Origin of the sequence: Nonlabens sp. Asnod2-A12, from assembly GCF_045063745.1 — a bacterium.
In the GTDB taxonomy this organism is placed as follows: domain Bacteria; phylum Bacteroidota; class Bacteroidia; order Flavobacteriales; family Flavobacteriaceae; genus Nonlabens; species Nonlabens xylanidelens.
Genome location: NZ_JBEFOB010000003.1, coordinates 2479878 through 2537548 on the forward strand (window position 1 = coordinate 2479878; position 57671 = coordinate 2537548).

Genomic DNA, 57671 nt, shown 5'->3' on the forward strand with positions numbered 1-57671 from the left:
TGATTGTACTTTACTATTTCTATCGTGTCACGTATTTTACCTAGACCACGTTGCGCGAGAATATCAAATTTGTGTATTCCAGCATCCTCTGCAATGTGCATGTCAAATTGTACGGTGCGGTAACCCTTAGGCGGTAAACTAGTCGCACTGTAATAATGAACAGGTTTTTCAGTAATAAGAATACCACCGGCATGTATGCTGGTATAGTTAGGCATGCCTTTTATTAAATGACTGTACTTAAGGACCAGCTCATGCATTTGATCTAGACGCTCTGGTTTAAAATTACCTGTAGTAAGCATATCAATATCTGCTCGTGGTAGACCAAAAACTTTACCTAGTTCTCTAATAACCGCTCGGTATTGAAAGGTGTTGTATGTCGCTAGTAAAGAGACATTTTTAAATTCGTCAAAAATAAATCTGGTTATATCTTCTCGATCATCCCAAGAAAAATCAATGTCAAAATCTGGTGGACTCGTTCTATAATCATTGATAAAACGTTCAAAATACAGGTCTAATTCTATAGGGTCTACCTCAGTTATTTGTAGCAAATAAGCAAGAATACTATTAGCTCCACTACCACGTCCTACATAAAAATAACCTTTGCTACGTGCATATTCACAAATACGCCAGTTGATTAAAAAATAAGCGACAAAGCCTTTCTTTTTTACGATTCCTATTTCCTTTTCTATGCGTTCAATTACATCGCTTTTATCTTCTTTATCGCCGTACCTGTTTTCAATTCCGTTATAGGCCAGTTGTTTTAATTTCTTATAGTCAGCTTGTTTACTAGTAGAATAAATATGCTGATTTCCATTAAGTTGTGCATTTTCAAAATCAAAACTAATACGACATTGATCTAATAACAGTGTCGTGTTTTCAATAATAAACGGATAGTCTTCAAATGTCTTTTTGATCTCCTGTATAGGGATCATTTGATTTTCAAAATCACCTTGTTGCGATGTTGGTAGCTGACTCAATAAAATATTTAAATCTATACAACGCAGCAATCTATGGGCATTAAAATCTCTTTTGTTTCTAAAACTAACTGTTTGCATTACGACCAGTTTATCCTTCATTTTCACATATTTGGTAAATGGCAGTTTGCGTAATGCGGCGATGGAGATTCCTATGTATTCGCTTTCGCGAAAGCGAAATACATTGATTTCTATCACCTTGTTAAAAGGGTAGATAATAAAAGCATTTTTAAATGCTGGAGCTAGTTCAGGAAAAGGTGTTTTATTTTCTAGATGGTGAGATAGGAATTCATTTAATTCTTGAAACCCTTCATTGTTGCGTGCTATACCTACGTATAGTGGTTGGTGATCATTTCTAAAATCTATCCCTACTATTCCCTCTAGTTTATGTTTTGCACATAACCTGATGAAATTAAGGCAAGCACTGGTGTTATTAATATCGGTAAGCACAATTTTTTTCACGCCGTTTTCTAAGGCAAGTTCAATGAGGTTTTCTTCATTAAATGTGCCGTACCGTAGTGAATAATATGTGTGATTGTTAAGGTACAAATGATGCTTTTTTCAATTAGAATTAATACTATTGTTTGCGATGGGCAAGAACAACTGGCGGTAGTCCATTAAAAGGGTTTAACATTCTGCCTATGGTTTTTGCTTCCATGCCGGCGGCTCTCATGACAGTTCTATCGCCATATTTTTCTCTTATTTTATCTAGAGCCGTATACAAGTTTATTGCAGTTTCATTATCATCAAAGAGGTTGATTTGGTAATGCCCATTTACGATATGTGAAAATCTAATTCCTATTAATCGTATTAAGAGTCTACGGTTGTAAAGCTTTTCAAAGAGTTCTAATATGTGCGGTATAAGTATATGGTCTGCACTGCAATAAGGAATGCGCATTTGTTTTGTATAAGTATTAAAGTCCGAATATTTAATCTTCACATTTATACAACCAGTTAATTTATCACCACGTCTAAGTTGGAAAGCCAGATTTTCTGTCATAGCAATAAGGATAGAATTAAGTTTTTTCACATCTATGGTATCTCTATCAAATGTGCGCTCTGTACTTATAGATTTACGCTCGTTAAAAGCAACAACAGGTCGGTTATCTAGACCTTGTGCACGACGCCATATCATGCTGCCGTTTTTACCCAGTACATTAGTTAACATCTCTTCTGGCATTTCTTGAATAGTGTGTATGCGTTTTACACCTAGATGTCTCAATGTTTGATAAGTTTTATCACCTACTTGTGGTATTTTCTTTACAGATAGTGGTGCCATGAAACCTTTTTCTTCTCCATGATTAATCATTAATTGATTATTGGGTTTTGCCTCGCCGGTTGCTATTTTAGAAACGACTTTATTAGTAGATAACCCAAAGGAGATAGGTAATCCTGTTTCTTTTATTACTTTCTTACGCAATTCTGTAGCTAGTTTATAACATCCATAAAAACGATCCATTCCGGAGAGATCTGCATAGAACTCGTCAATGCTCGATTTTTCAAATAATGGAGTTTCTTGTTTGATAATTTCTGTCACTTCATCAGAGTGTTTTGAGTAAGTACCTGCATTACCTCTTATAACTACTGCTTCTGGACATAGTTGTCTAGCAAGTTTCATAGACATACCACTATGCACTCCATAACCTCTAGTCTCATAACTGCATGCGGCTACCACACCACGATCACTCGTGCCACCTACTAGTAATGGTCGGTTTTCTAGTCGTGAATCCATTTTTCTCTCTACCGAAACGTAAAAAGTATCCAGATCTAAATGCATGATTTGTTTATCGCTCATAAGGTGTTATCCCTTTGTGTTAGGAATAGGTTTTTTGATCGTGCTTATATTTTTTAAAACAAGGGGTCAAAAAACCTCACAAGATTTTTCTTGTGAGGTGTATGTTAATCAGTTTATTATTTATGCGTTGCTACTTAATTAATCGATCATGTTTTTAATAACTAGATCATTTACGGTAGGCTCCATAAAATTCACAAAAGTCTCTTTTTCAATTTCGTTTTTAAAATGAATGCCATTTTGTTGTAGTACTTCATGTAATGTATGATATACCTTATGGATAAGATCTTCGGTTTCAGCAACTTTATCAGACCAGGTTTTTACTTTATGAACTACTTTCATAGTAGCTTTTTTTCCTGTCTTTCTTGTGATTACGAGTTGTTCTACTCTTTGGGCTAACTCTGTTTTAATAAGTTCAATATTCATGTCGGTAATCATTTTAAAATAAAACAAATTGGTCTCCTTCTACTAGACGTTCTTCTCTTATAACATAATCATCTTCTTCGGCATATTTAAGACGTTCATATAAACAGCGATCGTAATCTTTGAAAAGTTTATCTCCTGTAGGTTTTAATAATTCAAGTCCGTTTGCATCAGGACTTTTTATTTTTGAAGATATAGGATAAGCATTAAATCCTTTAGAATCAAAAGGCTCCATCATTCTAGAAAGCTCTGCAACTGACATATCTGGATTAAGCCATTTTTCTTCATCTTCTCTACTTAATATAACTGGTGCTCTATGGTGTTCTATTCTTTGTGTAATTCTATTTGCAGCACTTGTTAATATAGCTACTGTATGGTGCAATTCTCCTGTTAATGGATGTTGCCATGTATCATATATACCTGCTAGAGCAAATGGGCCTCTATCACGATTAGGGTAAACTAGATAAGGTTTGTTAAGTTTCTCCTGTTTTGGTCCTTCTATAAAAGCATCTACTAGAACAAGACAACGTTGTGATTTTACAGCATGTTTAAACATAGGTTTATTAAAAATACCCATCGCTCCTTTATACTGAGGATTATTCTCTGGATTCAAATCGCCTTCACTACGCGCATTAATCATATACGTCTGTTTATGTGCCCATTTAGGAGTATATCCTAAGGTAAACATCTGTATGTGGTTGGGTTGCTCGTTTGTAATTACAGGTATTTTATTACCTGCGCTTATGTTCACATTTTCATTAAGTACAGCACCTTTTATAAAAGCAGCGTTAAAACGCTTTTCTAAATCTGCTGCTGGTGTAATTATCGTTGCTCTTCCACACATAATTGTAGTATTTTGGAAATATTCCTAGAATAATTCCTATTAACGATTCAAATATATGGAATAATTCCAATATTATGGAATAATTCCACTGTTAAAATTGGAAATATTCCTAAATACCCTATATTTGTTCTATGGCACAAGAGATTTCAACAGAAGCAAAAAGGTTTAAACAAGTTCGTGAAGACCTAGGAAAGACACAAAGTGAGTTTGCAGACTTGCTAGATGCAGGTAGCACAACAGCAGATATTGAACGTGGTAAAAAGAAAATTACAGGTAAGATCGTGACGGAGTTGTTACGACAGTTTAATGTAAATCCTTTGTGGTTATATGGTAATAGTTATAATAAGTATCTAGAAACTAGCACGAGTACAGCACCCAAAATTATTACTATGGACACTAACGATCGTGAAAACATGATCATGGTACCTATAAAAGCAAGTGCTGGATATGCAAGCAATGTACAAGATACAGACTGGTATAACGATTTGCCTGCCTTTAATATACCCTTGCCACAGTATAGAGAAGGAAGTTATCGTGCCTTTCAAGTAAAAGGGGATAGTATGTTACCTGTTTTACAGCCTCATGAATGGGTCATGGGTAAAGCGGTAGAAAGCGTGCGCATGGCAAATGATAATCGCATTCATGTAATTATTACAGCAGATAGCGTTCTTGTGAAGAAACTACGCAAATCAGAATCTCCAGAAGCGGTAAATTTGATTTCTTTAAATAGAGAATATCCAGTTATTGAGCAACCAGTAGTAGAGATTAAAGAACTTTGGGAAGTAAATTCTAAGCTCAGCTTTGACCTCGATGTGCATGAAGGAGAAGAGGCTATGATTTCCTTAAAACAAGGTCTGGATAGTTTGCGTGAAGAAATACAGAGCATTAAAAAAGGGAAGTAATAGGTTGTTTGTTCCGCTTTCGCGAAAGCGGATATTCTAATTATTTAAGTGACATGATATGGGTTTTGAGCATCTTTATGACTTTCTAGAACGATTGCAAGTCAATAACAATAAAGAGTGGATGGAAGTGAACCGCAAAGAATACCAAACGGTGCGTTTATGGTTTATAGACTGGCTTACAGAAATGCAAGAGCGTCTAGTAGAAATCGATCCAGATTATACAGATACTGATGTTAAAAGATCTATCAACCGCATCAATAATAACTTGATGTTTCAGCCTAACAAACCTATTTATAAAGATCATTTTGGAGCAGGACTGGACCTTTCTTATCATGAAAAACAAAACGATTTTTATCTACAAGTAGGACTAGAGCAATCTTTTATAGCTGGTGGTTTTTATAAGCCAGAAGCCAAAGTGCTCATATCTATCAGAGAAGCCATAGATTATAACGGAGAAGAATTAATAGCAATTATTGAAAAGCCTTCTTTTAAAAAGATTTATGGTGATTTATATGACGATGGGAATTCTTTAAAAACAGCACCAAAGGGTTTTCCTAAAGATCATGAGCATATTGATTTATTGCGCAAAAAGACTTTTGCCGTAGAATATCCATTAACTAGAGAGCAAATATTATCTCCAGGTTTTACAGACTTGTATATAGAACTGTACAAAGAAATGAAACCTTTTAGAGCTTATTTGAGTGAAGCGGTATCGGTGTAGATTATTATTCTACCCATTTATAAAGTTGTAGTTTCTTTTTCCAGCGATTATCAATTTTTTCTAAAACAATTACTTCACCAGAACTACTTTTCTGTAACCTTATATATGCAAGATTTTTTTCCTTATTAAAAATAGGAATGGTATATTTTAAAAAACTGTAGTTACCAGTTTTTTGATTTAAACTATCTGCAACTTGTAAAATGTCATTATATGAAAATTTTGCTTTAGACATTCCTTTTACATCAAGAATTCTAAAACCATAATTTGATAATTGATTAAGATTAACATTTGAGACACTTTTTCTTTGTTTTTGAATAAAAGAGGTGTCAGATTCTACTAAACTATTTGATATCAATTCCAATTCACTTAAATCTCTATTTTCTTTAGAATAAGCATCAGTATATTGAAATTTTGAACCTGTAATTGCTCTAATAGTTGAATAGTCTAACGATACAGGTGGAGCCATAAAACATGAGCTAAAATTTGAAATCAATTCACTTTTAGAGTTTAGAATTTTAATGTGAATGGTGTCAGATAAAATTTCATTTAAAAACTCAATTTTAAATTGATCAGAAATTTGTTCTTGGTTTGAATTAGTGTTTTCACAGCTAACAAAAATAATTAAGATTAATAAGCCAAATAATATACGTTTCATAATTATCTATCCCTATAAAACACCTTAAACTCTGCACCCATTCCGTAATCGTCATTTCCAGAACGTACCAACTTACTATTAGGATTATAACTCAAATCAAATAATTGCCAGGTTTTATCATTAAAAAAAATGCGTCGTACCCAAGTGTTTTTACCTTCTATTTCTTTAGTAAAAGGTAAAAGTGGCCTGTAAGTAGTTGATACTTTCTCAAAGCCAGATCTTGTTTTAATCTCTCTGTACTTTTTTGCTTTGATTAATTTACCATCAGGCTTTGTGTAACCTAATACTTGTATAGAAGCAAAAATCCCATTATTAGGAATGTTTATTTTAAGTTCTGTAATGTCCAGTTCGTATGTCTCTTCAGTAGTTTGATTGATCACAAATGTCTTTGAAGGATATAAAGATTTTCTCGATGGGCTGCCATCTTCTTGCACGTCATAAAAACTAACTCTAAACATAGTAGAAAATTTACGTAGTTTCCCTTTCTTACTGCGCTGACTTTCTTCTAGAACCACTGGTAATTTTAACTGAGTAATTTGAGTAGGTTCACCTTCATAGCGATCAAATTTTACTGCAATTTCACTTTCTACGGTAGGTAACCAGCAGTCAAAATAATTATCATGTCCTATTTCCTTCTGCTTGCGATCTTTATGTTTGCCAGTAAGTGCGGCGCTTATGATTACGGTTTCTAGTTCGTCTGCTTCTAGGGTTAAAAAAACTTCAGATTTTAAATTGGCTACAGCTATACCTAAGTCTGCATAACCGATGCTAGAAAAGAATAAAGAATCTACATCTTTATAAAGTTCTTTGGTAAACCTAAAACTACCTTCATCGTCGGCAAATGTTCCTTTACCATTACCAAAACTGATGGTAGCAAAAGCAATCGCCTCTTGAGTAGATCCATCCTTTATAACGATGTCCTGACTTTGTACTAGGTTTAAGTTGAATAGTACGAGACTAATCCAGAATAAGTTTTTCATTGATATTTTTTAAATAAGCGACTATCTCGCGAGTTGCGCCAGTATTGCTGTTGATCCAGTGTCCACAAATCATTCCAGTTTTATCTCTAAAATGATCGTCTTCAAATAATTTGTTTGCGATAGATTCAAAATCTGTAGAAGTAGCAACAGAAAATAAACCACCTAAGTCCTCTAGTTTTCCAGCTTCAGGAAATTTTTCATAATTCTTACCTATAATTACTGGTACACCATAGGTAGCTGCTTCTAGAATATTATGCAATCCCTTTGTTCCCATGGCTCCACCTACATAAGCAACATCTGCATAGCTGTATGCCTTAGTAAGAAGACCTATAGTGTCAATGATTAGGGTAGATGGCTTTTTCAAATCATGAATAACACAACCTTGTAGACTGCTCCATTTGGCTGGATAATAACTCAGTGTTTTTTCTAATTCATTTATGTGAGAAACTCCTACTTCATGCGGCGCGATAATGACTTTATAAGCTCCAGTCTTTTCATTTTCATGAAGCCAGTTTTTCATGATCTCAATATCTTCTGGCCAGGAACTGCCTATAACTATGCATTTTTTATCTCCTACAAATTCTTGTAGTTGTTTTACTGTACTGTCACGCTCTATCAATTGGCTTGCACGGTCAAATCTGGTATCACCACTTACACTTGCATTGGTAAAACCTAGCTTTTCTAGATTTTTAAGAGAAGAATTGTTCTGTAAAAAGAAATAATCAAAACTCTCTAGAGATCTAGTCATCCATTTTCCATACCAGCTATTAAATGACATTTTATCTCTAAAAACGCCACTAACTAATATAGTCGTACAGTCTATTTTTTTAAGCGCATTTAAATAATTAGGCCAGAATTCATACTTAACCATAATCGCAACCGTAGGATTTACCGTTGCCATAAATTTATTCACATTGCTTACCGCATCTATAGGTAGATAACAAATAACATCTGCTAGGTGTGTGTTCTTTTTATTCTCATAACCGCTAGGTGAGAAAAAAGTAAGAATCACCTGATATTTATCACGATTAATATGTTCGAGTACTGGTACCACTTGTTCAAATTCTCCTAAACTCGCTGCGTGTACCCATATTTTAGGCAGAGAAGATTTTACTTTTTGGTCTAGAATATCCCATGTTCTCGCACGTCCTTTAACACCTAATTGGAGTTTTTTATTAAAGGCACCGGCTAGTGGTAGGCACGCTTTCGCGAAAGCGGAAAAAATATCATACAACGTCTTCAAAAATCAGTCTTTTTTCAAATGTAGCACAATAGCAGTTACTAGTTAAATTTAGTAGGCTAAAAGGTAATGGTTTATAATAAAGTAGTTCGATTTAATAGAATCTCAGTGTGTAATAATACAAATCATTATCTATCAAAACACTTAGTGTAGTAACGTGAAATTAGGTTTAGGCATTCCTCTCATTATTGCTTATTTTTACATGGACTAGCGTGGTTAAACGCGCTGGCTTAATAAAATTTGCAAATGCGTAAAATACAGATGGTTGACCTTCAAGGTCAGTACGAAGGAATAAAAGATAGAGTGAATAATGGGTTAAAAGAAGTCATCGAGTCGGCGGCTTTTATCAATGGACCAGAAGTTCATGCTTTTCAAAAAGAGCTAGAAGACTATCTAGATGTAAAACATGTAATACCATGTGCAAATGGTACTGATGCTTTACAAATCGCAATGATGGGACTGGGTTTAAAGCCTGGAGACGAAGTCATCACTGCCGATTTTACATTTGCAGCTACCGTAGAAGTAATTGCTCTTTTAAATCTAACACCGGTTCTAGTAGACGTAAATCCTTATAACTTTAATATCGATACAGACGCGATAAGAAAAGCTATAACGCCTAAAACTAAAGCAATTGTGCCTGTTCACTTATTCGGCCAGACGGCAAATATGGACGAGATCATGGCTATTGCCAAAGAGCACGATCTTTTTGTAATAGAGGATAATGCCCAAGGAATAGGTTCTAATTACATGCATGCAGACGGTTCTAAATCTAAGACAGGAACCATAGGTAATGTAGGTACAACATCTTTTTTTCCATCTAAAAATTTAGGTGCTTATGGAGATGGTGGTGCTATTTTTACAAATGATGATGAGCTGGCTCATATCATAAGAGGTGTTGTAAATCATGGTATGTACGAGCGTTATCACCACGACGTAGTAGGTGTTAACTCTAGACTAGACGCGATGCAAGCGGTAGTTTTAAGAGCAAAATTGCCATTCTTAAATGATTATAATAATGCACGTAGAGATGCGGCGAGAAAATATACAGCAGCATTTGCCGGTGAAGAAAAAATTATAACACCTATAGTTTGTGATAACTGTGATTGCCACGTTTTCCATCAATACACACTAGTTATTAAAGATGCAGATCGCGATGGACTGGTAAAACATTTACAAGCAAATAACATTCCTTGTGGAGTCTATTATCCAATTCCTTTACATAAACAAAAAGCTTATGTTGACGACAGGTATAAAGAAGAAAACTTTACGGTGACTAATCAGTTAGTAAAGGAATGTATTTCTTTACCTATGCACACAGAGCTGGACGACGAGCAAATTAAATTCATTACAGATCATGTAAAAGAATATTTGAATAGATAAATTAAGATCTAATAATTAATAAAAGAACCCCTATGAAAACAAGATGTATTTAGTTTTTATAGGGGTTTTTCTATTTCCCGCTTTCGCGAAAGCGGAATACTTACCGTCTTACGGTTTATAATACCATTGAAGGAATAGACTTAAATAAATCGATAGAGCTTAATTGGTAATGTCTGAAGGTGGTAATGTTATAGATGAAAGTTGGAGTTTTTTCTGTATCGCTCAAATTTAAAACGTAAATATTAGGATTACAGGGCTTTAAAAATTAAATAAGTGTTTTCTATATTTGTGAAAGAATAACCATCTTAATTTTTCACATGAAAAACGTATTAATAATCTCTCTTTGTTTATTTCTTAATATTTCATTTGCTCAAAAAGATAATTGGCAAACTAAGTATGAGCAACGTTGGGAACATTATGATGGAGGTACTAAATTATTTGTGAGTAATAATAACTTTTTACCTATTACTTATAAGATAGGCTATAAACCGGTTAATCTAGTTCAAGATGTAGAAAATGGTAGCTATATAGTTATACCAGGTAGAACAAAAGATTCATTATTATTAGATTTCAAAAAAATAGATCCTAAAAAGAAATGGAAGTTCAATAAAGGAAGTACGTTAGTTTATTTAGGTGATTTAACAGATACGGAATATGATGAAGACTATGTTTATGAGTTGCCTTTTGAAAAAGGAACGTCACATAAGATAAGCCAAGGCTATAATGGAAATATTTCTCATCAAGAGAAGTATGCTTTGGATTTTGATATGCCAGTTGGGACAAAGGTGTTTGCATGTCGTGAAGGACTGGTTGTTGAAGTGGTAAAAAACAATACAAAAAATTGTGATAAGCCTAGTTGTGCTGATTATAACAACTATATTAAAATTCTACATTCGGATGGTACGATTATGCAGTACCTTCATTTTAGAAAAAATGGAGTGCGTGTTAAACCAGGTCAGAAAGTAGTAAAAGGTCAACATATAGGTTTTAGTGGTAATGTTGGTTGGAGCACAGGGCCACACTTACATATTGATCTCTATCTTACAGATAAGGATAATAATTATAAAACATTAAAAACTAAATTTAAAACTGATAACAATACAATCACCGAAGAAATGAAAAAGGATGTGCTGTATCTAAAAGATTATTAATGCCTTACAAAGCACTATGATTCTTAAAACCTTTCTCTTCTAGATATTTTACATATTCATGGGTGTTAACAGTGGCTTTTAAATCATGTAAAAGATTATAAAGACCAAAGAACGTACGATTAATGTATAAGAAGTGCTTGCTACCACGGTTACCATTCATTTTACGCAATTCTTTATCATTGCTATATTTCTCACTTAGAGAAGAAATCTCATCCCAAAATCCAGAATCTGCAAAATTAAATGTCTTTTCTTGGAATGGTTTTGTAAATAGACTCAGCATCTCGTGAAATAAAGCGCTGAAATAAACAATTTCTTTCTCGCTATCATCTTTGCGTAGAATCTCTAATTCAAATAATTTTGCTTTGAAAATCTCTGGATTATTGATACTTGCAGGAACGGCCAGTTCAAAATACGGCTGGTAAAATTCGTCCACGATTTCTTTAATACAACCGAAGTCGATTGCTATTAATTCTTCATCCTTAGAAATTAAAAAATTACCAGGATGTGGGTCTGCATGAACGGCTTTTAGACCGTGCATTTGAAACATGTAAAAGTCCCAAAGTGATTGTCCTAGTTTATTACCAGTTTTTTGTGAGAAGTCTGTTGCAGCAAACTCGCTTAAATGCTGCCCTGTCATCCAGTCCATCGTGATGATGCGTTTACTAGATAATTCTGGATAATAGGTAGGAAATTTAAGATTAGGTATGTGAGAACAGGCTGCTGTAATTTCTATACTTTGCTTTACCTCAAGTGTGTAATCTGTTTCTTCAGTTAATTTATCTTCTACCTCTGCAAAGTATCTTTTTGAGTCTTCACCTTTTAAATTAAACATCTTAATCGCGATAGGTTTTACCATCGCGAGGTCACTACCTATAGACTCTGCCACACCAGGATATTGAATTTTAACCGCTAGTTCCTTACCATCTTTAGTAGCTTTGTGTACCTGGCCTATACTTGCTGCGTTCACAGAATCTTTTGAGAAAGTATCATAAATCTCTTCTGGAAAAGCACCTTGATATTTCTTAAATGTTTTTCTAACTAACGGAGCCGAAAGTGGTGGCACGCTGAATTGCGCTAGACTGAACTTCTCTACATAAGCACCTGGTAATAGGCTCTTATCCATAGATAGCATTTGCGCTACCTTGAGTGCACTACCTTTAAGACTCTTTAAACCATCATAAATATCTGTCGCATTATCTTCATCAAGAGAAGAGCGATCCATAGAAGGGTTTACTGCTTTTTTTGAATAGTACTTGATGTAATTAGCACCGATTTTTGCACCAGTCTTTACTAGCTCTGTAGTACGGCCTATTTTACTGGTAGGTATTTTGTCTAGTGTTTTCATAGCAATCTAGTTAGGTAATCCACATCGATAAGCTCAGTGTGACACTTTTGAATGTTATTAATGATAAAATTGTTCAGTAACTACGCTTTCGCGAAAGCGGAATAATAGAAACTTGTTAGAAAGCGTCAAAAGTTTTGAGCTTACGGTATTTTTTAAACTTAAGTTTAGATTTCAACTTAAGTTTATTTACGACATGCGTTCTTTCCAAAGGAATTTACCAAAGTCAAGAACAGCGTCTAGTGGTGTGTTATCAAAAACGTCAAAAATGGTGTTTACGGATTTTTCTATAGCCATATCAGTTTTTTCAAAACCAGCACTGTCGTCATCCATCCAGAATTTAAGTAAGAACAACATTTGTATCCAGGCACCTTCACTATAAATAGTTTCAGATCGTTCTAGTAAAATATTAGTTTTATTCTCATTGCGTTGCATGATTAAGTCTTTAGAAAAGTTTTTTACGTGCTTGCGCAGGTCTTTTAACTGTTCCATCTTGCTCATCATGTGCGGATTTTCCTTAAGAGTATATAGCACATAACTTCTATTAAGAGTCAGGATTTCAAAAAATGTATAGAAAAAAGTAAGCATCTTTTCTCTATTTGAGAAATGTGCATAGTCTTCATTTTTATGAGAGACATCCATAGTCATGGTAAAGAATGTATTCCAGATATCTTTGCGCAAACTATCTAAACTACCGAAATGATTATAAAAATCTTGCTCGGCCATGTTGTTATCCTTAGCAAATTTGTAAACCGATTTAGGAGTTTTTTCATGTTCTAGAACATAGTCCATATATGCGGTAAGGATATCGTGCTTAGTGATTTCCTTCTTCTTTGCGGTCTTTTTTGCAGGTGCTTTTTTAGTAGTTGCCATAATCTCAATGATTTGATGTAAAGATACAATCTGTTTAACTTATCACACATAATGTTTAAACAAAAGTATGTTAAGATTTAGTCGTGCGTTTTGTATAAAACTTATACTTTAAAGATAAAAAAATCCCTTTCTAAAATTTTAGAAAGGGATTAAATTTTTTTAAAAGATCACGTTGTTATAGACCGTTTATATTTCTTCTTAATTGTGTGAAATTGAATAGAACGAAAGAAAGCTTAATATCCAGAGCTGCAGCTATACCGTTTCTTCCATTATCATCCCATTGATAACCTATACCGCCTGCTAGTTCAAAGGTGGAGAAATTTGTTATTCTTCTTTTCATACCTATTTTAGGAAAAATGCTTGTAGCTTTACTTATACGTACATTATCATCGCTGGAATAGGTCATCCAGTCTGGTACACGTTGCAATTCTAGGGCTAAATAGTTACCTGTATTCGTAGTTATGGATTTGCCGTTTTCTTTTCTCTTCTGTCTATTATAATAATATCTAGGTTCTAAGCTTAAAGTATTCGTTGCGATGAATTCAGTTTTGGAACTAAAAAGATTTTTATAGAGCCCAAATTCTTGACCAAATTCTAGATGAATCAATAGTTTATCATTAATTGGTTGCTCAAAAGAAGCCCAACCGCCAATGGCCCCTACTTTAATAGATAGGAGGGTTTCTAACTCGTCACTTTGAGAGTAGGAAATTATAGAAAAAAGCAAGGTAAGGGTGAGAATAGTGTGTTTCATGTTGGTTGATTTGGTTTTTGATTACTATCAAACACCATACCTATTAACTTAAATAATGGATAAGCATAAAAAAATCCCTTTCTAAAATTTTAGAAAGGGATTTTTAAGATTATAAAATAATCTTGAACTATGGTTTGTTAGTAGCAACAGGCTCTTTACTTACCCATGTGTTTACTGAAACGATAGCGTTTTCATTATAATCTACTTCAGTAAGCTGGTCACCTTTCCAGAAAAACCATTTACCTGCTTTTCTATCGTTTTTATATTCTGCCTTAGCAGTTTTTTGACCATCAGCATTATAACTGATCCACTCACCGTGTCTTTTATTATCTAGAAAAGTTCCTGTTTGTGCAACTGTTCCATTTTCATGAAAATAGGTTGCTTTTACTGTTCCATCTTCAGTGTTTTCAAAAGTAGGTTTTACCTCTTGTGCCATTGCAACCACACCAAGCATCATTGCCGCAAAAATCATTAATTTCTTCATCGTTCGTTCTTTTTATTACATCCAAAGTTAACATTAAAAACATATTAAAACAACATTTAAGTAACATTAAGTTTACATTAAACTTTTAAAAAGCTGTAATTCAGTTAATTAGTTTAATTTTAAAATGGTATTTATGGATGTTAATCTTCTACTTTTAATCAAATCTTTACCTTATGGTTATGTATTTATGTGTGAAATCGGTTTATTTTTGCATGCTTATTAGAAGTTTTAAATATGTATAGATCACACGATTGTGGTAGCCTGCGTGCTAGCGATATAAATAAAGAAGTAACACTTGCCGGTTGGGTTCAAAAAAGCCGTGACAAAGGTTTTATGGTTTGGGTAGATTTGAGAGACCGTTATGGTATTACTCAACTTATCTTTGATGAAGAGCGTACAGAAAAAGCTCTTATTGAAAAAGCTCAAAAACTAGGACGCGAGTTTGTAATCCAAGTTAAAGGAACTGTAATTGAGCGTGAGTCTAAAAACAAAAATATACCTACAGGAGAAATTGAGATCCTAGTAAAAGAACTAGAAATTTTAAGTGCTTCTAAGACACCTCCTTTTACCATAGAAGATAAAACTGATGGTGGAGAAGAGTTGCGTATGAAATATCGTTACCTAGATATACGTCGTAATCCAGTACGTGAGAACTTGATTTTCCGTTCTAAGGTCGCGATGGAAGTGCGTAATTTCTTAGCAAACAAAGAATTTATCGAGGTAGAAACGCCTGTACTTATTAAATCCACACCAGAAGGTGCGCGTGACTTTGTTGTGCCATCGCGCATGAATGAAGGGCAGTTCTATGCATTGCCACAATCGCCACAAACTTTTAAGCAATTGCTTATGGTAGGTGGTATGGATAAATATTTCCAGATTGTAAAATGTTTCCGTGATGAGGACTTGCGTGCAGACCGCCAGCCAGAGTTTACACAAATAGACTGCGAGATGTCATTTGTAGAGCAAGAAGATGTGTTGAATATCTTTGAAGAGATGACACGTCACTTATTAAAGAAAGTGAAAAACGTAGACGTTGCTGAGTTTCCTAGAATGACTTACAACGAGGCAATGGAGAAATATGGTAACGATAAACCAGACATTCGCTTTGGGATGGAGTTTGCTGATTTGAACGCTTTCGCGAAAGCGGGAGAATTTAAAATCTTTAACGAGGCAGAGCTAGTAGTAGGAATAGCAGTGCCAGGTGGAGAGAGCATGACACGTAAAGAGATCGATAAATTAATTGATTGGGTGCGACGTCCACAAGTAGGAGCCACTGGAATGGTGTATGCAAAATGCAATCTAGATGGGACTTATAAGTCTAGTGTAGATAAATTTTACTCTCAAGAAGATCTTGCAAACTGGGCAAAAGCAACTGGTGCAGAGCCAGGTGATTTAATCTGTGTGATGTCAGGACCTGCAAATAAAACTCGTGCACAATTAAGTGCTTTGAGAATGGAAATGGCAGAGCGTCTAGGATTGCGTGATCCAAATAATTTTGCTCCTCTATGGGTAGTAGATTTTCCACTTCTTGAATGGGATGAAGATACAGAGCGTTACCACGCAATGCACCACCCATTTACTTCTCCTAAACCAGAGGATATAGAGAAATTAAAAACAGATCCAGGTAATGTGCGTGCAAATGCTTATGACCTTGTTATGAATGGAAATGAGATAGGTGGTGGATCTGTAAGAATATTTGATAAAGAATTACAGGCTCTTATGTTCGACCATTTAGGGTTTACTCCAGAAGAAGCTCGTGCACAATTCGGTTTCTTAATGGACGCTTTTGAATATGGAGCGCCACCACATGCAGGACTTGCTTTTGGTTTTGATAGATTAGTTTCTATTTTAGGTGGTCAGGAAACTATACGTGACTTTATCGCGTTCCCTAAAAACAACAGTGGTCGCGATGTGATGATAGACGCGCCAAGTGCCATTGATAATGAACAACTGACAGAATTGAATCTGAAGGTAACCGTTTAACCTGGAGTATAAATAAAATGTCAGTCTGAGCCTGTCGAAGACGATGTTATATATAAAATATGAATTTTTTAAAATTTCTTGGAATCCTACTACTATGTGCTTTACTGGCCATAGGAGTAGGGTTTTATTTTTTAGACCATGATCAGGTAGCTCTAGGGCATAAAGTGATAGGTCTATCTACCTTATTTATATTCTTTATTGTGATGCCTCTATTTATATGGACGCGTTATAAAAATAAAGATTTGAGTAAATTCAACTTTAATCAGGATAAAAATGATGAAGATGAAGACTGGGATATAGAAGATAAAAGTAGATTGAATTAAGGCATTATAATAGGTCCTAGAAAACGCAACCATAAAATAAAACCGATAAAACTACCTACTATACCTGATATTATAAAGGTAAACCGGTGTTCAATAGGTATTTTATTGAAAGTTGTATAAGTCAAAACTATAATACCTAACAGGCCAAAAATAGCAGCAGGTAATAACAATGGTATTTTTAAATAATAAGCAATGACGACTTCATCTGATTGTAAAGGGATTTGTCCAGTTAATAGACGTGTTATTACTAAGGATAAAAAAATAAATACTTCTCTAGACCAAAAATATGCTAGATAGACTGCGATCCAGTTTTTAAATTTGAATTTATCGCTATTATTAAAATAAAGTAATAGAAAACCTATGGTTCCAAATAACATGGTTTGTGAAGGTCCTGCTAGCGTGGAATATAGTCCATGTCTTTGAGCTTTCTTTCTGTAAATTTCTAAAGTTTGTATATCCTCTTCATAAACTTGACCATCACTATCGCTATGTTGTGAGTACCATTTATTCATTTCTGGTTGTTGTTTCCATTCTCCATAATTCACATAACCATAATGTAAGGTCGGTTTTTTGAAATATCGTTGAGCAACAAGATAATGTCCAGCTTCATGAGATACAGTGCCTAATGGTGTGAAAAGTACAAATGCCAGTAAAAAATAGATACTACTTTTCCAGTTAAAATTTATAGTAATATAATTTTGTATTTTGAAAGACATGCAGTGAATTTAACAATTATAAAGAACATCAATCTTGGTATCAAATCTTTTAAATAAGATTCTAGTAATTAATTAACCATATTGCCGACTTTTGTGTCAGTATAAGATAACTATGAAAAAAGGCGTATTAATGGTGAATCTGGGATCTCCAGATAGTCCAACACCCAAAGATGTAAAGAAATATCTAGATGAGTTTTTAATGGATGAGCGAGTGATAGACTTGCCTTACATTTTAAGAGCTATTCTGGTTAAAGGAATTATTTTAAATACCAGGCCTAAAAAAAGTGCCGAAGCTTATGGCAAAATATGGTGGGAAGAGGGAAGTCCGTTAATAGTTCTTTCAGAGAGGTTACAAGACAAGATAGATTCTTTTACTAGTGTGCCTATTGCTCTAGCGATGCGTTATGGAGCTATGACCATAGAAGACGGTCTTAAGGAATTAAATGATCAAGGTGTAGATGAGGTTTTGTTACTTCCATTATATCCACAGTTTGCTATGGCAACGACAGAGACTATTCAGGTTCTTGCCGAAGAATTGCGTCAGGAGAAGTTTCCACACATGTCATTTACTCAAATGCCTCCTTTTTATAACCACCCTGATTATATACGTGTCCTTTCAGAGTCTATTAAAGAGTCGTTAGAAGGTAAGGATTATGAGCATTTATTATTCTCATATCACGGAGTACCAAAAAGACATATAAGAAAAAGTGATATCACAAAGTCACATTGTAGAATGGATGGTAAATGTTGTTCTACACCATCACCTGCTCATGAATTTTGTTATAGCCATCAATGTAAAGAGGTGACTAGATTAGTAGGTGAATACTTAGGTATGGAAGATGGGACATTTTCTACTAGCTTTCAGTCACGTCTAGGTTTTGACCCATGGTTAACACCGTATACAGATCGTACCATTGAAAAAATGGGATTAGGTGGGACTAAAAAAATGGCTATTGCTACACCAGCATTTGTTAGTGACTGTCTAGAGACTCTAGAAGAAATAGCGATGGAAGGAGAAGAGATTTTTCATGAAGTAGGTGGTAAAGATTTTCACGTAGTGCCATGTCTTAATGATAGAGATGACTGGGTAAAGGTTTTATCTCGCTGGATAGATGAATGGGCTATGAGTGAAGTCACTGCTTAATCATAACTTTCAATAGAATTACAAAAAGGCTTTTCATTAATTTGAAAAGCCTTTTTATCGTTAAATAGGTAAAATAGTTAGAGTAGAGTACTTTTACATCTTATGTCTACAAAGCCAGCCAGTAAATCTCAACTTTTAGGAACAGAGACCATAACCAGTCTGTTAATTAAGCAAGCAGTTCCTGCATCGATAGGTATTCTAGTAATGTCTCTTAATATACTGGTAGATAGTATTTTTGTCGGTAACTGGATAAACTCTGATGCTCTCGCAGCAATAGGTGTTGTATTACCTATCTCTTTTTTTGTAGCAGCATTAGGGATGGCTATAGGTATAGGTGGATCTAGTATCATATCTAGAGCTCTAGGTGCAGACCGTATGGATAAAGCACGACGCACCTTTGGAAATATGTTATCGCTTACTGTGGTCATTACTTTGTTAATGACCGTTTTTGGGCTACTCTTTGTAGATTCTTTAGTGCCAGCATTCGGTGGTAGAGGTGCTCTTTTTGAACCAGCTAAAGTCTATTACCAAATTGTTTTTTATGGAATTCCTATTCTTGCATTGTGCATGATGGGTAATAATGTGATACGTGCAGAAGGTGCTCCTAAGCATGCCATGATAGCAATGCTTATACCTTCTGTAGGTAATTTGATACTGGATTATATTTTCATCAATAGATTAAATATGGGAATGGCTGGTGCTGCTTGGGCGACTACCGTTAGTTATTTTTTATGTTTTGCATACGTGCTTTGGTTTTTTGTATCAGGAAAAAGTGAGTTGATTTGCACTTTTAAAGATTTACTTCCAGATTGGATAATTCTCAAAGAAGTGGGGAGTTTAGGGTTTGTAACACTTGCTAGGCAAGCAACCTCTAGCTTTATCTTCCTAATTATGAATAATATTTTATTTGAATTAAGTGGTGCAGACGGTGTCGCGGTATTCCGTATTATAGGTAGTATGATGGTGTTTGCTTTATTCCCAGTTATGGGTGTTACACAAGGGTTTTTACCTATTGCAGGATATAATTATGGTGCAAAATTGTGGGATAGAGTGCGTGAGGTTACCTATACTTCTATTAAAATATCTTGTGGATTAGGTGTTCTTATATTTTTAGGGCTCTTCTTTTTTACATATCAAATTGCCGATGTTTTTACAGATAATCCTAAAGTGATAGAACAAGCATCTTTTGCTATGAAACTGGTATTTCTATCGGTTCCTATTATTTCTATTCAATTAATAGGTTCTGCATATTATCAGGCTATCGGTAAAGCGATTCCTGCTTTATTATTAACACTTTTAAGAATGGCTATTATTCTTATTCCATTGCTATTAATTCTCCCTAATTTATATGGTGAATTTGGAGTATGGATTAGTTTCCCTATAGCAGATTTCCTTTCTACTATAATCACAGCTTGGTATTTATGGCTTGCAATGAAAAGGTTGAAAAGCACTCGAAAAGAGTAAAATAGGTTGTTAATCGGTTATTTTATACCGTTAAATAATATTTTGATGAAATAAAATGTTATTCCATTTATTCTTCTCTTTTTTGCAGCAAAATTTAACAAATGCTCAAGTTAATACTTTGTTTTTTAATGATTTCTACAATTGGCTTTGCTCAAGTAGGATTAAATACAGATTTACCACAAGCTTCTTTAGATGTTGCCTCTACTAATCAAGGGATACTAATTCCTAGAGTAGAATTAGTGGACACTGCAGATGTTGTTACAGTTGTTAATCCAAATGGGACTCCTTTAGTTAAATCTACTATGGTTTATAATACCGCTACTAGAAATGATGTGGTACCTGCTTTTTATTATTGGAATGGCGTTGATAAATGGCTTAGAATATTAGTGGCAGATGATAATGAAGATATATGGAAAGCAAACCCTACTAATAACCGTGTAGAGATTGATAAATTAAGTGATGGAGTTACTGATAGACCCAATAACAATGTGTACATCACAGATGAAAGTCAATTAATTATTGACCAAGTAACGACCAATAATGATAATGGCGGCTCTCGTAAAATCCAAGTTTATAATGGTGATATAGCAAACTACTCTAATATACCTAATGGAGCGGCCTTTGGTTTTTTAGGGCACAAATCACGTGGAGATATTGCGACACCATTAAGTGTACAGCCTGACGATCATGTAACGGCTTATTATTCCCTACCTCACAATGGTACAGGTTATGTGCTGTCTTCATTCTTTATGCAAGGTGTAGATCCATCTTGGGATGGAACAAGTTCTGTAATCCCTGGTGATTTTAGATTTAATACCACAACGGTTAATAACACTATCGCAGGTGAAAAAATGAGGATAACGTCTGAGGGTAAAATAGGTATCAATACTCCTTCACCTACCGAAGCTTTAGAAATCCATGGTAATAACGGAAATGGATGGGATGGCGATGTAGATGTGTATAGCCACGGCAGTAATATTACCTCTTTTCATATAAGAAGTTCCACTGGTACAAGAACAGCCCCTAGAAGTATCGGTTTAAAAACAAATGCCAATATCTTTAATATGGAAGCTCAAGGGTATGACGGTACTAATTATATCACAGCAAGTGCGATAAAATTAGGGGTTACAACAACAACTAATACTGGTGTAAATGATATGCCTGGTAGAATAGTTTTTGCTACGACTACCGATGGTACCAGTACATTGAGTGACAGAATGATTATAGATGACAATGGAAATGTGGGAATAGGAAGACTTACTGGGCTCACAGAGAAGTTAGAAGTAAACGGTACCATTAAAGCTACCAGTATTAACTTTACTGGTATTCCAGATTTTGCTAGTGATGCCGACGCGACTGCAAATGCATCTCTGCAAGTAGGTGATATCTATAGAGTAGGAAATGACCTTAAAATTAAATTATAAGAGTAAGAGATGGTTTTGGTTTCCGCTTTCGCGAAAGCGAAATAATTAAATTTTCTCTAAACCTTTTCTTTACTATGCACGCATATAATATCTTTACTTAAAAATAAGATTTTATGTATACCAAAGAATTTGATGTAAGATGGAGTGACCTAGATGCAAATAGACACATGGCAAACAGTGCCTATCAAAATTTTATGAGTCATACACGTATGGCATTTTTAATCGAGAACGACTTTGGTCATAGAGAGATGGCTCAATATGAAACTGGACCGGTCATTTTTAATGAAAACATATTCTATTTTAAAGAAATACATCAAGGTAAACCTATTACAGTAAGTTGTGAAGTAACTGGCATGAGTGAAGACGGTAGCCTATTCAGTTTTGTACATAATTTTTATGACTATAAAGGTCGCAATGTTGCACGAGGTTTAATGACTGGTGCATGGATGAATTTAAGAGAACGTAAAATCACCGCTTTACACCCAGAATTACACGATAAAATCAAAAACTTTCCTAGATCTGCAGATTTTAAAATATTACAAAAATCAGATACTAGATCGCATGGACAGTTTGCTAAAGATCTTAGTTAATCGATTAACTAAAGTTAATTTATATCATTCTAGAGTGTTTTTAGAGTGAAAAACATGTATTTTAACTATTAATTAAATAGATAGTTCTGCTTTTTCTGTTAAAATTCGACTACTTTTATATTTATCCTATGATATCTATAAAAAATACTATATTCTATAGTGAAGTTTTAAAGGAATTAAATTACCATTTTGGTGACTTCTATTTCTTTGAAGGATTTGTAGTGTCAGAAATAAAAGAAGGTGTGAATTTTTCTTGGGATTATGCAAAAATTGTCATCCACGAAGTATCGCAATATTATAATACTAAGGGTAAAGAAATCGTATACTTATCTAACCGTATCCATAACTATAATGTTAAACCAGTGGACTGGCTCAAATATACGATGCACGCCTTTAAGTTAAAGGGATATGGTATAGTGGTTAATTCAAATGTAGGACGCAAAAATGCTTTATTTGAATCGATTTTTATACCCACTCGTTTTAAAACTTTTACCAGTACGCTAGATGGTATACAGTGGGCTGCTCAGATTAATGAGGTAGACGAGGTTAAAAAAAAGAAATAATTATTTTCTCTTTATTCCTGTTAAAAATACACCAGTAAATATCAATAACCCAGCAACAAGTTTTTGCCAGGTAATCACATCTTTATCCAGTCCTACTGCTATAAATGTTGCTAGTAAAGGTTGTAAATAAATAAAAACAGCAACTACGCTGGGCTTTAATGTTCTTATAGCTATAATATTGAGCATATAGGTCCCAAACGTAGCAAAAATCACCACATAACCTATATTCAGTAAAGTCTCCGTGCTAGCGGTTGTGATTTCAAATTCTAATCCCTGAGAGATGCCAAAAGGTGTGATAATTAATACACCAAAAAAATACAACCACTTCATAAGCATGAAGACATCATACTTTGCAGTTAACCTTTTAGCCAGTAAAATATAGATGCCATAAGAAATAGCGTTCACTAGAACCAGTATATTACCTAAAAATGGGTCTTTTGCCTCTGCACCTTCTCCAGTAGAAAGTAAAGTTAAAAGAGCTGCACCAGAAAATCCAATTAGAATACCTACTATACGTAAAGAATGCAGCCGTTCTTTTAAAAAAAGAGCGCTCAATACCAGTACAATTATAGGTGTGCTCACCATTAAAACAGATGCGCTTATGGGAGACGTTAATGACAGGCCCCACATAAAGGTGACCATATTAAAACCTACACCACAAAAAGCTGCTAGAGCAATAAGTGGTAATTCTCGATAAGGTATTTTTTCTTTGGACTTAGTAAATAGGGAAATACCCCAGAATATTACACAAGTAGCTACAACTCTATACCATGCCAGACCGAAAGGTCCTACATGCTCTGGAGTGACTTCCTTTGCAGCTGTAAAGTTATAAGCATAAAATAACGCTACTAAAAAGCCACAAATAATAGCAACCGTTCTTTTACTCATTTAAGATAGAGCCTCTTGCGCAGCAGCAACTACTTTCTTAGAGTTACCTATATAAGCTTGGTTATTATATATAAGAATAGGTCTTTTTATGAACGTATAATGATCCAATAAAAGGTTTTTATAATCCTCTTCTGTCAGGTCTTTTTCATGAAGACCGCGACCTCTGTATAATTGCGCTCTTCTATTAAAAAGTGCCTCATAAGAGCCAGCTTGTTCTTTTAAAAATTCAACCTGATCCATAGTTACAGGTTCTTCTTTAGTATTTTGTAAAGCGATGTCATCAGTAAGTTCTAACTCACCTTTAATGCGTTGACAAGTATTACAGCTATCTAGATAAATGAATAGATTTTTCATATAGCAAAATTACGATAGCTTTTTTGATAAGGAATATCTTTAGCCTTAATATTAATTAATATGCTGGTTTCGCTTTCGCGAAAGCGGAATAAAATCAATCATAAATTAAATACAACGTTACATGAATCACTTATTTGAACATAATCTAACCACTAGAAAAATATTTTTAAGCCTTATAGACCAGCTTACCGTGGATGAATTAAATCTGATTCCAGAAGGTTTTAGAAACAATATCATTTGGAATATTGTGCACAGTATCACAGCACAACAAGGTCTGGTTTATGGGCTTTCAGGTCTAGAAAAATCTGTAACCAAAGAATTAGCAGATAAATATGGTAACGGTACCATGCCAGATGGTGAGGTAAGCAAAGAACAGATAGAAGAGTATAAAGTCATGCTATTAGATCTTATAGAAAAAACTAAAACAGACTATGAAAGTGGAGTTTTTAAAGAATTTAAGGAGTACACCACTGGTACTGGCTATAAAATGCGCAATGTAGAAGAGGCGCTAAGTATGAATAATATTCATGAAGGTATACACCTAGGTTATGCTCTTGCTATTAGGAAGGCGATTAAGAACAATTAAATAAATTTTAAAAAGCAAGCCGGTTTTAAAACTAGCTTTTACTTTTATACCGAAGAAAAGAAGGATATGAAATTTAATACCAAAACCATTCACGGCGGTCAGGAGAATATAGATCCAGCCTATAATTCTGTAATGCCACCCATTTATCAAACCACTACTTTTAAACAAAGTACACCACATGGACATAAAGGTTTTGAATACTCACGTAGTGGTAATCCTACTCGTAATGCGTTAGAAAAATCTATGGCTAGTCTAGAGAATGGCGCTTATGGAATTGCTTTCGGTTCTGGTCTTGCCGCTATTGATGCGGTGCTTAAATTATTAAAATCTGGTGATGAGGTAATTTCTACTAGCGATTTATATGGTGGTTCTTACCGATTATTCACACAAATTTTTCAAGATTTTGGTATCAAGTTTCATTTTGTAGGAATGGAGAACGCTGCTGACATTGAGAAGCACATCAATGGTAACACAAAACTTATTTGGGTAGAAACGCCTACTAACCCTATGATGAATATTATAGACATAGAAGCCGTTTCAAGAATATCTAAAAAGCACCAATTACTTCTAGCAGTAGATAACACATTTGCAACACCATATTTACAACAGCCCTTAGATTTAGGTGCAGATATTATTATGCATAGCGCTACTAAATATTTAGGTGGTCATAGCGATGTTGTAATGGGTTCTCTAGTCGTAAATGATGAAGCGCTGGCTAAGAGATTGTACTTTATACAAAATGCAAGTGGTGCTGTTCCTGGTCCACAAGACTGCTTTTTAGTATTGCGAGGTATAAAAACACTTCATGTAAGAATGCAACGTCATTGTGAAAACGGTAAAGCTGTTGCTCATGCATTAAAATCAAATCCTAATGTAGATAAAGTGTACTGGCCAGGTTTTGAAGATCATCCTAATCATGAAATTGCTAAAAAGCAAATGAAGGATTACGGCGGTATGGTTTCTTTTAGTACAAAAGCTGGTACATTAGAAAGTGCAGTTAAGGTTGTGGAGAATTTAAAGGTGTTTACTTTAGGAGAATCATTAGGTGGTGTAGAGTCTCTAGCTGGTCACCCTGCAAGCATGACACATGCGAGTATACCCAAGGGGGATCGAGAGAAAATAGGAGTCGTAGATTCATTAATACGCCTTAGTGTTGGAATTGAAGATATTGATGATTTATTAGAAGATTTAGAGCAAGCGCTCCGTTCATAATGAGGTGATTCTAATTAATAAAGAGACATTTAATCGATAAAAACAGGCTTCTTTTTAAGGCTAAATTTTAACTAAAATGGCCTAAAAATTTAACTAAAAAAAAGAATTGAATAGTTGTAAACTGAAATACATTTACTTCATAATCTTAAAGTCATATACCATGGCAAACAAACCAGCAAAAGGCCCGAAAAACTTCGGTAAACCTTCTTCTAAGCCAGCGGCAGCAATGCCTAAAGCTAAGAACTCTGCTTCTAAGAAGAAGTAATTGTTCTACCACATGCGATGAGATCGTGTGTTACTAAAACTGATAAAAAAAAAGAGCCGTTTCCTTAAAAAAGAGACGGCTTCTTTGTTTCTATCAAGGTTTGTTTTAAAAATAGAGGCTTGATGTTTTCTCGCTTTCGCGAAAGCGGAACACATCTCACAAGGTTTCTTATAATTTATGATATGCACGTATTGTATCGTGCAATAATAATGCATCTTTGTTTTAATAATTAAACGCAAAATTGACAACAAAAAAAATAATCATAGGTCGCACAGATCGAGCAGATTTCCCTAGATTACAGATAGAAGGGATTGACATTAAAATTGATACAGGCGCATATACCAGTAGTATTCACTGCAAAGATATAGAAGAGATAGATGGTGTTTTACACGCCACACTTCTAGATGTGGAGCATGAACAGTATCATGGTAAGCGATTAAGTTTTGAAGAATATAAAATTACTAGTGTGCGCAGTAGTAATGGTAGTGTAGACTTGCGATATGAAGTTCAAGGAAATATCAGACTTTTTGAGAAACTCTATAAAATTTCTTTAACTTTAAGCAATCGTGAAGAAATGAGATATCCAGTTTTAATAGGCCGTAAATTTCTTTCCCCTAGATTTATAGTAGATCCTGAGTTACAGGACGTTTCATATTTACAATCACAACATGAAGATTAATATCTTATCTCGTAGTACAAGTCTCTACAGTACCAAAAGACTCATAGAAGAAGCTAGAAAAGCTGGGCATATCGCAAAAGCAATTAATGTGCTCCATTGTGATATAAAACTTGAAAAGCAAAAACCTACGGTTTATTATCATGGAGAACGTCTCGTTACACCAGATGCTATCATACCTCGTGTAGGTGCTAGTATTACCTTTTATGGTACTGCAATCGTAAGACAGTTTGAAATGATGGGCTGTTTTACAACTGTTAGTTCTATGGCACTGGTAAGAAGTAGGGATAAATTGCAAAGCCTGCAATTGCTTTCTAGAAGTGGTGTGGACATGCCTAAGACGGTATTTACCAACTTTGGCGAGCATACTGATGATATTTGTAAACGTGTAGACGGACCACCTGTAGTTATTAAGGTTCTTGAGGGAACACAAGGTATAGGAGTTAATCTAGCAGAAACAATTGAGGCGGCAGATGCTATTATTGATGCTAACAATGAATTGAAAACTCGTGTTATTATACAGGAGTTTATTAAAGAGGCTGGTGGTGCAGATTTGCGTGCCTTTGTAGTTGGAGACAAGGTAGTAGGTGCGATGAAAAGGCAGGCGCAAGAAGGTGAGTTTAGGTCTAACCTACATAGAGGTGGTACCGCAAAGAGTATCACGTTATCTAAGCAAGAAGAAGAGACTGCTATAAATGCAGCAAAATCCTTAGGTCTCGGTGTGTGCGGTGTTGATTTATTACAGAGTAGCCGTGGGCCATTAGTGTTAGAAGTGAATAGTTCTCCTGGGCTAGAAGGGATAGAAGCAGCTACAAATAAGAATATAGCAGGTGAGATTATTAAATATATTGAAAAAGGTGTAAATGCTTAAAGAAATTAAGATTTTTGATACGGTTATTGAGCCAGGCAAAAGTTATAAGCTCAATTTTAATATGGCAAAACTTTATACGTCTACTAGTATAGAAGTGCCTGTTATTATTAATCGTAGTAAGAAAGCAGGTCCTGTGGTACTAATTACTGGTGGTATTCACGGTGACGAAATTAACGGTATCGAGACGGTACGCCAGATTATTTCTAAGAATTTAAATAAGCCAGCAATAGGTACTATAATCGCCATACCAGTTTTAAATGTTTTTGGCTTTTTAAATGGTCAGAGAGAATTTCCTGACGGTAGAGATTTAAATAGAGTTTTTCCAGGAACTAAATCAGGTGCGCTAGCCAGTAGGTTTGCCTATCAAATTACTAAAGAGATTTTACCTCTTGTGGATTTAGTAATGGATTTTCACACTGGTGGGGCACAACGTTTTAATGCGCCTCATTTACGAGTGTCCCAGCTAGAAGTGCAGTCATGGGATCTAGCCAAAGTATTTAATGCGCCGTTTTTGATGCATGGTAGCAATATTAAAAAGACATTTAGAGCGACGTGCTCTGGTCTGGATAAGAAATACCTGCTTTTTGAAGGAGGAATGTCTAGTCATAGTGATAAAAAAGTGGTTTCTACAGCAGTAAATGGCGCAATACGAGTGTTGGATCATTTAAAAATGTTAGACCCAAGTGTTGAAGTTCCAGTGGCAGAAAAGGAGTCTGTAATTATTACTAACTCAAAATGGATAAGAGCAAGATATTCTGGTCTATTGCACCCAAAGGTAGATTGTGGTAAAAGAGTAGAAAAGGATGAGTTTATTGCTGTTATAACAGATCCTTATGGAGAATTAAGATACAAGGTAAAAGCACCTCATGCTGGTTATGTAATTAATGTGAATTATAGTCCGCTAGTATACCAGGGAGATGCGATATTTCATATATCCAAAGATGGAGAGTAAAAAAGAACTTAGAAAGAAGTACGCTCAACTCAGGAAAACACTTACTTCAGATCAAGTAGAAGAGTACAGTTTACAAATAGCAAATCAAGCATTGAAACTTGATATTTGGGAGTATTCTAATTATCATATTTTTCTTCCTATAAAACGTCATAAAGAGGTAAATACAGAGTATCTATTACACATACTCCAGGGAAAGGATAAAAACATCGTTATTTCTAAATCAAATTTTGATGATTTTTCAATGTCTCATTACTTATTAACAGATCAGACCAAGATTATAAATAATGAATATGGTATTCCAGAACCAGATGAAAATGGGATACCTATAAATGAGCAACAACTAGATGTTGTATTCATCCCATTGCTAGCAGTAGACAAATTTGGTAATAGAGTAGGTTACGGAAAAGGCTTTTATGACAGGTTTTTAAGAAAATGTAAGCCAGGTATTTTAAAAATAGGCTTATCTTTCTTTAAACCTTTGGATAATAAAATAGATGTGAATGAAGACGATATTAAGCTGGATTACATTTTAACAGGTCAAAATGCGTTTAAAACAGTTGAAAGTCATATTTAATTGATTAAAGTCACATAAATTAAATACAAAATGTTAACATTTATTTATTATTTTCACAAATGTTACCATTTTAGTCTTTTACTAATTGGTGATTTTATGATAACGTTTCCCCTTAAACGATGAAAATCACTCCCGAAAAAAACTTGCAACAAAAACTGCAAGACAAAGATTACTTTTTAAAAGAAGCAGCTCTTCTTACTGCAACTGGTTCTTATAGTGCAAACCTAGAAACAGGTTGTTGTTTTATAGACGATATGGGTAAAAGAGTGTTGAGTTTACCTAATGATTATAGAGTAGATTTTGAAACTGGTTTAAATTTATTTGTCGATTTTAAATCCATATGGATACATTTTCAAAACTGTGTTAAAGGACGTGAATTTGTAGAAGATCTAGAAATGATCGATCACAATGATCAAAAGATATGGATGCGTGCCACTGGTAAGCCATTATATGATGACGTTTCTGGTAAGGTAGTCGGTATAAGAGGTGTTTTTACTAGTATAGATCGATATGTAAGGCAAGGTAAAGAGCTAGAGGAAACGGCAAAAATAATAGAGGTTCAAAACGAGAGGTTAGTCCATTTTGCTCATATAGTTTCTCATAATTTAAGAGTACATTCTAGCAATCTTGAACTGACTTTAGAGACTTTTAACTCTCCACTGGTAGGTACGGATGAAAAGGTTTTTAAAAGCTACCTCTCAGATATATCTAACAACTTAAGTGAGACGCTAGAGCATTTAAATGAAGTAGTAACTATTAATACTCATGAGAAGAGTAAAGAGCCTGTGGATATAGAAAGTGTTTTTAAAAGTGTTTTAGAAGATCATAGGTCATTATTAGAAGAGATTGATGTATCTTTAAAATATGATTTTTCAAATCTTAGTCATATTGATTATGTTCCAACATTTTTGAGCAGTATTTTTTCTAACTTATTATCTAACGCTATTAAGTATCGAGATAGTTCTAAGACATTGAAAATTAATGTAAAAACTAAAGCCAAAAGAAATAATAAATTGCTTACGTTTCAAGATAATGGTATCGGTATAGATCTAGATAGAAATGGAACTAAGATTTTTAATATGTATAAAACGTTCCATGATAATGAAGATGCTCGTGGAATAGGCTTATTTTTAACAAAGAATCAAGTAGAATCGCTGGGTGGCAATATCTCAGTGGTAAGTGAAGTAGGGAAAGGCAGTTTGTTTACTGTAAAATTTTAAGATAGAATAGAATTGGTAAAGAAAGCTTGTATAATAGACGATGATAAACTGTATGTCAGTTTGATCAAAATGCTCATCAAAAAAAATAAACTCGCACAAGAGTTAGTTATTTTTGAGAACGGTAAACTGGCTCTTAAATTTTTTGAAGAACAGTTAGGTAAACAAGATCCAGAGCTGCCAGAAGTAGTCTTGCTAGATCTTAATATGCCTGTTATGGACGGTTGGGAGTTTCTAGATGAGATGGAAACTTATGCAGGTAAATTAAAAGAAGAAGGTTTAAAAATAAATGTAGTTAGTTCTACTATTAACCCTGTAGAAGTAGCTAAGGCAAATAGTCACGATATCGTGAATAGCTTCATTACAAAGCCTATCAACAAGCAGGCTATGATAGAAGCGTTTTCTGTTTAATTAGGCTACACTTTTCTTATCGGTATCGGGAAATGCTTTCTTACTGAAAATTACTAATAAAATCACTCCTACAGTAATGGCGCTATCGGCAACGTTGAAAATCGCGTTAAAGAATTTGAAGTGCTCTCCTCCTACAAATGGCATCCATTGTGGCCAGTCTCCTTCAAATAATGGAAAATATAACATATCTACTACGTGACCATATCCTAGACCTGCATAACCACCAGCTTCTGGAAATGCTGTAGCTATTGCGCCGTGATAACTACCAGAGAAGATAACACCGTAAAAAACAGAGTCTATAATGTTACCAAATGCACCTGCAAAAATTAACGAAATACATAAGATTAAGATCTTGTGTCCGTGCTTTTTAATACTGCTCACTAACCAATAACCTATCCCAAAAACCGCAAAAATTCTAAAAATAACTAAGATTAACTTACCATAATCACCAGGTATCTCCATTCCCCAAGCTGCACCTGCGTTTTCATAAAAAAGAAGTTTAAATTTACCCCAATCTACTATGGCTGGACTCGTACTATCCGTTAACGTGTAATTTAATTTTATATAAATTTTACTAGCTTGATCAATTATAATGATCAATAGTATAATGAGTATAGCTTTTGTTAATTTCATTTAATCTTTTTCAGAAGTGCTAAAATACTAATTAAAACGCTTGTTTAACGTGCTTATATTGCCAGATACCGTTTCTAGCCTAGCAAAATACTTGATTTGTACAGGTTTTTTAAATTCATGTACTTTTCCCGATCGTGATGCACTAGTTACATCATAGTTTTTCAGGTTAGCATATATACTGGCATAAACAGATATAAAATGTAAATCACCCTTCAGTTGATCTATTTTACAACTGCCAGATAGTTGATTTATGTATACGCTGTCGTAATTTCCACTTATTTTTAAGTCGGCACTTTGTACGTTAATGACTAGTTTCTTACTCTCAGGTAGTACAATAGTTGCCTTACTGTCTATTACTTTATGCGCACTTAGTTTGTCTCCAGGAAAAGAGAACGTAGGATGAATAGGGTCTGTAATTATTAAAGAGTCATTCCTTATAATACTAGATAGAATTACTGCGTTTTTATATTCTCCATTTACAGATGTAATTAATTTTACATCCTGTGAATTGCTGGTTTTTATCTCCAACTGTATGTGTTGTTGTAAATGTATATCTATAGTCTTAAAAGTAGCTAGACTATGGCTGGTCTCATTTCTATTAGAAGAAGTTGTTTGAGCATCCGCTTTCGCGAAAGCGAGAAAAACAACAAGACTCATAAAACATAAAAACCTTTGTAAACTAGAACAAGTATAACTGTGATCCATATTTACAAAGGTTTAAATAAATGCTCGTAATGAGCTGAATAATGTAATTATTGCATGTTTTTTGCCTCGATACTTAATGTAGCATGTGGTACTAATTCAAGACGTTTTTTGTTGATTAGTTTTCCAGTTACTCTACAAACACCATAAGATTTATTCTCGATGCGTATCAATCCGTTTTTAAGATCGCGTATAAATTTTTCTTGACGTATCGCTAGTTGAGAGCTGGTTTCTTTGCTCATTACAGCGCTACCTTCGTCAAATGCTTTAAACTGTGGCGCAGTGTCATCAGTTCCATTATTAGCATCATTCATATATGCACTCTTGATAAGCTCATACTGTTCCTGTGCTTCTTTAATTTTTGCATTAAGCAAGTCTTTAAAGTAAGCTAGGTCAGCATCGCTGTATCTTAATTTTTCATCTGCACTTGTTCCCATATCCTATAATTTTATAACCTGTATTGAGGTCACAATGTCGTCAAATTCAACAATCGTACCATTATCTACAGTTTGTATTAATGTTAAATCATCTGCAAGGGTTTCATCTTTAATATACTGTTCATTAGACGCAACCGCTTCGTCAATTTCACTATGTGATTGAATAGCTATTTTAATACGATCTGTTACCTCTAGTCCAGAGTCTTTTCTTATGTTTTGAATACGATTCACCAGTTCACGTGAAATCCCTTCCTTTTTAAGCTCGGGCGATATTGTTACATCTAGTGCAACGGTAATTCCAGATTGATTTGCTACTAGCCATCCTTCTATGTCTGAAGATGTAATCTCTACATCTTCAAGGGTCAAGATAATTGCATTTCCATTTACTTCCACCTCTTTCTGACCAGTTTTTTCTAACAAAGCGATATCTTCTTGTTGAAAACTTTTGATCTTACCGGCTATTTGTCCCATCGCTTTACCAAAACGCGGGCCTAAAGCTTTAAAGTTAGGTTTGATTTCTTTTACTAATATTCCGCTAGCATCGTCTATTAACTCTATCTCTTTTACGTTTACTTCGCTCTTTACAAGATCTGCAATTGCTTCTATTTGTGCTTTGTCTTTTACATCTAGAACCGGTATCATAATACGCTGTAAAGGCTGGCGTACTTTGATGCTTTCCTTTTTACGTAATGATAAAGTAAGACTAGATATCACTTGTGCTTTGTGCATTTTTTCTTCTAAAGCTGCGTCTATTAGAGACTCATCTGCTTTAGGGAATAATGCAAGGTGTACACTTTCACTTGCGTCGTTTTCACAAACACTAGTTAAATCGCGGTATAGTTGATCCATAAAGAATGGAGCAATAGGTGCGCCTAATTGTGCAACCGTTTTAAGACAAGTATAAAGCGTCTGGTAGGCAGCAATTTTATCTTGCTCATAAGTTCCTTTCCAGAAACGTCTTCTACATAAACGTACGTACCAGTTACTTAAATTTTCAGTCACAAAAGTGGTGATAGCTCTAGCAGCCTTTGTAGGTTCATAATCTTCATAGAATGCTGTGGTATCTTTTATCAACGTATTTAACTCAGATAAAACCCAACGGTCTATTTCTGGACGTTCTTCTAATGGAATGTTAGCTTCACTATACGTAAACCCATCTACGTTTGCATACAGACTAAAGAAAGAATACGTGTTATAAAGTGTACCGAAAAACTTACGTTGCACTTCTGTGATACCGTCTAAGTCAAATTTAAGGTTGTCCCATGGATTAGCATTACTCACCATGTACCAGCGAGTAGCATCTGCTCCATATTTACCTAAAGTTTCAAAGGGATCTGCTGCGTTACCTAGACGTTTAGACATTTTCTGTCCATTTTTATCTAGTACGAGTCCGTTAGAAACTACATTTTTATAAGCCACGTCATCACTTATCATGGTAGCGATAGCGTGTAGTGTGTAGAACCATCCACGAGTTTGATCCACACCTTCGGCAATGAAATCTGCTTTTCTAAGTTGGTTTTCTACTTCTTCTTTATTTTCAAAAGGATAGTGCCATTGAGAATATGGCATAGAACCAGAATCGAACCATACATCAATAAGGTCTGATTCACGTGTTAGTTTCTCTCCATTTTTACCTACTAGATAAATGTCGTCTACCACGTTTTTATGAAGATCTACAAGGTTGTAATTCTCTTCACTCATATCGCCAGTTTTAAAACCAGCAAAAGGATTAGAAGTCATAAATCCAGCTGCTACAGATTTCTCTATCTCTGCTGTAAGTTCTTCTATAGAACCTATAATCATTTCTTCAGTCCCAGTTTCATTTCTCCATATAGGTAATGGGATTCCCCAGAAACGAGAACGAGATAAATTCCAGTCGTTTGCATTTGCTAGCCAGTTACCAAATCTTCCTTCTCCGGTAGATTTAGGTTTCCAGTTGATAGATTTATTCAGTTCGTGCATGCGGTCTTTAAATTCCGTCACTTTTATGAACCAACTGTCTAGGGGATAGTATAAAACAGGCTTGTCAGTTCTCCAGCAGTGTGGATAACTGTGAACATATTTTTCTACTTTAAAAGCACGATTCTGTTCTTTTAAAGCAATCGCGATATCTACATCTACAGAGCGTTCTGGCGCTTCACCATCTGCAAAATATTCGTTCTTTACATATTTACCACCTACCTCAGGTAATTCATCTCTAAATTTTCCTTGAAGCGTTACTAGCGGTACTGGATTCTGATTTTCATCTAGAACCAACATCGGTGGAATAGGCGGATTTGCTTGTTTAGAAACCAGCGCATCGTCTGCACCAAATGTAGGTGCTGTGTGCACGATTCCTGTACCATCCTCAGTAGTTACAAAGTCTCCTGCGATTACTCTGTAAGCATCTTGTGCGTTTTCATATGGTTGTGCATATGGCAACAACTGCTCGTATCTTAAATTTACCAGATCAGTTCCTTTACAAGAACCTAATAACTGATAAGGGATTTTTTTATCTCCCAATTTGTATTCTAGTTTCGCTTTCGCGAAAGCGTCACCTTCTAAAAGCTCATACTTCTTACCAAACTGGTAGCTCACTAATTTCTCAGCAAGAATCACCTGCATAGGTTCTCCAGTATATTGGTTAAAAGTCTCAGCTAGTACATAATCGATTTTAGGACCAACGGTAAGCGCAGTGTTAGATGGCAGTGTCCATGGAGTAGTAGTCCAAGCAAGGAAAAATACATTTCTATTGTTTTCAAATGGTAATTTTGATGGATCTTCTACTTTAAACTGTGCAGTAACTGTCGTGTCGGTAACATCTTGATAGGTTCCAGGCTGGTTCAACTCGTGCGAGCTCAGTCCAGTTCCTGCAGCCGGAGAATAGGGTTGTATCGTGTATCCTTTATAAAGCAAATCTTTAGAATAGATTTCTTTTAATAACCACCATACAGATTCCATGTATTTAGATTTATAAGTAATATATGGATCTTCCATATCTACCCAATAACCCATGTCATCAGTAAGCTTGCTCCAGATGTCGGTGTATTTTAATACCGCATCTTTACAGGCTTGATTATATTCTTCTACAGATATTTTAGTGCCTATGTCTTCTTTAGTTATGCCTAGTGCTTTTTCTACACCTAGTTCTACAGGTAGTCCATGAGTATCCCATCCTGCTTTACGGTTAACTTGATACCCTTGTTGGGTCTTAAAACGACAGAATAAATCCTTGATCGTACGTCCCATAACGTGGTGAATACCAGGTAAACCATTTGCAGATGGTGGTCCTTCAAAGAAAATAAAAGGTTCATTTCCTTCACGAGTCGTCATGGACTTGTTAAAAATGTCGTTTTCCTTCCAGAAGTTTTTGATGCGTTCATCTACTTCAGGTAGGTTCAATCCTTTGTATTCGTTGAATTTCTTACTCATTACACTGGTGTTTTAAAGCTGGCAAAAGTACGGAATTTTGCGCATTATTTTTTTGGCTTTTAGAAGCAAGTTATCAGGCTTTTAAAAGCGTGTTTATGTGGCGTTTTTAAAGGGAAACTAGATGAGTTGATTTACTTAATCTACCTTAATTTCTAGCACGAGACCTTCATGACTTCTCAAGTTCATTACTTTACCATCTTCAAAGATTAAGTATTGTCCTTTAATGCCTTTCAGTTTTCCTGCGTACTCGTTAGTTTTTGCAAGATTGACACTAGTCACTTTTTCAGGATATTGAAGTACAGGAAAATTGATTTCCCATTCTTTCTCGTTATCGAGAATATATTCTTGGGCTTCTTGTGGTATGTATTGTAGTAAGCTTTCGCGAAAGCGTAACAAATCAACATCTTCTATGCTGTTAGTAAGCATCTTGCGCCAGTTGGTTTTATCTGCTACGTGATCTTTAAGAGCGACTTCTGCAATACCGGCTAGGTAACGGTTAGGTGTTTCAAGAATGGCAACGGCTTCATGTGCACCTTGATCAATCCATCGCGTAGGAACCTGCGTTTTACGAGTTACTCCTACTTTTATATTGCTGCTGTTTGCTAGGTAAACGATATGTGGTTTAAGTTGTACTTTTTTCTCGTATTCTAGATCTCTATCTTCTTCGTCTAGGTGAGCACGACTTAATTCTGGACGCATGATCCAGTCGCCAGCTTGTGGTGATGCGGTAAAACAATCATAACAAAAACCCTGGCGCCATATCTTTTTATCAAGACTACAGTTAAGGCATTCATTACCTACATGCTTCAAAGAAATGTTTTTATCCAGCAGCTGATTCATGTGTACAAAGTTATCTGGGAAAACCAAATAGTATTGAACCGTTTCCTTCAGTTCAGTTTGCATTTTTCTTATAGTGCCGGTAAGGATCATTTTAGTAACTTTAAAAATTATCGAAGTATCTTTGAATCTGTAAAAATAAGATGATCTCTAATTAATAATGGCAAACGCACTAGTCAATTCTGTAGTATCGTGGTTTCTTAAGAAGCGCATTCATGATATGGAGCTTTTTATGAAGCATCCACAAGAATTACAAGATAATATATTGCAAGATCTTATTTATTATGCCCGACATACCGAGGTTGGTAAAAAATATGGTTTTGATACTATTAAATCCTATGCAGAGTTTGCAAACCGCGTTCCAATGTCTGATTATACAGAAATGCAGGATTCTATTGCGAGATCCATGAAAGGAGAAAGTAATATTTTCTGGCCTAGCGATATTAAATGGTTTGCAAAAAGTAGTGGTACGACCAGTGCGCGTAGCAAGTATATTCCTGTAAGCCAGCAATCTTTAGAAGACTGCCATTATGCAGCAACTAAGGATTTGTTGTGCATGTATCTGAATAGTAATCCAGATTCTAAGATATTTAAGGGTAAAGGATTGCGACTAGGTGGTAGCAATACCCTAGATAAAAAGTCGGGAACTGTAGCTGGAGATTTAAGTAGTATTTTAATAGATAACATGCCTTTCTGGGCAGACTATAGTTCTACACCAGGTAATGATGTAGCTCTTATGGCAAATTGGGAAACTAAAATGCCTGCGATAGTACAAGAAACAATAAAAGAGGATGTGACCAGTCTTGCAGGAGTACCTTCTTGGATGATGGTGTTACTTAATAATGTTCTAGAGACTACGGGAAAAGATAATATTCTAGAGGTGTGGCCACAAATGGAGGTCTTCTTTCACGGTGGTGTGAGTTTTGACCCTTATGTAGAGCAGTTTAAAAAATTATTGCCAGCAGGACATATAAAGTATTACGAGACTTATAATGCGAGCGAAGGTTTCTTTGCGATACAGGATACTAACGACAGCAAGGAACTATTGCTTATGTTAGATTATGGAATCTTTTATGAGTTTATTTCCATGAAAACTTATGGAACGCCGCAAGAAAAGGTGATACCTATTAGTGAGGTAGAGTTAGGTGAGAATTATGCTATCATCATCACAACTAATGCCGGTTTATGGCGTTATAAAATAGGTGATACGGTACGTTTTACTAGTAAAAGCCCTTATCGCATTAAAGTAAGCGGTCGTACTAAACATCATATTAATGTATTCGGTGAAGAGCTTATTATAGAAAATGCCGAAGAAGCGCTTAAAAAAACCATTAAAGAAATTCCTTGTGCTATTAAAGATTATACTGTAGCGCCCGTTTTTATGGAAGGTAAAGAAAAAGGTGCGCATGAGTGGATGATAGAATTTGCAACGCAGCCGGATAATGTTTCCGCTTTCGCGAAAGCGTTAGACCACAATCTACAACGAGTAAATAGTGATTATGAGGCAAAACGTGCTAATGATATAACTCTAAAACAGTTGATCATACACAATGCAAAGCCAGATGTCTTTTACAAATGGTTAAAGAAAAAAGATAAATTAGGTGGGCAACATAAGATACCTAGATTAAGTAATTCTAGAGAATACATGGACCAATTGCTGGAGATAGATAGAGGTTCTTAGGCTCTAATAAATAATCTTTAAAAGAACTATGCTTAAAATCTATAGCGAGCAAGTTATAACTCAAAACGAAACCGTATTTTTGCAAAAATTTTTTACATGAGCAAATTAGTTGTGGTAGGTACAGTAGCATTTGATGCAATTGAAACTCCGTTTGGTAAAACAGATAAGATTTTAGGTGGTGCAGCTACCTTTATAGGACTTAGTGCATCTCACTTTAATACAGAAGTAGGTCTAGTAAGTGTTGTAGGAGGTGATTTTCCTCAAGAATATTTAGACATGCTTACTAACCGCGGCATGAATGTCGAAGGTGTAGAAGTGGTAAAAGACGGGAAGACTTTTTTCTGGTCAGGAAAATACCATAATGATATGAATACGCGTGATACACTAGCAACAGAGCTTAATGTGTTAGCAGATTTTAATCCAGTTGTACCAGAATCATTTAAAGATGCTGAGGTTGTGATGTTAGGAAACTTACATCCAGCTGTACAATTAGGTGTTATAGAACAAACTCCAGCAGCAAAATTAATCGTACTTGATACGATGAATTTTTGGATGGACAGTGCGCTAGATATGTTGCACGAGGTAATTGCTAAGGTAGATGTAATCACTATTAATGATGAAGAGGCTAGACAACTGTCTGGAGAATACTCTCTAGTTGCTGCAGCAAGAAAGATTCATGCTATGGGTCCTAAGTATGTAGTAATTAAAAAAGGGGAGCATGGAGCTTTATTATTCCATAATGAAGAGATTTTCTTTGCACCAGCATTACCACTAGAAGAAGTGTTTGATCCTACTGGAGCAGGAGATACATTTGCAGGTGGATTTGCAGGATTCCTTGCAGCTAGTGGCGACTATAGTTTTGAAAATATGAAGCGTGCTATTATCTATGGATCTAACTTTGCATCCTTTGCAGTAGAGAAATTTGGTACAGAGCGCATGCAAACTATTACAAATGAAGAGATCAAAACGCGTCTAGAGCAATTTAAGGCGCTAACTAAATTTGAAATAAAAAATTAATAATTCTATCAAAAAGCCTCAAGTAATTCTTGGGGCTTTTTTTATTTTTATATCCTTATAATCCCCATCATGAGCGATCAATTAAAACACGAGTGCGGTATAGCACTTATCCGTCTTCTTAAACCATTAGAATTTTACAAGGAGAAATACGGTACTGCCTTTTATGGTATCAATAAAATGTACCTAATGATGGAAAAACAACATAACCGTGGTCAGGATGGTGCTGGGTTTGCAAGTGTAAAACTAGATTTAGATCCAGGGCAACGTTATATTTCTAGAGTACGTAGTAATGCTGCGCAACCTATTCAAGATATTTTTGCGCAAATCAATGACCGTATTAATACTGGGCTTACTGAAAATCCAGAGATTAAAGATGATGTTGCTGCACAGAAAGAACAGCTTCCATATGTAGGAGAGTTGTTAATGGGGCATGTGCGTTATGGAACTTTTGGAAAAAATAGCATAGAATCGGTACACCCTTTCTTAAGACAAAACAATTGGATGCACCGCAACCTGATTATGGCAGGTAACTTTAATATGACTAACGTGCACAAGCTTTTTAATAAGTTAGTATCATTAGGGCAACATCCTAAAGATATGGCAGACACGGTAACTGTCATGGAAAAAGTAGGTCATTTTCAAGATAGACAGGTAAGTAAGTTATACAAGAAATTTAAAGCTAAAGGGCTCTCTAAAAGAGATGCTAGTCCTAAAATAGCAGAAGAGCTAGACGTTGCAAAGATCTTGCGTAAAAGTGCAAGAGACTGGGATGGTGGTTATGCTATGGGTGGACTTATGGGACATGGAGATGCATTCTTATTACGTGATCCTGCAGGAATACGACCAGCTTATTATTTTCAAAATGATGAGGTAGTAGTAGTAGCGAGTGAGCGACCTGTTATACAGACGGCCTTTAACGCACCGTTTGATGAGGTGAAAGAGCTGGATCCTGGTAAAGCAATTATCATAAAGAAAGATGGTACAGTTACTCTAGATCAGATTACAGCACCATTAGAACGCAAAGCGTGTTCTTTTGAACGTATATACTTTTCTCGTGGTAGTGATGCAGAGATCTACAAAGAGCGTAAAATGTTAGGGAAATTATTGTTCCCTAAGATTATGGAAAGTATCGATAACGATATTGATAACACCGTGTTCTCTTACATCCCTAACACTGCCGAAACATCATTCTACGGTATGGTAGAAGAAGGTCATGCGGTTCTTAACCAGCAAAAAAGAGATTTCATTATTGCAGGTAATGGACAGTTAACAGCAGAGCAGGTAGAAGAAACGCTGTCACGTAAGCTGAGAACTGAGAAAATAGCTATTAAAGATGCAAAGCTACGTACCTTCATTACAGAAGATTCTTCTCGTGATGATCTTGTAGCTCACGTTTATGATGTGACTTATGGTGTAGTTAAGCCAGAAGATAATCTAGTAATCATAGATGATTCTATCGTAAGAGGAACGACATTAAAAAAGTCTATCCTTAAAATGATGGATAGATTAAACCCTAAGAAAATAGTAGTAGTATCTAGTGCGCCACAAATACGTTACCCAGATTGCTATGGTATAGATATGGCGAGATTAGAAGGTCTTGTTGCTTTTAGAGCGGCACTAGCTTTACATAAAGATCGTGGTACTTACCATGTTATAGAAGATATCTATAAGAAATGTAAATTACAAACGGAGTTAGAAGATGTTGATGTAGTAAATCACGTAGTAGATTTATATGCACCATTTGAAGACCAGGAGATTTCTGATAAAATAGGAGAGTTGTTATCTGATGAAGATATTAACGCAGAAGTGAAGGTGATTTATCAAACAGTAGAAAATCTTCATAAAGCCTGTCCTAAAAACTTAGGAGACTGGTACTTTACAGGTGACTACCCAACTGCTGGTGGTAATCGTGTAGTAAACCGTGCATATATCAATTTCTTTGAAGGAAATGATGAGCGTGCTTATTAAGAGCTAGATTTTATTAAATAAAAAAATCCCCAAATCAACTAGTTGATTTGGGGATTTTAAATTTTAGCTAGTTAGGATTATTTCCCTTCAGCATATCTTTTAGAAACTTCTTCCCAGTTAATTACATTAAAGAAAGCTTCAACATAATCAGGACGTCTGTTTTGATAGTTTAAGTAATATGCATGTTCCCATACATCAAGACCTAAAACAGGAGTACCACCACAACCTACACCAGGCATTAATGGGTTATCTTGATTAGGAGTACCGCATACATCTAGTTTTCCACCTTCGTGAACACATAGCCATGCCCATCCAGAACCGAATTGTCCTTTTGCAGCAGCACTAAATTTGTCCTTGAAAGATTCAAAAGAGCCAAAAGAAGCATTGATAGCATCTGCAAGGTCACCAGTAGGAAGACCACCACCATTAGGTGTCATTACTTCCCAGAATAATCTGTGGTTATAAAAACCACCACCATTATTTCTTACAGCTTTGTTTTCTAGGTCTAAGTTTAAAAGAATGTTCTCGATAGTTTTACCTTCTAGATCAGTTCCTTCTACAGCGTTGTTTAATTTAGTTGTGTATCCTTGGTGGTGCTTACCATGGTGTATTTCCATAGTTTTTGCATCGATATGTGGTTCTAGCGCGTCTGTTGCGTAATTTAATTTTGGTAATTCAAAAGCCATTGTATATAGTTTTTAATTTGTTAATTCTTGAGCTATAAAATTAAGTACTTAAAAGTTACTGTTAAAATAATCTGCGTTATATTATACTTAAAGTGTTCAACCTTAAAATGATGAGTAAAATAGTTAGAAGAATAAATACTTCTTTAAGATTAATTTCAAATTGATGCTGTTTTCTATGCTTATATTTGACTATGTCCCAATCATCTACTACTTTTTATAGCGCCAGCGCAGGTTCTGGTAAGACCTTTACACTAGCTAAGGATTACCTCACATTGTTGTTTAAAAATCCATATTCAAATGGTTATCGTCGCATACTCGCCGTTACTTTTACAAATAAAGCGGTAGGCGAGATGAAAGAGCGTATTCTCGATTACCTACATAAATTTACTCTAGAAGAATTAGAGCAAAGTGTTGTAGGTATCGCTAGTCATATAATGACCGAGACTAGTCTAGATAATGAGCAGTTTAAAAAGAAAGCACGTGCTATTTTTAATCAATTGCTACACGATTACTCTGCTTTTGATATTGTGACTATAGATTCTTTTAACCATCGTATTTTAAGAACATTTGCAAAGGATATTGACCTACCAGATAATTTTGAAGTAGAGTTAGATAGCAATAGACTTATTTCAAAAGCCATTCATAACCTTATTGCCCGCGCAGGAAAAGATAAAAAGCTTACACAGCTTCTGGTAGATTTTTCTCTTTTGAAGATAGAAGAAGGTAAAAGTTGGGATGTAGAATACGATCTTTTAGATATTGCAAAATTAATACTTAATGAAAATCATTACCCTTATTTAAAGCAATTAAAAGGTAAAGAGGTAGAAGATTTTTTACGCTTTCGCGAAAGCTTATATAAGAAAATTAACCTCTCTCAAAGAGATTTAACCGAAAAAGCAAAAGCTCTTGTTGCAGTTTCAGAAAGCGCACATATTGCTCCCAAAGATTTTAAAGGTGGTTCTAGAAGCATTTTTAATGTAGTAGTTAAAGTATCTCAAGAAGATTTTACTGTAAAACTAGATGCAGCCTCTATAAGAGATTTAATTGCTGGCGACCTGTATCCTAAAAATAAAGCGCAAGAAATTAAAGATGCTATCGATACTATGGCTGTAGATCTTAGAGTATTTGCTGAGTCGTATAAAGAAAACATGGGGACTGTACTTTTTTATAAAAACATAGCAAGCAGCCTCACACCATTGTCATTACTTAATGAGTTGCTTCATGAGATCGATAAAATTAAGGATACAGAACAAATCGTACCTATTTATGAATTTAACGCACTTCTTGCAGAGCAGATAAAAGACCAGCCAGCACCGTTTATTTATGAAAGACTAGGTGAGCGCTACCGTCATTATTTTATAGACGAGTTTCAAGACACCAGCCGCATGCAGTGGGAAAACCTCTCGCCACTTATAGAAAATGAATTGCAACAAGAACGAGAAAATGAAGAAAGAGGTAGTCTCATGCTCGTGGGAGATGCAAAGCAGTCCATATATAGATTCCGTGGTGGCGATGCAGACCAGTTTTTGAGACTACTCGCTACACCAGACCTTTTTATGTTACCTAAAAAAGACGAGACGCTAGAGTTTAACTGGCGCAGCTTTGATGAGGTAATTAAATTCAATAATGATTTCTTTGACTCTTATGGAGATCATTTAAATAGCGACGTCTATCAGACCTTGTACAAAGAGTATTTAGAACAAAAAACTAGGGCAAAAGAAGGTGGTTACATACAAATTGATTTTATAGATAAAGATTTTGAAGCGCCCTATGAAAATGAAGACGACTTTAAAACACCGTATCCATATCACGTGCATCAACAGGTTTTAAAGGCTTATGAAAATGGTTTTGCCTTAGGTGAGATATGCGTTTTAGTTCGTGCAAATAAAGAAGGTCATGAGATTGCAAAATATCTCGTTTCTCAAGAGATGCGTGTGGTTTCTGGAGATAGTTTGCTGGTTTTTGCATCGCATAAAGTCCAGTTGTTAGTTTCGTTAATGAAGATGATTCAGGTTCCAGACCAGCAACAGCCACGTTTTGAGTTCTTGATAGCTTACACGAGAGTGTTTCATATTGAAGATATTCATTCTTTTGTTACCGCGCATTTACAGGAGAGCCTGCTGGATTTAGGAAAAAAGTTAGTAGGTGTAGAAGAAGATGATTTAGGTTCCGCTTTCGCGAAAGCGGCATTATTTCAAGCAACAGAACACGTAGCAGAGTCTCTAGGATTATTTAAGGAACAAGATACCAGGTTGCAATCCTTTATGGAATTCTTATTTGAATACTCCACAGGTTATGAAGTCTCGCTTTCTGGTTTTATTGAGCACTGGGAATTGAAAAAAGAAAAATTAAGCGTACCAGCTGCTGCAGATGCTGATGCGGTTCAAATAATGACTATTCATAAATCTAAGGGATTAGAGTTTCCTGTGGTGATAGTGCCGCATTGCGATAAGAAACTAGATGATGCTAGAAATCCGACTGGTTGGGTTTCTGTAGATGAAAAAGAATACGATGGTTTTGATCAAGTTTATATCAATCTGAAAAAAGAGAATGAATTCTATCCTGGTCTCGCTCCAGAAGTATATCAAAATAATCTTGCCAAAGCGCAGATGGATCAAATAAATACGCTCTATGTTGCATTTACAAGAGCTAGAGAGCAATTGTACATAAGTGGTATAGATAGTAAAACGACTAATTATTCTTCTTTATTAAAAGATTTTGTCGATAAGAAGGGGCTTGATTTAAATGCAGAAGAAGGTTTTAAAAGTGCTCAAATAGGCGATGTTCAACGCAGGTCAGATAAAGTCAAAACAGAAGAGAGCGAGATGCTCGAAGAATATAAGGTAAACCTAGATGCAGATAGATTAAGTATTTCTACTAGAAAAGGATTGCTATGGGCTAGTGGTGTGAGTGATGCTATTCAAAAGGGTAATGTACTGCATGAGTACCTTTCTCAAATAGTGTTTGCTGATGATCTAGTCAAAGTGAAGAAGAAAATAGATCGTGATTTTTCTTTGTCAAAAAAGGAACAAGAAGAGATGAAAGTGATGATTACAAATGTGATACATCATCCAGATCTTATCTCTTATTATAAGGAAGGGTTAGAGGTGCGCAATGAGCAGCCTATTTTACTTCCTATAGGAACGCGATTAATACCAGATAGATTAGTGATTAAAAAGGAAGGTGTTGTAATCATGGATTATAAATCTGGAGCGGTTATGGATAAACACCGATCTCAACTTAATGATTATGAGGCCTTGTTAATTTCTATGGATATGGAGGTTTTAGAAAAAATATTGGTGTATACAGATTCTCTAGAAATAGTGAAATGGCAAGGATAAGCCTCGTTAGACTTATTATCTTTGTAAAACTTAAAAATAAATAAATATGTACGGATCAATTAAGGAACACCTACAAAAAGAGCTAGCTGAAATTAAGGAAGCTGGACTATATAAGAAAGAAAGAATCATTACATCACCACAAGATGCGGTTATTACATTAGACGATGGATCTGAGGTAATTAATTTTTGTGCCAATAATTATTTAGGGTTGTCTTCTCATCCAGAAGTAATACAGGCTGCAAAGGATACTTTGGATTCTCATGGTTTTGGTATGAGTTCTGTAAGGTTTATTTGCGGTACCCAAGATATTCATAAAGAGCTAGAACAAAAACTAGCTGACTTTTATGGTTGCGAGGATACCATATTATATGCGGCATGTTTTGATGCAAATGGTGGTGTTTTTGAACCATTGCTTACTAAAGAAGATGCAATCATTTCAGATTCTTTAAATCATGCGTCTATTATCGATGGTGTGCGTTTATGTAAAGCAGGTCGTTACCGTTATGCCACGGGAAACATGGCAGATCTAGAAAAACAATTGCAACAAGCTACTGCAGACGGCGCTAGATATAAGCTTATTGTAACAGATGGTGTATTTTCTATGGATGGATTACTTGCGCCTCTAGATGAGATTTGTGATCTAGCAGATAAGTATGATGCATTAGTTATGGTAGATGAATGTCACGCAGCAGGTTTCTTAGGTGACACAGGACGTGGTACTCTAGAGGCAAAAGGTGTTTTAGGTAGAGTAGATATTATTACTGGTACCCTAGGGAAAGCATTAGGTGGAGCAATGGGTGGTTATACTTGTGCAAATAAAGAGGTAATTGAAATCTTAAGACAGCGTTCTAGACCATACCTTTTTAGTAATTCACTAGCACCTTCTATAGTAGGAGCATCTTTAAAAGCGTTAGACTTAATAGATAGAAGTACAGAGCTTATTGATAAGGTACAATCTAATACAGCGTTTTTCAAAAAAGGAATGCAGGATTTAGGATTTGATATCGTAGATGGTGACAGTGCAATTGTGCCAGTTATGTTATACGATGCAAAGCTGTCTCAACAAATGGCAGATATGCTTTTAGAAGAAGGAATTTATGTAATTGGGTTCTTTTATCCGGTTGTTCCTAAGGAAAAAGCAAGAATTAGAGTGCAATTAAGTGCTGCACATGAGCAAATTCATCTAGAAAAAGCGATCTCAGCATTCGAAAAAATTGGGAAAAAGCTAGGTGTTATCTAAAATTAACGAGCAATAAGCAATAAAAACTGCATTTTTAGACAAATTTATTAGTTTAAGTCTTGTAATAGAGGCGGAACGGTTTAATTTTGCAATGTTGATTAATAAAAACCCCAACATGAAAAATATTTACAAATTATTAGTTGCTGGAGCAATTTTACTTTCTGCCAGCATGAGTTACGCGCAAGACGAAAGCAATCGCTGGAGTATCGCAGTAGGAATTAATGCTATCGATCTTTATCCTGTAGGAGAAAAGGACGCTGGTTTAGGTGACTACTTTGATGAATTCTTCAATGTAGATCATTACAACATCATGACTGTTCCTAGTCGTTTTGAAGTAGGTTACTATGTAGGTGACGGTATCGTTGCCACTGGTGCATTTTCTGTGAATTCAATAGACACAGTAGGTGATACTAAAGTTGATGACCTTTCTTACTACTCTTTAGGTGGTGGATTAAGATATAATCTTGCAGAATTATGGAGTGGTGGTGAAGTTTTTAACCCTTACTTAGGTGCTGGTGGTTCTTACCAGTGGTTAGACGATGAAGGTTTTGGTACTTTCAACGGAACTTTTGGTTTTGACGTGAAGTTAATGGATAATGTTTATGCAAACATTCAAACTTCTTACAAGCATGCTTTTGAAGATAACTTACCTAAGCACTGGCAGCACACTGCTGGTCTTAAGTTTACTTGGGGTGCAGTAGATACTGACGGTGATGGTATCGTTGATTCTAAAGATGCGTGTCCTACAGTAGCTGGATTAGAGAAGTTTATGGGTTGTCCAGATTCTGATAATGATGGTATAGAAGACTCTAAAGATGGTTGTCCTAACGATTTCGGTCCTGCTGAAACTAACGGTTGTCCAGATAGAGATGGTGATAAAGTTCTTGATAAAGACGATAAATGTCCTGATACTCCTGGTGTTGTAGCTCTTATGGGTTGTCCAGATGCTGATGGCGATGGTGTTGCTGATGCTGATGATAAGTGTCCTAATGAGGCAGGTCCTGTTGCAAGACAAGGTTGTCCTGTAAAAGATAGAGATAATGATGGTGTTGAAGACGCTATGGATAAATGTCCAGACGTTAAAGGTATCGCAGAATTACAAGGTTGTCCAAGACCAGTTATGCCTACTAAAGAAGTTCAAGCTCAATTAAACGAGTATGCTAAAACTATCTTATTTGATACAGCTAAAGCTTCTATCAAAGCTCAGTCTGCTGCAACGTTAGCTGACATTACTGCTATCTTAAAGAAATACCCAGAAGCTAAATTTACAATTGAAGGTCATACTGATAGTGTAGGTAGTGCTAAATACAACGAAAGACTTTCTGACGATCGTGCACTTTCTGTAAAGGAATACTTAGTAAAGAATGGTATCGATGAATTCCGTTTAAGTTCTAAAGGATATGGTGAAGCTAATCCTGTAACTAGCAACAGTACTAAAGCTGGTAGAGCTCAAAACAGACGTGTAGAGATTAACTTAGTAAAATAAGTTATTACTAACATTTCAAAATAATAGAAAGCCACTCTGAAAAGAGTGGCTTTTTTTATGCCTTAAACTGAAAGTATACTTAATGAATTAGATTTTGTTTAATGCTATTTCTTATACTATTTAAATGTTTTAACACAAGTTGAATGTACTTCTTTCATTCTTGTAACGTGACCGTGTTGTTCCAAAAAAAAATATATTTTGGATTTAACTAAGATCGATTTAGGTATCTGAATGTGTTACACTTATTAGTATTTTAAGTTTAAGTTTAAGTTTAAGTATAAGAAGAAGAAGTATAAGAAGAAGAAGAAGAAGAAGAAGAAGAAGAAGAAGAAGGCAGTTTTAATTCATGTACAGTAAATGAGCAAACGATGATGTTATATGAACTTGATATAATTTTATTAATAAAGTCGTTATGATTGTTTTTCGTATTAATTTAATAAGTGAGCTGCCACAAAATGTTGTCTTAGCGCTTATTGAGCCTCAAATTAGCCTTCTCAATCAACTTAGTGTTGTTTTATGAATACTATCAGGTAAAAAGTATTTACGTGTGTTAGATAGTTTTCAATTTGTTATTTGAAAAAGCCCCTAGAATCAATTGATCCTAGGGGCTTTTTTAAAATTGCGCTTTCGCGAAAGCTATATACTTATAACTTTTATGAATAAGATGTACTCTTATCTTAGTTACCAGTAACTGATATATTATCGATGTGGTAACGTGTAGTAGTTCCTTGTGGGTCAGATGCAGTGTATTTGAATGCAATACGTACATCTGTTCCATCTACACATGAGATGTTGATAGCAGGTACACTTGAAAAGCTTGATGCAAATCCATTTGCAGGACCTGCAGGTATTGATGCGTCTAATTGAGACCATGTAGTTGTAGTCACGTCACCAGTAAAGTTATTACTTATGAATACTTCTAATAAACCACCAGCATCAAAATTAGCTTGTATATCGAACTCTAAAGCCTCGTCTGTTGTAGCATCTAGATCCATTCCTGGAAGTACTAACCATGCAATCATTGGGTCATCTGACTGTCCGAATGCGTTTACACTTAAATAACTGTTGTTGCTGAAGCTTCCGAATTCATAACGCTCAGAACCACCTGAAACATTTTCATTAACAAAGCCTTGCGCATCTAGATCACTTTGATTAGTTACAGTAGTATCAAAATCAACGTCAAAAACGACAGTAGATCCACCTGCACCTGGAGTGGTACACTCTAAGAAACTTGGGTCACATCTATTAGAGTCAGTTAAAACAATGTTATCTGGAGTATTTACAGAAAGTGTATAGTTCTCACCAAAGAAATCTGTTGCAACTACTGCATTTATGAAACCACGACCATCAGGAATGTTAAGTGATTTAAAATCTGCAAAAGTAGAAGTCTGGAATAAACCAGTTGCGTTAGAAGAACAGCTTATTAGTGTTCTATCTCCATCAAAACTATCAGAAGCTTCTCCTGCAAAAGTTAAATCTAATTGTCTACGGTCAAATTGTACATCTGCTAGTTTTACAGCAGTATAGATATTTGCTGCAGTCAAGTCAGTAAATTCTAATTCATTATAAACTATGGTTGCAACTTCATCAGCGCGAACAAATACGTTTTCTTCTTGAAAAGCACCTATCTGGTCTATTCTACCTACCGTAGTACCTTTACCGATATTCATTCCTAAAAGACCACTATTTTGTATGTTTCCAAAGTTATCAAACTCAGGCTCTGTGTTTGTAGTAACAGAAAGACCAGCTAGTTTGATATATACTTTTCTACCTACATTATATTTAGTGAATAAAGGACTTGCGTCTATACTTACACGAGCACCTCTTGTAGGGTTTTCAGGACTATCTTGAACTAGTAGTTCTTCAAAGAAGTTACCACCTTCATCACTAGATACTACATATCCTACTGTATAAGCATCAGATGTAGAATCAAAAGTTGTAATGTAATCATCCTGTACCATACCGCTATAAAGAGCGTTAAGGGTAATGAATGTTCCTTCTATCTGCACATCTTGTGGTGCAGTTTCTGGAATGTTAAAGTCGTCGTCCTCGACACAAGAGAAAGTAATTACTGATAGCACAGCAATTGCAAAAATTTTATTGAAATTTCTCATATTCTTATTATTAAATAAATTCATTATTGCTTATTAAAATCTTAAATATACGTTTAGGTAATAGGTTGTTCCGTTACCAAAGAAGTAACGTGGTGCAAATACTTCTTGTGGGTTATTTTGATCATCTCTTGTAGATCTATAGTTAGAATTACGAGATTGTTCAAAACCACCAGTTTTGTATTCTTGATCAAATACGTTGTTAATAGTTGCAAAGAAGCCTACATACTTATCATCAATTCTCCATGATTTACCACCTATTACATTCCATAACATGTAGTTGTCAAATTGCTCTTGCTTTAAAAGTTCATTAGCAACTTCTTCATCATAGTCATTGTACTCAATACCATCAAAGTCTTGACTGAAGTTAGCAGATCTTCTTAAGTTACTAATGTCAGCATAACCGTTTGCAAAATAGTTTGCAGTTACACCTACATTCCAGTACTCAGGATCTCTGTATTCAAAACCTACTTGTAAAGCAGTTTCTGGTCCACCAGCAACGTGGTAATCTTTTAAACTAGTTGTACCGTCACCAAATGTAAGTTGACCATCAAAGTCATCACTTGTAAGATAAAGATTAGGGTTGTTAGTGTAAACGTTTTGTCCTACCGCTGCAGCACCTTTAAGTTTAATAGTAGGAGTAACTTGTACTTCTAGACCTAATTCTATACCAGCATTACGTCTTTCTACGTTAGTTAATACCTCTTGCACAAAAGCACTTCCGTCATCAAGTGGAAGACCTGTAAGATCTTCTGTAAAATAGAAACCTAAGTCAGTTCCATTAGTAAATTGTGTGTAATAACCAGTTATTCTAGCCTTTACTATAGGAGTAGTATAAACATAACTTATGTCACCACTGTAAGATTTTTGAGATTCTAGCCCTACTACAGTTTCATTATTTTGTCTCGCATTACTGAAAGAGTTTCTGATAGTTGGCGCTTGTGTAATATAAGCTGCATTTGCAGTAATGAATTTCTGTCCAGAAATTTTATAAGTAACACCACCTTTAAAACCGTAATCTGTAAAGTCTAGTTCTTCACTTTCACCAAAAGAAAGATTTCCTAGGTAGTTACCGTTCTCAAATTTACCATCTCTTTGATATGTAGTTCTAGAAACATTTCCAGCTACAAAGAAGTCTACGTTTTTAGTCTTGAACTGCGTCTGAGCAAATGCAGCAGCAACTTCTGCATTAATGTCATAGTTGTATTTATAACGGTCACCTACACCTACTATTCTGTTAGGAGTGCGCACGTTAGATTGTGCAGCCTGGTCTAGGTTAATATCACTTGTTTCTTCTGCAAAGAAATCTACATCTAAGAAACCAGTACCACCTAATAGATCATTAATTTGAGCGTAGTTTTCACTATTTAATCTTCTATATCTAACACCACCGTTAAAAAGGATGTTGTCAGTAAGGTCTGCAGTAAGGATAGTGTTTACAGATAATTGCTTATCATCGATACGGTCTTCTTGGATAGCATAAATTGAATTACCACCGTTTTCTCTCACGATGCGGTTACCTTCATATAGCGCATCCCAGTTTAACTGTCCATCATTGATAAAAGCTTGTTGTGCTTCATATGCATATTGAAAATCGATAGCATCTTGACCATTTCTTAAGAAATAACTAGGTAAGTTTTGATAATAATCAGGGTTTGGGTTTCTCGCTCCACCTATGTATGAGCTTTGACCATCTGTTTCAACGAGTCTAGTACCACCGTTATCGATACGAGTGTTTCCTATTTTTCCAAATTGATACCCTACGTTAGTATTCAATTTAACTTTATCATTGATCGTCCAGTAGTGATTCAACATAAAGATAGGTTCTTCTATCTCTCTTATTCTACTGTTGCGTTGTACATTGTCCTGTAGTCCCCAGAAAGGATTGTATTTTCTACCCTTTAAATCTCTTATCTCTTGAGTAAGTGCTGTCTGGCGTCCGCGTCTATTAGGTGTGTAAAGACCAGTAAAGTTAATAGAGTGCGCATCGTTTATCTTTTTCTCTACAGATAGACCTAACGCATTTGCATCATATAAGGTACCATCTATATAACCTTCGTCTCCAGCTCTTCTAGAAGCGTTGATAGCATAAGACCATCCATTGTTAAGAAGTCCAGAACGGTGAGATACCATAAAACGACCTCTATAACTTCTGTTAGAACTTGCATAAGAAATTTGAGTTCCTGCACGTTGTTGTGAAGCTCTCATGTCTATATTCTGTACACCTGCATAACCACCAAAACTTTGGTCTGCAGCAGTTAATCCCATGGTAAAAGTCTGATTACGTTGTAAATCGTTAACTCCACCCCAGTTGCTCCACTGTGGTCTACCAGAGAATTGTTTATTCATCTCGATACCATTAATAAGCACCTTACCATCTTCACTATTTAAACCTCTAGGTCTGAAGAATGTAGCACTAAAATCAAATGCAGCAGCTCTTAAGAATTGATCTTTAGAAGATTGTAGTAATCCAGAGAAGTTGTTTGCAGCATTCTCATCTTCGGCAAGTTCATTTTCTGTTAAAGAAATAATACCTTGAGATTGAGTAATGTCAGAATTATCTAACTGTAAATAAAGAGGATCGATGTTTACTATGTTAGTTAAGTCTATAACAACAGGAATCGTTTTTGAATAATAACTGTTAAAACTAACAAGAATTTTTTGATCACCTACAGGAATAGCTCCTGTAACTATAAAGTAACCATTTGCATCAGTAGTAGCTTTAAAGCTGGTACCGATTACAGAAATGTTTACGCCAGGGATAGCTTCTTCAGTTGCGTCATCTATTACACGACCTTTAAGTAATTCTTGTGCCATACCTAGACTAGATACCAGCATAAAAACACCTAGAAAAAGCTTCTTAAAATGTTGATTTGTCATTTATTAATATTAATTATACGTTATGAAATGCGGGCAAAATTACAATTTTATAATCAGTTGCGTACCTTTGGCCCATAGTTTGTAATGAAGTTTACAATAACATAACTTAACACACCTTAACATATCTTTAATAAAATGTTTAAAAATCTAATATTGAGTGTTTTATGTGTTTTCGCTTTCGCGGAAGCGGTAACGGCACAAAACACTGTAAAAGCAAAAAAGTATAAAGTTAGAACAGTAGGGTTCTACAACTTAGAGAATTTATTTGACACAGAAGACGATATAACGATCAATGATGAGGCTAGTCCGATCATGGAAATGTCTGAAGGTGTAAGAGCCGAAGTTTATAAGAAAAAACTTACTTCTATGGCGCGTGTAATTCGCAAAATAGGTGCTGAAAAATCACAATCTGCTCCATCGATTTTAGGAATTTGTGAAGTAGAAAATAGAAAGGTTTTAGAAGACTTAGTAAATCATCCTTTACTTATAGAATTTGATTATGGAATTGAGCATTACGATTCTCCAGACCGTCGTGGTATTGATACAGGATTACTTTATAAAAAGAGTGATTTTAGAGTATTAAATAGTCAGAGCAATGAGCTAGTTATTTATGATAAAAGCTCTGGAAAACGTAGATATACACGTGACCAATTAGTCGTTACAGGAGAATTAGATGGTGATAAAATGAGTTTTATCGTTAATCACTGGCCATCACGTAGTGGTGGAGAACAAAAAAGTCGCGCGTCTCGTGTGTCAGCAGCAGCTTTAAATCAAAAAGCGATAGACTCTTTACATAGTATAGACGCGATGTCTAAGATTTTTGTAATGGGAGATTTAAATGACGATCCTACAAATAAGAGTGTACTAGTAACTCTTAATGCTCAAAAGGATAGAAAAGACGTAAAGCCACAAATGATATATAATCCATATATACAGATGTTAAAGGATGGTTTTAATACACTAGCATACCGTGATTCTGGAAATATTTTTGACCAGATCATGTTTACCTATCCATTATTAAATGAAGCAAATCAAGGTGGCTACCGTTATTACCAGGCTAATATCTATAACCCTAGTTTTATGACTAATAAAACAGGTAGGTATAAAGGTTATCCTATGCGTAGTTTTTCTGACGGTACATTTACAGGTGGTTTTAGTGATCACTTTCCAGTGTTTGTGTACTTAGTAAAAGAAATCGAGGACAGTGGTAATGCACAAGAAAAATAATAAGACACCTATACTTCGGTATTACGATATTAAAAAAGCGCCTCTATTGAGGCGCTTTTTTAATTTAAAAATGATAAAAAGCATCTTCTATATGCTCTAGTTTTGTTCCCGCTTTATTCTTAATAATGGCAACTATGTCAAAACGTACCTCTACATCCTCATCTATTAGATTTTCTACAAAATGATTTGCCGTAGCAACCAGTCTTTGAATTTGTCCAGGTTTTAAAAAATCTTGTGGATCGCCAAAATCAGGAGTAGACCTCGTTTTAACCTCCACGACAACTATTACATCCTTTTTGCGGGCTATAATATCGATCTCACCCTTTAAATAGGTGTAATTTCTTACCAGAATATCATATCCGTTTTTAATCAAATGTGTGGCAGCAAGCTCTTCACCTTCATTACCTAATTCATTATGCTCTGCCATGATTATTGATTAAAGTTAATAGACTCAGGTGTAATATTAATAGTCATTTTTTCACCTAAAATTAAAGAACGATTATCTTTAATATGTCCTGCAGGAAAATTAAAAATAACCGGAAAATCATAATTCTCTGTAAGGGATAGAATAATCTCCTGAGCATTTTTACCAAAAGGGATTTCATGATCATTCATATCTGTCATGCCGCCTACTAGTAACGCCTTTATATTTTTAAGTTTGCCTGCTCGTTTTAAAGAATACATCATACGTTCTATATGGTATAGGTATTCATCAATATCCTCGATAAATAAAATATGATCGTCTGTTTCTGGAAAGGTGTCACTACCTAACATACTGTATAAAATAGAAAGGTTTCCACCTGTTACAGGAGCTTTTATCACCTGACTAGATAGAGAAAAATTATTTTTGATAGTTATAGTTTGGCTTTCGCCGAAGAGAGCTCTCCTCAGGCTTTCTATACTAGAATCTGGTTTTTTAGATAGTTCTAGCGGCATGAAACTATGCAAACTGGCAAAACCTTGAGACTGTAATTTCCCATGAAGCAGTGTCACGTCAGAGTAGCCTATAATGACAGTAGATTTTACTTTCATACTGTCAGAAAAATCAATCGAATCTATTAATTGTACCGTTCCGTAACCACCACGTGCTATCCATACGGCGTCCACATCAGTATTGTTTATGCTGTCTTGTAAATCGGCTAGGCGTTCTTCTTTTGTACCACCTAATTGGTGCTCTATTTTCCCTATCGTATTTCCATAACTTACCCTAAGTCCCCATGATTCTAATAGGTTTTTAGCAGGTGCTAGTTGGCTTTTTTGAGCACTTCTTGCGGTGCATAAAATCCTTACGTGGTCGGCTTCTTTAAGTTTGGGAATGGAGTGGTAGTTCAATTTTTCAAGAGATTTGGTTTAAAAATACGGCAATCGATTAAATATGTTTGCGGTTTGTTGGAATTCTGCTTTCGCGAAAGCGAGATCAACACCAATTTATAGAATACTAAAAGCATCTTTTAAAAGCGTGCAATGTCGTAAATTTGCAGCTTTCAAAAGAATTTCATGAGCGATCAAAAACGTTTTACGATTACGGCAGCATTGCCTTATACTAATGGACCAGTACATATAGGTCACCTAGCTGGTGTATATGTCCCAGCAGATATTTATGCACGTTACCAGCGTATGAAGGGTAGCGACGTAGCATTTATTTGTGGTAGTGATGAGCATGGTGTACCTATTACCATTAAGGCAAAGAAAGAAGGTATTACACCTCAAGAATTGGTAAATCGTTATCACAAGATCATAGGAGATTCTTTTAAGGAATTCGGTATTTCTTTTGATAATTATAGCCGTACCAGTGCGCCAGTTCATCATGAAACGGCTAGCGCATTTTTTACTAAATTATATAATGATGGTAAATTTATTGAGCAAGTAACAGAACAATTATACGATCCAGAAGCAGACCAGTTTCTAGCAGATCGTTTTGTAGTAGGTACCTGTCCTAAATGTGGGAATACAGAATCTTATGGAGATCAATGTGAGAAATGTGGTACGTCGCATAATGGTACAGATTTAATAGATCCTAAAAGTGCCATAACAGGAAATACACCAGAATTAAAAGAGACTAAACACTGGTTTTTACCACTAGATGAATACAGTGACTGGTTAAACGAGTGGATCGTAGAAGGACATTCTAAGGACTGGAAAGCAAACGTATTAGGTCAGGTTAAAAGCTGGATTACAGACGGGCTGCACCCACGTGCAGTGACTCGTGATCTGGATTGGGGTATTCCAGTTCCAGTAAATGGTGCAGATGGAAAGGTACTTTATGTATGGTTCGACGCACCGATAGGATATATCTCTGCAACTAAAGAATGGGCTGCTAGAGAAGGTAAGAATTGGGAAGATTATTGGAAAAATGATGATACTTCTCTACTTCATTTTATAGGAAAGGATAACATCGTTTTTCACTGTATTATTTTTCCTGCGATGTTAAAAGCGCACGGTGATTTTATATTGCCAGAAAATGTACCTGCAAACGAATTCCTAAATCTAGAAGACGATAAAATATCTACTTCTAGAAACTGGGCGGTATGGTTGCATGAATACTTAGCAGATTTCCCTGGGCAACAAGATGTGTTGCGTTATGTATTAACGGCCAATGCTCCAGAAACAAAGGATAATAATTTTACTTGGAAAGATTTTCAAGCTAGAAATAATAATGAACTGGTAGCTAACTTAGGAAACTTTGTAAACCGTGTTATTGTACTTACTAATAAGTATTACGAGGGTATAGTTCCAGAAACGGCAAATCTTACAGAGCGTGATCAAAAAGTTCTAGATCAGATTAAGACATTCCCTAAATCTATAGGTGATAGTCTAGATCGTTACCGTTTTAGAGAGGCGTTACAGGAATTGATGAACTTATCCAGTGTAGGTAATAAGTACATTGCCGAAGAAGGTCTTGAGCCATGGAAACTAGCAAAGACAGATCCAGAACAGGTAAAAAACATTATGTATGTGTGTTTACAAATAACGACGGCGCTTGCTGTATTAAGCGAGCCGTTTTTACCACATACATCTGAGAAATTAAAAAACATTTTATGTTTTTCCGCACTTGATGCGGAAACTGCTGGATGGAGTCGAGTTGCTGGAGACGAAGCTCTTCTCCCGTCAGGGCATAAAATCAATAAATCAGAATTGCTTTTTTCTAAAATAGAAGACGAGCAAATACAAGCACAACTGGATAAACTAGAAGCTACAAAAACTGCAAATGCTGCAGAAAAATTAACTCTCATGCCACAAAAAGACGAAACTAATTACGACGACTTCATGAAAATGGACCTGCGAGTAG

The 57671-nt window shown here is 35.3% G+C and carries 51 protein-coding genes (2 of these 51 cut by a window edge); 27 read left to right on the forward strand and 24 right to left on the reverse strand.

Going from position 1 to position 57671, the window contains the following annotated elements:
- From ACJJVJ_RS11350 to ACJJVJ_RS11365, 4 genes are all read right to left on the reverse strand, one after another.
- Positions 1-1523, reverse strand: the beginning of a protein-coding gene (locus ACJJVJ_RS11350; protein WP_405370367.1) for a DNA polymerase III subunit alpha. The gene continues 1600 nt to the left of window position 1, outside the view; only the first 1523 of its 3123 coding nucleotides appear in the window; the start codon lies at positions 1521-1523; the stop codon falls past the left edge of the window.
- Positions 1524-1551: 28 nt separating this feature from the next.
- On the reverse strand, positions 1552-2769 hold the full coding sequence (gene dinB, locus ACJJVJ_RS11355; protein ID WP_104513998.1) for a DNA polymerase IV: 1218 nt from the start codon (positions 2767-2769) through the stop codon (positions 1552-1554).
- 138 nt (positions 2770-2907) lie between these two features.
- The gene (locus ACJJVJ_RS11360) at positions 2908-3192 is read right to left on the reverse strand and encodes a hypothetical protein (RefSeq protein ID WP_104514704.1); all 285 of its coding nucleotides are present in this window, start codon (positions 3190-3192) and stop codon (positions 2908-2910) included.
- A 13-nt stretch (positions 3193-3205) separates the two neighbouring features.
- Positions 3206-4033, reverse strand: coding sequence for an SOS response-associated peptidase (locus ACJJVJ_RS11365; protein WP_104513997.1), 828 nt, complete (start codon positions 4031-4033; stop codon positions 3206-3208).
- Positions 4034-4164: 131 nt separating this feature from the next.
- Here ACJJVJ_RS11365 and ACJJVJ_RS11370 point away from each other — a divergent pair, with 131 nt between their 5' ends.
- The gene (locus tag ACJJVJ_RS11370) at positions 4165-4935 is read left to right on the forward strand and encodes a helix-turn-helix transcriptional regulator (RefSeq protein ID WP_104513996.1); all 771 of its coding nucleotides are present in this window, start codon (positions 4165-4167) and stop codon (positions 4933-4935) included.
- A gap of 58 nt (positions 4936-4993) precedes the next feature.
- Positions 4994-5656, forward strand: a complete 663-nt coding sequence (locus ACJJVJ_RS11375) for a DUF2461 domain-containing protein (RefSeq protein WP_405370369.1) — start codon at positions 4994-4996, stop codon at positions 5654-5656.
- A 4-nt stretch (positions 5657-5660) separates the two neighbouring features.
- Here ACJJVJ_RS11375 and ACJJVJ_RS11380 read toward each other — a convergent pair whose 3' ends face one another.
- Genes ACJJVJ_RS11380 through ACJJVJ_RS11390 form a run of 3 tightly spaced genes read right to left on the reverse strand, consistent with a single transcriptional unit; the run spans position 5661 to position 8534 of the window.
- Positions 5661-6311 (reverse strand): hypothetical protein, encoded by a 651-nt coding sequence (locus ACJJVJ_RS11380; protein ID WP_405370370.1) that lies wholly within the window; start codon positions 6309-6311, stop codon positions 5661-5663.
- Positions 6312-6313: 2 nt separating this feature from the next.
- Positions 6314-7291, reverse strand: a complete 978-nt coding sequence (locus ACJJVJ_RS11385) for a carboxypeptidase-like regulatory domain-containing protein (protein WP_405370371.1) — start codon at positions 7289-7291, stop codon at positions 6314-6316.
- Positions 7269-8534: a 3-deoxy-D-manno-octulosonic acid transferase gene (locus ACJJVJ_RS11390; protein ID WP_405370373.1), complete on the reverse strand. Its 1266-nt coding sequence runs from the start codon at positions 8532-8534 to the stop codon at positions 7269-7271. Before ACJJVJ_RS11390 ends, ACJJVJ_RS11385 begins: the two co-directional genes overlap by 23 nt.
- A 243-nt stretch (positions 8535-8777) precedes the next feature.
- On the opposite strand from ACJJVJ_RS11390, the gene ACJJVJ_RS11395 reads away from it, so the two are divergent.
- Positions 8778-9911 (forward strand): DegT/DnrJ/EryC1/StrS family aminotransferase, encoded by a 1134-nt coding sequence (locus ACJJVJ_RS11395; RefSeq protein WP_405370375.1) that lies wholly within the window; start codon positions 8778-8780, stop codon positions 9909-9911.
- Between the two features lie 317 nt (positions 9912-10228).
- Positions 10229-11062, forward strand: coding sequence for a M23 family metallopeptidase (locus ACJJVJ_RS11400; protein ID WP_405370377.1), 834 nt, complete (start codon positions 10229-10231; stop codon positions 11060-11062).
- A 4-nt stretch (positions 11063-11066) separates the two neighbouring features.
- Here ACJJVJ_RS11400 and ACJJVJ_RS11405 read toward each other — a convergent pair whose 3' ends face one another.
- The 4 genes from ACJJVJ_RS11405 to ACJJVJ_RS11420 form a co-directional block, all read right to left on the reverse strand.
- Complete coding sequence (locus ACJJVJ_RS11405) at positions 11067-12407, reverse strand: ABC1 kinase family protein (protein WP_405370379.1); 1341 nt, start codon at positions 12405-12407, stop codon at positions 11067-11069.
- Positions 12408-12593: 186 nt separating this feature from the next.
- A complete protein-coding gene (locus ACJJVJ_RS11410; RefSeq protein WP_104513986.1) occupies positions 12594-13277 on the reverse strand; it encodes a TetR family transcriptional regulator C-terminal domain-containing protein in 684 nt (227 codons plus the stop codon).
- 175 nt (positions 13278-13452) lie between these two features.
- Positions 13453-14028, reverse strand: a complete 576-nt coding sequence (locus ACJJVJ_RS11415) for a hypothetical protein (protein ID WP_405370381.1) — start codon at positions 14026-14028, stop codon at positions 13453-13455.
- Between the two features lie 127 nt (positions 14029-14155).
- On the reverse strand, positions 14156-14512 hold the full coding sequence (locus ACJJVJ_RS11420; protein WP_104513984.1) for a toxin-antitoxin system YwqK family antitoxin: 357 nt from the start codon (positions 14510-14512) through the stop codon (positions 14156-14158).
- A 234-nt stretch (positions 14513-14746) separates the two neighbouring features.
- Here ACJJVJ_RS11420 and aspS point away from each other — a divergent pair, with 234 nt between their 5' ends.
- Both aspS and ACJJVJ_RS11430 read left to right on the forward strand, forming a co-directional pair.
- Positions 14747-16495, forward strand: coding sequence for an aspartate--tRNA ligase (aspS, locus tag ACJJVJ_RS11425; protein ID WP_405370382.1), 1749 nt, complete (start codon positions 14747-14749; stop codon positions 16493-16495).
- A gap of 59 nt (positions 16496-16554) precedes the next feature.
- On the forward strand, positions 16555-16818 hold the full coding sequence (locus ACJJVJ_RS11430) for a hypothetical protein (protein ID WP_104513982.1): 264 nt from the start codon (positions 16555-16557) through the stop codon (positions 16816-16818).
- Here the strand turns inward: ACJJVJ_RS11430 and ACJJVJ_RS11435 are convergent.
- Positions 16815-17534 (reverse strand): hypothetical protein, encoded by a 720-nt coding sequence (locus ACJJVJ_RS11435; RefSeq protein WP_405370384.1) that lies wholly within the window; start codon positions 17532-17534, stop codon positions 16815-16817. The two genes, ACJJVJ_RS11430 and ACJJVJ_RS11435, sit on opposite strands and share 4 nt — an antisense overlap.
- Before the next feature lie 112 nt (positions 17535-17646).
- On the opposite strand from ACJJVJ_RS11435, the gene hemH reads away from it, so the two are divergent.
- The 5 genes from hemH to ACJJVJ_RS11460 all read left to right on the forward strand — a co-directional run bounded on the left by hemH (position 17647) and on the right by ACJJVJ_RS11460 (position 22719).
- Positions 17647-18678, forward strand: a complete 1032-nt coding sequence (gene hemH / locus ACJJVJ_RS11440; RefSeq protein WP_405370386.1) for a ferrochelatase — start codon at positions 17647-17649, stop codon at positions 18676-18678.
- Between the two features lie 102 nt (positions 18679-18780).
- Entirely contained in the window at positions 18781-20142 is a 1362-nt protein-coding gene (locus ACJJVJ_RS11445; protein WP_405370388.1) for an MATE family efflux transporter, read from the forward strand.
- Between the two features lie 101 nt (positions 20143-20243).
- Positions 20244-21566 carry a hypothetical protein gene (locus ACJJVJ_RS11450; protein ID WP_405370390.1) on the forward strand — a complete coding sequence of 441 codons (1323 nt, stop codon included), beginning with the start codon at positions 20244-20246 and terminating at the stop codon, positions 21564-21566.
- A 113-nt stretch (positions 21567-21679) separates the two neighbouring features.
- Positions 21680-22156: an acyl-CoA thioesterase gene (locus tag ACJJVJ_RS11455; RefSeq protein ID WP_405370392.1), complete on the forward strand. Its 477-nt coding sequence runs from the start codon at positions 21680-21682 to the stop codon at positions 22154-22156.
- A 128-nt stretch (positions 22157-22284) separates the two neighbouring features.
- Positions 22285-22719, forward strand: coding sequence for a hypothetical protein (locus ACJJVJ_RS11460; RefSeq protein ID WP_405370394.1), 435 nt, complete (start codon positions 22285-22287; stop codon positions 22717-22719).
- On the opposite strand, the gene ACJJVJ_RS11465 is transcribed toward ACJJVJ_RS11460, so the two are convergent.
- On the reverse strand, positions 22720-23607 hold the full coding sequence (locus tag ACJJVJ_RS11465) for a DMT family transporter (protein WP_405370396.1): 888 nt from the start codon (positions 23605-23607) through the stop codon (positions 22720-22722).
- Positions 23608-23961: an arsenate reductase family protein gene (locus tag ACJJVJ_RS11470; RefSeq protein WP_405370398.1), complete on the reverse strand. Its 354-nt coding sequence runs from the start codon at positions 23959-23961 to the stop codon at positions 23608-23610.
- A gap of 121 nt (positions 23962-24082) precedes the next feature.
- Here ACJJVJ_RS11470 and ACJJVJ_RS11475 point away from each other — a divergent pair, with 121 nt between their 5' ends.
- From ACJJVJ_RS11475 to ACJJVJ_RS11510, 8 genes are all read left to right on the forward strand, one after another.
- The gene (locus ACJJVJ_RS11475; RefSeq protein ID WP_405370400.1) at positions 24083-24547 is read left to right on the forward strand and encodes a DinB family protein; all 465 of its coding nucleotides are present in this window, start codon (positions 24083-24085) and stop codon (positions 24545-24547) included.
- Positions 24548-25759: a cystathionine gamma-synthase gene (locus tag ACJJVJ_RS11480; RefSeq protein ID WP_405371253.1), complete on the forward strand. Its 1212-nt coding sequence runs from the start codon at positions 24548-24550 to the stop codon at positions 25757-25759.
- A gap of 506 nt (positions 25760-26265) precedes the next feature.
- A complete protein-coding gene (locus ACJJVJ_RS11485) occupies positions 26266-26703 on the forward strand; it encodes an ATP-dependent zinc protease (RefSeq protein ID WP_405370402.1) in 438 nt (145 codons plus the stop codon).
- Positions 26693-27571: a 30S ribosomal protein S6--L-glutamate ligase gene (gene rimK, locus ACJJVJ_RS11490; protein ID WP_405370403.1), complete on the forward strand. Its 879-nt coding sequence runs from the start codon at positions 26693-26695 to the stop codon at positions 27569-27571. Before ACJJVJ_RS11485 ends, rimK begins: the two co-directional genes overlap by 11 nt.
- Complete coding sequence (locus ACJJVJ_RS11495; RefSeq protein ID WP_170034459.1) at positions 27564-28523, forward strand: succinylglutamate desuccinylase/aspartoacylase family protein; 960 nt, start codon at positions 27564-27566, stop codon at positions 28521-28523. Before rimK ends, ACJJVJ_RS11495 begins: the two co-directional genes overlap by 8 nt.
- Positions 28513-29097: a 5-formyltetrahydrofolate cyclo-ligase gene (locus ACJJVJ_RS11500; protein ID WP_405370405.1), complete on the forward strand. Its 585-nt coding sequence runs from the start codon at positions 28513-28515 to the stop codon at positions 29095-29097. The genes ACJJVJ_RS11495 and ACJJVJ_RS11500 overlap by 11 nt, the downstream gene beginning before the upstream one ends.
- Positions 29098-29216: 119 nt before the next feature.
- Positions 29217-30317: an ATP-binding protein gene (locus tag ACJJVJ_RS11505; RefSeq protein WP_104513969.1), complete on the forward strand. Its 1101-nt coding sequence runs from the start codon at positions 29217-29219 to the stop codon at positions 30315-30317.
- A 12-nt stretch (positions 30318-30329) separates the two neighbouring features.
- Positions 30330-30725, forward strand: coding sequence for a response regulator (locus ACJJVJ_RS11510; protein ID WP_262497500.1), 396 nt, complete (start codon positions 30330-30332; stop codon positions 30723-30725).
- On the opposite strand, the gene ACJJVJ_RS11515 is transcribed toward ACJJVJ_RS11510, so the two are convergent.
- The 5 genes from ACJJVJ_RS11515 to ACJJVJ_RS11535 all read right to left on the reverse strand — a co-directional run bounded on the left by ACJJVJ_RS11515 (position 30726) and on the right by ACJJVJ_RS11535 (position 36838).
- On the reverse strand, positions 30726-31358 hold the full coding sequence (locus ACJJVJ_RS11515; protein WP_104513968.1) for a lipoprotein signal peptidase: 633 nt from the start codon (positions 31356-31358) through the stop codon (positions 30726-30728). It abuts the gene before it with no gap.
- Between the two features lie 27 nt (positions 31359-31385).
- A complete protein-coding gene (locus ACJJVJ_RS11520; protein ID WP_405370408.1) occupies positions 31386-32063 on the reverse strand; it encodes a hypothetical protein in 678 nt (225 codons plus the stop codon).
- Positions 32064-32110: 47 nt separating this feature from the next.
- On the reverse strand, positions 32111-32497 hold the full coding sequence (locus tag ACJJVJ_RS11525; protein ID WP_405370410.1) for a TraR/DksA family transcriptional regulator: 387 nt from the start codon (positions 32495-32497) through the stop codon (positions 32111-32113).
- Positions 32498-32500: 3 nt separating this feature from the next.
- The gene (gene ileS / locus ACJJVJ_RS11530) at positions 32501-35908 is read right to left on the reverse strand and encodes an isoleucine--tRNA ligase (protein ID WP_405370411.1); all 3408 of its coding nucleotides are present in this window, start codon (positions 35906-35908) and stop codon (positions 32501-32503) included.
- Positions 35909-36043: 135 nt separating this feature from the next.
- Complete coding sequence (locus ACJJVJ_RS11535) at positions 36044-36838, reverse strand: DUF2797 domain-containing protein (protein WP_104513964.1); 795 nt, start codon at positions 36836-36838, stop codon at positions 36044-36046.
- Positions 36839-36905: 67 nt separating this feature from the next.
- Here ACJJVJ_RS11535 and ACJJVJ_RS11540 point away from each other — a divergent pair, with 67 nt between their 5' ends.
- The 3 genes from ACJJVJ_RS11540 to ACJJVJ_RS11550 all read left to right on the forward strand — a co-directional run bounded on the left by ACJJVJ_RS11540 (position 36906) and on the right by ACJJVJ_RS11550 (position 41411).
- A complete protein-coding gene (locus ACJJVJ_RS11540; protein WP_405370413.1) occupies positions 36906-38426 on the forward strand; it encodes a GH3 auxin-responsive promoter family protein in 1521 nt (506 codons plus the stop codon).
- Positions 38427-38522: 96 nt separating this feature from the next.
- Complete coding sequence (locus tag ACJJVJ_RS11545) at positions 38523-39443, forward strand: PfkB family carbohydrate kinase (protein ID WP_104513962.1); 921 nt, start codon at positions 38523-38525, stop codon at positions 39441-39443.
- 69 nt (positions 39444-39512) lie between these two features.
- Entirely contained in the window at positions 39513-41411 is a 1899-nt protein-coding gene (locus tag ACJJVJ_RS11550; RefSeq protein ID WP_405370415.1) for an amidophosphoribosyltransferase, read from the forward strand.
- 77 nt (positions 41412-41488) lie between these two features.
- On the opposite strand, the gene ACJJVJ_RS11555 is transcribed toward ACJJVJ_RS11550, so the two are convergent.
- The gene (locus tag ACJJVJ_RS11555; RefSeq protein ID WP_405370417.1) at positions 41489-42097 is read right to left on the reverse strand and encodes a superoxide dismutase; all 609 of its coding nucleotides are present in this window, start codon (positions 42095-42097) and stop codon (positions 41489-41491) included.
- 191 nt (positions 42098-42288) lie between these two features.
- Between ACJJVJ_RS11555 and ACJJVJ_RS11560 the strand changes: the two genes are divergently transcribed.
- The 3 genes from ACJJVJ_RS11560 (at position 42289) to ACJJVJ_RS11570 (ending at position 48164) form a co-directional block, all read left to right on the forward strand.
- Positions 42289-45438: a UvrD-helicase domain-containing protein gene (locus ACJJVJ_RS11560; protein ID WP_405370418.1), complete on the forward strand. Its 3150-nt coding sequence runs from the start codon at positions 42289-42291 to the stop codon at positions 45436-45438.
- A gap of 46 nt (positions 45439-45484) precedes the next feature.
- A complete protein-coding gene (gene kbl, locus ACJJVJ_RS11565; RefSeq protein ID WP_405370420.1) occupies positions 45485-46678 on the forward strand; it encodes a glycine C-acetyltransferase in 1194 nt (397 codons plus the stop codon).
- A 115-nt stretch (positions 46679-46793) separates the two neighbouring features.
- Positions 46794-48164, forward strand: a complete 1371-nt coding sequence (locus tag ACJJVJ_RS11570; protein WP_405370422.1) for an OmpA family protein — start codon at positions 46794-46796, stop codon at positions 48162-48164.
- Between the two features lie 677 nt (positions 48165-48841).
- Here ACJJVJ_RS11570 and ACJJVJ_RS11575 read toward each other — a convergent pair.
- Both ACJJVJ_RS11575 and ACJJVJ_RS11580 read right to left on the reverse strand, forming a co-directional pair.
- Positions 48842-50302, reverse strand: coding sequence for a DUF5689 domain-containing protein (locus tag ACJJVJ_RS11575; protein WP_405370423.1), 1461 nt, complete (start codon positions 50300-50302; stop codon positions 48842-48844).
- Between the two features lie 9 nt (positions 50303-50311).
- On the reverse strand, positions 50312-53155 hold the full coding sequence (locus ACJJVJ_RS11580) for a TonB-dependent receptor (protein WP_104513955.1): 2844 nt from the start codon (positions 53153-53155) through the stop codon (positions 50312-50314).
- 135 nt (positions 53156-53290) lie between these two features.
- Here ACJJVJ_RS11580 and ACJJVJ_RS11585 point away from each other — a divergent pair, with 135 nt between their 5' ends.
- Positions 53291-54382 carry an endonuclease/exonuclease/phosphatase family protein gene (locus tag ACJJVJ_RS11585; protein ID WP_405370426.1) on the forward strand — a complete coding sequence of 364 codons (1092 nt, stop codon included), beginning with the start codon at positions 53291-53293 and terminating at the stop codon, positions 54380-54382.
- Positions 54383-54446: 64 nt separating this feature from the next.
- On the opposite strand, the gene ACJJVJ_RS11590 is transcribed toward ACJJVJ_RS11585, so the two are convergent.
- Together ACJJVJ_RS11590 and ACJJVJ_RS11595 are read right to left on the reverse strand one after the other, a co-directional pair.
- Positions 54447-54809, reverse strand: coding sequence for a YraN family protein (locus ACJJVJ_RS11590; protein ID WP_348114379.1), 363 nt, complete (start codon positions 54807-54809; stop codon positions 54447-54449).
- Positions 54810-54811: 2 nt separating this feature from the next.
- Positions 54812-55714, reverse strand: coding sequence for an LD-carboxypeptidase (locus tag ACJJVJ_RS11595; protein WP_405370428.1), 903 nt, complete (start codon positions 55712-55714; stop codon positions 54812-54814).
- 165 nt (positions 55715-55879) lie between these two features.
- Here ACJJVJ_RS11595 and metG point away from each other — a divergent pair, with 165 nt between their 5' ends.
- On the forward strand, positions 55880-57671 hold the 5' portion of the coding sequence (gene metG, locus ACJJVJ_RS11600) for a methionine--tRNA ligase (RefSeq protein WP_405370430.1). Its footprint extends 281 nt past the window's final position; the window shows 1792 of its 2073 coding nt (coding positions 1-1792); its start codon is at positions 55880-55882; the stop codon falls past the right edge of the window.

What these genes read in the sequence shown, in the direction of transcription:
- ACJJVJ_RS11395 (WP_405370375.1), top strand. Translation starts at nt 8,778, where the DNA reads ATGCGTAAAATACAGATGGTTGACCTTCAAGGTCAGTACGAAGGAATA.
- ACJJVJ_RS11435 (WP_405370384.1), bottom strand. Translation starts at nt 17,534, where the DNA reads ATGTCTTTCAAAATACAAAATTATATTACTATAAATTTTAACTGGAAA.
- ACJJVJ_RS11470 (WP_405370398.1), bottom strand. Translation starts at nt 23,961, where the DNA reads ATGAAAAATCTATTCATTTATCTAGATAGCTGTAATACTTGTCAACGC.
- ACJJVJ_RS11430 (WP_104513982.1), top strand. Translation starts at nt 16,555, where the DNA reads ATGAATTTTTTAAAATTTCTTGGAATCCTACTACTATGTGCTTTACTG.
- ACJJVJ_RS11535 (WP_104513964.1), bottom strand. Translation starts at nt 36,838, where the DNA reads ATGATCCTTACCGGCACTATAAGAAAAATGCAAACTGAACTGAAGGAA.
- ACJJVJ_RS11575 (WP_405370423.1), bottom strand. Translation starts at nt 50,302, where the DNA reads ATGAATTTATTTAATAATAAGAATATGAGAAATTTCAATAAAATTTTT.
- ACJJVJ_RS11585 (WP_405370426.1), top strand. Translation starts at nt 53,291, where the DNA reads ATGTTTAAAAATCTAATATTGAGTGTTTTATGTGTTTTCGCTTTCGCG.
- ACJJVJ_RS11545 (WP_104513962.1), top strand. Translation starts at nt 38,523, where the DNA reads ATGAGCAAATTAGTTGTGGTAGGTACAGTAGCATTTGATGCAATTGAA.
- ACJJVJ_RS11570 (WP_405370422.1), top strand. Translation starts at nt 46,794, where the DNA reads ATGAAAAATATTTACAAATTATTAGTTGCTGGAGCAATTTTACTTTCT.
- ACJJVJ_RS11400 (WP_405370377.1), top strand. Translation starts at nt 10,229, where the DNA reads ATGAAAAACGTATTAATAATCTCTCTTTGTTTATTTCTTAATATTTCA.
- ACJJVJ_RS11505 (WP_104513969.1), top strand. Translation starts at nt 29,217, where the DNA reads ATGAAAATCACTCCCGAAAAAAACTTGCAACAAAAACTGCAAGACAAA.
- ACJJVJ_RS11375 (WP_405370369.1), top strand. Translation starts at nt 4,994, where the DNA reads ATGGGTTTTGAGCATCTTTATGACTTTCTAGAACGATTGCAAGTCAAT.
- aspS (WP_405370382.1), top strand. Translation starts at nt 14,747, where the DNA reads ATGTATAGATCACACGATTGTGGTAGCCTGCGTGCTAGCGATATAAAT.
- ACJJVJ_RS11475 (WP_405370400.1), top strand. Translation starts at nt 24,083, where the DNA reads ATGAATCACTTATTTGAACATAATCTAACCACTAGAAAAATATTTTTA.
- ACJJVJ_RS11415 (WP_405370381.1), bottom strand. Translation starts at nt 14,028, where the DNA reads ATGAAACACACTATTCTCACCCTTACCTTGCTTTTTTCTATAATTTCC.
- ACJJVJ_RS11450 (WP_405370390.1), top strand. Translation starts at nt 20,244, where the DNA reads ATGCTCAAGTTAATACTTTGTTTTTTAATGATTTCTACAATTGGCTTT.
- ACJJVJ_RS11370 (WP_104513996.1), top strand. Translation starts at nt 4,165, where the DNA reads ATGGCACAAGAGATTTCAACAGAAGCAAAAAGGTTTAAACAAGTTCGT.
- ACJJVJ_RS11500 (WP_405370405.1), top strand. Translation starts at nt 28,513, where the DNA reads ATGGAGAGTAAAAAAGAACTTAGAAAGAAGTACGCTCAACTCAGGAAA.
- ACJJVJ_RS11380 (WP_405370370.1), bottom strand. Translation starts at nt 6,311, where the DNA reads ATGAAACGTATATTATTTGGCTTATTAATCTTAATTATTTTTGTTAGC.
- ACJJVJ_RS11540 (WP_405370413.1), top strand. Translation starts at nt 36,906, where the DNA reads ATGGCAAACGCACTAGTCAATTCTGTAGTATCGTGGTTTCTTAAGAAG.
- ACJJVJ_RS11590 (WP_348114379.1), bottom strand. Translation starts at nt 54,809, where the DNA reads ATGGCAGAGCATAATGAATTAGGTAATGAAGGTGAAGAGCTTGCTGCC.
- ACJJVJ_RS11445 (WP_405370388.1), top strand. Translation starts at nt 18,781, where the DNA reads ATGTCTACAAAGCCAGCCAGTAAATCTCAACTTTTAGGAACAGAGACC.
- ACJJVJ_RS11385 (WP_405370371.1), bottom strand. Translation starts at nt 7,291, where the DNA reads ATGAAAAACTTATTCTGGATTAGTCTCGTACTATTCAACTTAAACCTA.
- dinB (WP_104513998.1), bottom strand. Translation starts at nt 2,769, where the DNA reads ATGAGCGATAAACAAATCATGCATTTAGATCTGGATACTTTTTACGTT.
- ileS (WP_405370411.1), bottom strand. Translation starts at nt 35,908, where the DNA reads ATGAGTAAGAAATTCAACGAATACAAAGGATTGAACCTACCTGAAGTA.
- ACJJVJ_RS11550 (WP_405370415.1), top strand. Translation starts at nt 39,513, where the DNA reads ATGAGCGATCAATTAAAACACGAGTGCGGTATAGCACTTATCCGTCTT.
- ACJJVJ_RS11515 (WP_104513968.1), bottom strand. Translation starts at nt 31,358, where the DNA reads ATGAAATTAACAAAAGCTATACTCATTATACTATTGATCATTATAATT.
- ACJJVJ_RS11365 (WP_104513997.1), bottom strand. Translation starts at nt 4,033, where the DNA reads ATGTGTGGAAGAGCAACGATAATTACACCAGCAGCAGATTTAGAAAAG.
- hemH (WP_405370386.1), top strand. Translation starts at nt 17,647, where the DNA reads ATGAAAAAAGGCGTATTAATGGTGAATCTGGGATCTCCAGATAGTCCA.
- ACJJVJ_RS11560 (WP_405370418.1), top strand. Translation starts at nt 42,289, where the DNA reads ATGTCCCAATCATCTACTACTTTTTATAGCGCCAGCGCAGGTTCTGGT.
- ACJJVJ_RS11405 (WP_405370379.1), bottom strand. Translation starts at nt 12,407, where the DNA reads ATGAAAACACTAGACAAAATACCTACCAGTAAAATAGGCCGTACTACA.
- ACJJVJ_RS11455 (WP_405370392.1), top strand. Translation starts at nt 21,680, where the DNA reads ATGTATACCAAAGAATTTGATGTAAGATGGAGTGACCTAGATGCAAAT.
- ACJJVJ_RS11460 (WP_405370394.1), top strand. Translation starts at nt 22,285, where the DNA reads ATGATATCTATAAAAAATACTATATTCTATAGTGAAGTTTTAAAGGAA.
- ACJJVJ_RS11420 (WP_104513984.1), bottom strand. Translation starts at nt 14,512, where the DNA reads ATGAAGAAATTAATGATTTTTGCGGCAATGATGCTTGGTGTGGTTGCA.
- ACJJVJ_RS11410 (WP_104513986.1), bottom strand. Translation starts at nt 13,277, where the DNA reads ATGGCAACTACTAAAAAAGCACCTGCAAAAAAGACCGCAAAGAAGAAG.
- rimK (WP_405370403.1), top strand. Translation starts at nt 26,693, where the DNA reads ATGAAGATTAATATCTTATCTCGTAGTACAAGTCTCTACAGTACCAAA.
- ACJJVJ_RS11465 (WP_405370396.1), bottom strand. Translation starts at nt 23,607, where the DNA reads ATGAGTAAAAGAACGGTTGCTATTATTTGTGGCTTTTTAGTAGCGTTA.
- kbl (WP_405370420.1), top strand. Translation starts at nt 45,485, where the DNA reads ATGTACGGATCAATTAAGGAACACCTACAAAAAGAGCTAGCTGAAATT.
- ACJJVJ_RS11495 (WP_170034459.1), top strand. Translation starts at nt 27,564, where the DNA reads ATGCTTAAAGAAATTAAGATTTTTGATACGGTTATTGAGCCAGGCAAA.
- ACJJVJ_RS11520 (WP_405370408.1), bottom strand. Translation starts at nt 32,063, where the DNA reads ATGGATCACAGTTATACTTGTTCTAGTTTACAAAGGTTTTTATGTTTT.
- ACJJVJ_RS11525 (WP_405370410.1), bottom strand. Translation starts at nt 32,497, where the DNA reads ATGGGAACAAGTGCAGATGAAAAATTAAGATACAGCGATGCTGACCTA.
- ACJJVJ_RS11555 (WP_405370417.1), bottom strand. Translation starts at nt 42,097, where the DNA reads ATGGCTTTTGAATTACCAAAATTAAATTACGCAACAGACGCGCTAGAA.
- ACJJVJ_RS11360 (WP_104514704.1), bottom strand. Translation starts at nt 3,192, where the DNA reads ATGAATATTGAACTTATTAAAACAGAGTTAGCCCAAAGAGTAGAACAA.
- ACJJVJ_RS11580 (WP_104513955.1), bottom strand. Translation starts at nt 53,155, where the DNA reads ATGACAAATCAACATTTTAAGAAGCTTTTTCTAGGTGTTTTTATGCTG.